We start from the raw sequence: 57,671 nt of genomic DNA, 5'->3' as shown, positions 1-57,671 counted from the left end.
AGACGATCTAATCAAATCCTCCGGTCATTTAATTGGCCCGTTCGAAGTAGAAAGTGCCCTAATGGAACATGAAGCCGTTGCAGAAGCCGGGGTAATTGGCAAACCGGATCCGGTGGCCGGAGAGATCGTGAAAGCCTTCGTCGCACTAAAGCCGGGTATTCAGCCCGACGAATCGCTTCTCAAATCATTACTGGGATTTGCCCGCAAGCGCCTTGGTGCCGCGGTTGCTCCTAAAGAAATAGTCTTTCGCAGCAATTTACCTAAAACCCGCAGCGGAAAAATCATGCGTCGGCTACTAAAAGCCAGGGAACTTGGCCTCCCCGAAGGCGATATATCTACTCTGGAGAGCGATGAACAATGACCGACAGACTCCACATCAACCGAAATCACTTGCTGCACCAGCTCAAGCAAATGCTCCGGATCCGCCGCTTTGAAGAAAAATGTGCCGAACTCTATGCCCAAGAAAAAATCCGTGGCTTCCTCCACCTCTACATCGGCGAAGAAGCGGTCGCTGTCGGGGTAATGAGTGCACTCAGTGGCGAGGATCAGATAGTCGCTACCTACCGTGAACACGGCCATGCCCTTGCACGCGGACTGACCATGGGTAGCGTGATGGCAGAAATGTTTGGCAAAACCACAGGATGCAGCCGTGGTCGTGGGGGCTCGATGCACCTGTTTGACAAAGCGATGCAATTTTACGGCGGCAATGCCATTGTCGGCGGCGGATTACCACTGGCAACGGGACTGGCCTTAGCAAACAAGAAACTAAAACGCCCTGCTATCACTGCCTGCTTTTTTGGCGAAGGAGCGGTAGCCGAAGGAGAATTTCACGAAAGCCTCAACCTTGCCGCCTTATGGCAGCTTCCGGTGCTGTTTGTCTGCGAAAACAACCGTTACGCCATGGGCACGGCTCTGGCGCTATCTGAATCAGAAACCAATATCGCCAGAAAAGCCAAAAGCTACGGCATCGTTGCCGATCAGGTTGACGGTATGAATGTGGTCGATGTCGAAGCCGCCGCGCTTGAGGCCATCTCTTATATTCAGGAGCAGCAAAAACCTTACTTGTTAGAATGCCAGACCTACCGTTTTCGCGGCCACTCCAGCTTTGACAGCCAACTCTACCGCGACAAAGACGAAATAGCGCAATGGGAAGAAAAAGGACCGGTTCGCCAGTTGATTAAATGGCTCAGAAACAACAGTCATTTTGAAGACAGTGAGCTGGAAGAAATTGAAAAGGAGATTGAAACAGAAATCGCCGCAGCGGTTCACTTTGCCGAAGAAAGCGAATGGGAACCGGTCGAGGATTTATACCGGGACGTATACACGCAGCTGAAGTCGCCACAATAATAAAATTCAGTCAGGACAAAACACATGGGTTCGAAAACATTAAGCTACCGGGAAGCACTTCGTGAAGGACTGGAAGAAGCGCTCAATCAGGATTCTCGGGTATTCCTGATGGGTGAAGATGTCGGTCATTACGGTGGCTGTTACGCTGTCAGTAAGGGGCTGCTTGAACAATTCGGAACCGAGCGAGTTATCGACACACCGTTGTGTGAATCCGGCTTTGTAGGTGTCGGGATAGGTGCAGCGCTTGGCGGAATGCGACCTATCATCGAAGTCATGACAGTGAATTTCAGCCTGCTGGCAATGGACCAAATCGTTAATACCGCCGCCACGCTCAGGCATATGTCCGGCGGCCAGTTCCATGTCCCGTTAGTGATCCGCATGGCCTGCGGTGCCGGGAGGCAACTTGCAGCCCAACACTCTCATAGCTGGGAAAACTTCTATGCTCATATTCCCGGCCTCAAAGTACTCAGCCCCGCAACCCATTGCGATGCCAGGTATATGCTCGGACAAGCCCTGGCTGATCCGGATCCGGTGTTGATATTCGAACATGTCATGCTGCTTAATGAATCCGGCAACGTCCCTGAAAGTGCCAAAGCCCCAATGGAACAGGCACTTATCAAGCGTGAAGGCAATGATATCAGCCTGATCACTTATGGCGGAAACCTCAACAAAGCCCTGACAGCAGCCAAGCAACTTAAGGGGTTCAGTATTTCAGCAGAAGTTGTCGATTTGCGCTGCCTTCGACCACTGGATAAACCCACAATCCTTTCCAGTATCGCCAAAACCCACCGGGCCGTAGTCATTGACGAAGGCTGGTATACAGGCAGCCTGGCTGGAGAGATCAGTGCCATCATCATGGAAGAAGGCTTTTGGCATTTAGATGCCCCTGTTAAACGAGTCTGCACTGAAGAAGTCCCCATTCCCTACCCTCATCATCTGGAACAAGCCGCCCTACCGCAAGTCGAACAAATTGTCACAACAGCCAAAGCTGTCATGGAAGGCCGATAATGGGTAATACCACGATAGATATCACCATGCCATCACTCGGTTCCGACATGCGGGATGGTACGTTGGTCGAATGGCAAGTAGCCGAAGGAGATAGCGTCAACAAAGGCGATATCATTGCAGTTATCGAAACCAACAAAGGGGCGATTGATATGGAATGCTATCACACAGGTACTATCAGCCAGCTTCTTGTCCAGCCCGTTGTCTCTTTGCCTGTCGGCACTGTTTTAGCAAGGCTTGAGGTCGACAGTGAGGTTGCAGATATCAGAGATGTTCAATCCACCGAATTACTAGACCATGCATCAGAATCAAAAACAGATACAGAAACAGAAGCGGATCAGCCCGCTCAACCGCAACTTTCTCAACCAATGCCGCCCCAAGGCACAATCCCGATATCCGAAAGGCAAAAGCCAGTAACAAGAGCGCTCACTTCACCTATCGTCAAGAAACTAGCCCATGAAAAACAATGGGATTTATCCGCCATCAAAGGCAGCGGCCCGGATGGTGCAATCTTATTAAGGGATATCCAGCGCCTTATAAAAAAGACCGCACCTGAACCAGATACAGTTACTGAATTAGGCATAGTCTCTGCGCAAGCGCCGGCAACAACGCCCGCGTTCGGAGATCGCAACCTTCCGTCGATACGAGAATCCATCGCCTCAGCAATGGAAAAGTCCAAACGTGAGATCCCCCATTACTATCTCTCGCTTGATATCGAACTCACTGAAGCCGTGCGATGGCTTCAGGATAAAAATAACAAACGGGATCCCGAGGATCGCATACTGCTACTGGCAATGTTGCTAAAAGCGACAGCACTGGCACTCGCCAAATTTCCGGCTCTAAACGGCGTCTTCAAGCAAAATCACTTTGAACCCGGCAGAGGAATTCACATTGGCAACACCATCAGCCTTCGAAATGGCGGGCTGGTAATTCCCGCAATCCACGATGTAGACCAACTCTCACTTAATGAAACCATGCAAATGCTACGGGATATCACAACCCGAAGCCGTAGCGGCCACCTTCGCAGCTCAGAACTTACCGATGCCACCATTACTGTTACCAGTATTGGCGATAGAGGTTCCGACAGCGTCTTCGGCGTGATCTACCCTCCACAAGTCGCCATTATTGGTTTTGGACGCCTGCGTAAATCAGCAGTCATAAAAGACGACAAGATTATTATCGGCGACATCCTCACAATCACGCTCAGTGCCGATCACCGCGTCAGCGATGGCACTCTGGGCGCTAAATTTCTTCATACCCTTGCGAATCAATTACAAAAGCCGGAATCGTTATGAATAATGATGAAATCAGAACTATGGTTATTACGGCAATACAAGGAATTGCCCCTGAAATAGAAGAAAGTGATATCGCCCCAGATGAGGATCTTCGAGATGAGTGCGATCTGGATTCAATGGACTTCCTAAACCTACTCGGCGCCATCAAAAAAGCATGTGGGGTTAATATTCCCGAAACCGACTACCCGAAAGCCAGAACCCTCAGCAATATACTCGAATATCTGAGCAAACAATTAGGGCAATAAAGGGCGGGAAATTGCTGTCATCTTGTGATCAAAGGAATTGTGCTATGACGACTCAGCCGGATAACTCGACCACGCACCAAGATACAGACATTATTTATTGGTTCGACGATTTAACCATTAAAGATGTTGCAATAGTCGGCGGAAAAAATGCCAGCCTAGGAGAAATGATCAGCCAATTAACACCTGTCGGGATCCAGGTTCCAATCGGCTTTGCTACCAGTGCCCAACTCTACCGTGATTTTATAACTCAAAACCAACTTGACCAGCCGATCGCCAGCCACCTGGACGCCCTTGCCAGTGGCACCGCAACCCTAACAGAAACAGGAAGCGCCATCCGAGCACTCATATCCCGGGGCACATTCAACGAACAGCAGAAAGCAGCCATCACCAAGGCTTACCGACAACTCTGCCAACGTGTTGACATCGATACACTCAGTGTTGCCGTAAGAAGCTCAGCCACAGCCGAAGATTTACCCGAGGCCAGTTTTGCAGGGCAACAGGAAAGCTACCTCAACTTACATGGTATCGATGAGGTAATCGAAGGCTGCCGCCAGTGTTTTGCCTCACTTTATACCGATCGAGCCATCGTCTATCGTCAAGAGCAAGGATTTCCTCATCAGCAGGTTGCCCTGTCAGTCGGTGTCCAGCAAATGATTGAAGCCGAGGCCGCCGGCGTCATGTTCAGCCTCGACACTGAAAATGGCTTTCCCGATGTGGTAATGATCAACGGCTCATGGGGGCTGGGCGAAACCATTGTCAAAGGCGGTGTAACCCCGGATCGCTTTGCGGTTTACAAACCGCTGCTCGACAACCCAACCCTTCAACCAGTAATTGAAAAGCAGCTTGGCAGCAAATCTGAAAAAATGGTATTTACCGAATACGCTACAGCCCCCGACAGGACTGAACCCACACATACCATCGCCACCACCGAGACAGAGCGTTCCTCATTTGTACTAACTAATGATGAAATACTTGATCTCGCTCGCTTGGCAGTCATCATTGAACGCCACTACGGCAGCCCAATGGATATGGAATGGGCCAAAGACAGCCGCAACCAACAAATGTACCTGGTACAGGCTCGGCCTGAGACTGTCGAATCGCGCAAAGATACAGCCGTATTAGTCAATTACACCCTGAACGAAAAATCAGCCGTTTTACTGGAAGGTGCCAGTGTCGGTAGCGCCATTGCAACAGGCAATGTCTGCCTCATTAATCACCCCGATGAAATCAATCAGTTTCCGGAAGGAGCGATCCTGGTTACCGAGCGAACTGACCCGGACTGGGTTCCCCTAATGCGTAAGGCATCCGGAATCATCACCGATACCGGCGGCCCCACCAGCCATGCGGCCATCGTCAGCCGAGAACTAAAAGTGCCTGCTATCGTAGGCACGGAATTAGCGACCAAAACATTAACCGATGGCCAGAAGGTCACCTTGAGCTGTGCAGGAGGAGCAACAGGCCAGGTCTTCGAGGGCATACTGGAATACGAAACCAAAGAGGTAAACCTGGATGATATTCCCCAAACTCAAACGGCGATCATGATCAATGCTGCTATGCCGGACGGTGTTTTTCGCTGGTGGCAACTACCTGTTGCCGGAATAGGATTAACCCGAATTGAATTTATGATTTCCAGCCAGATTCGGGTACACCCGATGGCACTGATCCACCCTGAAAAAATATCCGATCCTGAAGTGAACCAGACCATCGCCCAATTAACCTCTGGTTATAACCATAAACCCGATTACTTTGTCGATAACCTGGCATTAGGTATCGGTAAAATTGCCGCATCGCAATACCCTAAACCGGTTATTGTCCGAATGTCAGACTTCAAATCCAACGAATACCGGGGATTATTGGGTGGTGAGTTTTTCGAGCTCAGCGAAGAAAACCCGATGCTGGGATTACGTGGCGCATCCCGCTATTACCACCCGCTGTACCGCGAGGCATTCAAGCTGGAATGTCAGGCCATACTCAAAGCCCGCCAGAAGATGGGCTTTAGCAATATTATCGTCATGATCCCATTTTGCCGCACTACCAGCGAAGCGGATCAAGTACTGGAAGTCATGGCAGAAGCAGGCCTAAAGCGAAGCGAAAATGGTTTGCAGGTTTATGTGATGTGCGAAATCCCATCTAACGTGATCCTGGCTGATCGCTTTGCCCAACGCTTTGATGGTTTTTCTATTGGCAGTAATGACCTGACTCAACTGGTACTTGGGATAGACCGGGATTCCGCAGAGCTTAAACCGCTGTTTGATGCAAGGGATGATGCCGTCAAGACGCTGATAGCACAGGTAATCAAAGTCGCCCATCAATATGGCTGCAAAGTTGGAATTTGCGGGCAGGCTCCATCGGATCACCCCGAATTTGCAGAATTTCTGGTGGAGTGTGGCATCGACTCGATTTCGCTCAACCCCGACTCCGTAGCCAAGGGTTGTCAGCAGGTTGCCCTTGCCGAGAAAAAACAGGCGCAGCAATAATGCGAAACCTCTATTCTATGAACTGAATGCCTGCAAATTCATTACCTGTCCCAGATCCTAAGTGCTTGATGCCAGTGTTAGTACTTACGGGCAGGTAATGTTGCACCTGTTAGCTAATACGCCGACACCTGCACCTTTTTGCCCTTGCCCTTGCCCTTGCCCTTGCCCTTGCCCTTGCAGTCAGGATTGAGTCAATTATCACTCAATGGCTTACTGCTTATATCTAAATACTTATGAGCCAAAGCTTTTTGCATTCCTATGATTTGACAGAAAAAAAATAAGAAACATCATGAGCACCCCACTCACTTATTGCATATGCAATACCAATGACAAATAACGAAGATATAAGCACTCTCGTTATTTTAATTCAGATATAAAAGGACAATAGAATAAGCATCAGGGAATAACTCCGGTGCCTATTATGAATGCATTATGAGAAAAATTATCCTTCTAGGCTTGGCTTTCACTTGTTCCACAGTAGCAGCATCCACTTCAGAGGCTACATCAGATAAACCATTATCCGCTCAGTTTGGCAACGTCGCTTCAGGTTACAATAAAACCATTCATTACCCATCCTATTCGAAACCGCTTAGTGCCAATGATACCGGTTTACTCAATCCGAATACTCATCACACCACCCATTTACCTGTCGTTTACCACTCTCGCTGGCAATGGCTAATTTATGGATACAAAGAAGCCGCTATCCAGCTTAACAAACATCACTTCAGCTACCCTGATCAAGTGGAGCTAAACATTGATGCAAACACCAAAGTAGAATCTATTGACGTTGAACTTATCAATCAGGAAACTCGTGAAGTTATTGCCCAGATAACAAACCAAGGCTCTGAAGCCACTATTCCAACCGAAGCTCATTGGCCTGACGAAATACTGGTTAAGGCCCGAATTCAATTCGACATAGGCGAGGATGCCATTACAACCTCAATGGCCTTCGGCTTGCCTGTAGCTCAAATTAACCGTATTGAATTACCGACCGCGAAAGGCGCAGATTTATATATACCGGTTAATATCGAAGCCTTACAAGCCGGTCTATACCGTGTTCAAGCCAACCTGTTTACCCAAAATGGCGATCCTGTTGCTTTATTAACTAGTTCGAAAAGACTGTCTGAAGGCAATAGTTCCTTACTGGAACTTAAAGTGCACAAAAGCGTATTGCTTGGTACAAAAGGGCCATACCAGTTACAAAATGTTCAAATCGAACGTATGACAGATACACCATTTGAAAAACAGCGCCGAGGACGCAGCACGCAAGAAACATTCCCTATTGCTGATTTCGACTTAAATGAATTAACAGACGATGCTTACACACCGACACAAGAAGAGTTAGATCGCCTCAAATTTCTAAACTCACTATCGAAATAAATTTCAAATGAGTAAAGCAATCGCAAATGTGAACAGATGAAACGTTAGGCTTTGCTACCATATAACAATACCTGTCCAAAAGAATGTCCCTAAGGTGTATCCCTAGCGGTTAGCGGGCAGGTATTGCTTCAATTCATCCCACCGAAATGTCGGACCGTCGGTACACACATATTTGCTTTTTGTATAGCAATGCCCGCAGGTGCCGACACCACAATGCATCCGGCGCTCAATCGACAAATAGATAGAATGATCTGAAATACCATAAGCGACAAGATACTCTGCCAAACCAAACATCATGGCTTCAGGCCCGGCAAGCAATACGATATCAGGTAATTCCCCAAAACTATCGAGCACTGTCGGCATAATATCAATCGGCGTTCCGCTGTACTCATTTTCATCACCGTTCGTCTCCCCGTTTTCTACCATATTGAAAACGGGGATATACTGCTGCCATTTTGCTCGTTCAGGATTCAACATTTTTGCCTGACGGTTACGGGCACCATATACCACCGTCAGCTGAGTGTAATTTTGCTGCTCGATAAGCTTATCGACCAATCCAACCAAAGGTGCTAAGCCACAACCGCCACCTACTACCAGGATACGCTTATCAGCAATCTTATCCATTGGCCAGCCGATTCCATACGGTCCGCGAGCTCCGAGAACCTGACCAGCCTCCAGCTTAAAAAGTGCAGATGTTACTGAGCCCATCCGGCGCACCAGTGCACGAAAATTACCGTCCTCGTCGGGAACCTGAGTAAAAGTAAACGGAGCTTCCCCCACTTCTGGCAGGCAAAGCATAAAAAATTGCCCTGTTTTTACATGCTGCCAGTCAGAGTGGCTACTCTGACTTTCCGAAGCACCAATCAAACGAAAATGAAAATGCCTGGCTTGTTCACCATCATCGTAGAAGTCAATCAACTGTACTGCCGAAGGCGTTAGATTATGCATCGTTGACTATCCTTTTCATTATCGAATGAACACCTATCACTCCCGGGCATACTTGCTCACAACGGCCACAACCGACACAACCATAACGACCAAACTCTGGTAAAAAATCATCGCTAAACTTGTGATACCAGAATCGTTTAACCCTCTCTCCCGCTTGCTCTGCAGGGTTATGGAAACTAGCTTCACGCTGAAAGCCTTCATACAGACAAGAATCCCAGAATCTGACCTGCTCACTAGATTCTGGATTCACATCTACATTATCGCTAACCAGTTTGTGAGTCTGGGTGCCATAGCATGAGCAAGTCGGGCACAAGGTTGTACAGCCTGAACAGGCTAAACACTGAATACCGACCTTCTGCCAGAACTCTTCCGACGGTTCATCCCGATTGATGATTTCAATACCTTGCTGAATATACGAATGATCCTCGAACTCATGCTCGCAATGGCTAAGATTATCCCATCGCAAGTTCATCTCATGAGAAGAAGCCGGAGTCAGCGACATACCATGTATGGCTTCCTTCCCTCGTGCCGTTACTGCCACCAGCAGCCAGTGTCCTTCCTCCAATGGATGAAGGATCAAATCAGCCGTTTCGTCGCGCACGCCGGGACCGGCATTGACCATATAACAAAACCCGTTTTTGCACGGGTGGGTACAGTCAATACCCACCAGCAGCGCCTGTTTGCGGCGAGCCTGATAATACGGGTCTTGCTCGAAAAATGTATCCTGATAGTTAATGGCTGTTAAATCACAGCTATGAACGCCAAATAGTACAAATGGTTCCGGCTCAGGTATCGTTTCACGAAAGAACTTCCCGTCAAAAGTATACAACGGCTCCCTTTCGGCAAAGAAAAAACCCTTTGCTGAGCTTTGCGGCTGCAGTGAGATTAATGGCGGAAACACCGCTTGTTCTACCTGTTGCCAACAAGCCTCGCCGTTCCCCTGCTCCACCACTTGATAAAATCGACGCGCACCAGACAGGTGACACTGTAACTCAGCTAGCGACTCTAGCAAATATTGCTGCATCTTATTGCTCCTCCCATAAGCACTGAACATCTTTAGGGTCTTGCCCTGAAGGCAACGGGAACACCACCACAGCACATGCCTTCAGCTCCGGCATTTTGGTGATCGGATCTTGCGCGGTATTAGTTAGCTGATTAGAAGGTGCTTCCTTGAAATGGTAAGGCATACTCACCAAACCCGGCGGCACATCGTCGGTGATCATGGCACGGGTCTCGATATAGCCACGGCGGGAACGAACTCCCACTGGCGCATAACGAGTGATTTTGAGCGAACGGGCGTCGTCAGGATTAATAAACAGCACACCCGGCGGAATTTCCCGTTCAAGCAAAGGAGATTTTCGGGTCATGGAACCACAGCCATAATGGAAATGAAGCCGGTTGGTGGTCAGCAACAATGGATACTGCTCATCAGCCGGTTCATCAATTTCAGTGTAATGAACCGGGATCAATTTTGCTTTTCCGATAGGAAAGGTATCGCGGTGCAGAATCTCAGTTCCCAGTGGTGCGTCCTTGTTACATGGCCACTGCAAGCCTTGGGCACTATCAATCGCTTCATAACTCATGCCCTGATAGGACGGCGTCAGCGATGCCATTTCATCAAACACTTCCTCACTGTTTGCCCAGCTCAGCTGATTGCTACCAAGGCGCTCAGCTAAAGCTTTCAGCCACTGCCAGTCACCCATTGCTGAACCGGGAGGACTGAGAGCTTGAGTGATCCGCTGAACCCGGCGCTCACAGTTAGTAAAAGTGCCCTCTTTTTCAGCAAACGAAGCGGCAGGCAAAATAATATCCGCTAGTTTAGCCGTTTCTGTCATCGTCAGCTCGGCAACAACCAGCAAATCCAGTGCTTTAAGGGCAGCTTTAACATGGTTCTGATCCGGATCTGTTACCACAGGATCCTCGCCAAACAAAATAAGCGCGCGAAAATCTCCCGACAAAGTCGCTTTAGTCATTCCCAGTGAAGTCAGTCCTGGCTGAACGGCAACATCCCCCAGCCAGGCCTGCGAAAACTTAGCCTGAATATCGGCACTGTCCGCCCCCTGATAACCAGGATAGACATTAGGCAGACAACCCATGTCACAGGCTCCCTGCACATTATTCTGTCCCCGCAGCGGATTAATTCCCGTTCCCTGGCGGCCTATATGACCGCAGACCAACGCCAGGTTAGAAAGACCAATCACACTCTGTGTCCCGCTGACGAACTGGGTGATCCCCATACCGTATAGGATCATGGCGCTTTTCACCTGGCTGTATGCTTTAGCTACTTGCCGTATCAGCTCGGTACTGACACCTGTATATTCCTCAACTGACTCGGGCGTGACATCCTCAACATTCTTCGCCAGTTCGTCAAAACCTTCACAACGCTGGCGGATAAAATCCTGGTTGTGCCAGTTCTCTTTGATGATGACATGCAGCATCGCATTGAGCAGCGCGATATTACTTCCCGGCCGAAGCTGAACATGCATATCAGCAACCTTGGCAAGACGAGTAACTCTGGGGTCGATGACAATCAACTTCGCCCCTTTTTGCTGCGCTTCGAATATCTGTCCGCCGAACACGCTGTGATTTTCTGTCGGATCTGCGCCGATAACGAGAATAAGATCAGTGGCAAAGATGTCTTTGGCACTGTTGGTCATCGCTCCTGAACCTAATGCTTGCTTTAACCCGGCCACTGTCGGGCTATGACAAATTCGGGCGCAGTGATCGACATTGTTGGTTCTGAGCACCGCTCGGGCAAGCTTCTGGGCTGCGTAGTTATCTTCATTGGTGGCACGGGCACTACTGATCACCCCAACGGCTGCAGGGCCAGACTCTTCCAGCACATCCTTCAGTGAACTGCTGATAGTGTCCAGCGCTTCATCCCAGGTGATTACCTCGAAATGATCTTTGATACGTTTGAGAGGTTCGGTAATCCGGTTGTCCGGATTAATGGCATAGGCTGTACTCCAGCCTTTTTCACAAAGTTTACCGTGACTCATCGGATGGTTGGGCAAAGGCTCAACACTCGTGAGCATTCCGTTTTCATCGACTTTCAGGTTAATCCCGCAACCTACACCGCAAAACGGACAGACAGTTTTAACAATTGAAGAAGTCATCGTCATACACAGCCTATGTCGAATATTGGTCTGAGTATAGCAATCATGCCGAACCTCAATAGAAGCAGGCATGAGATAGCGCCATAAAATCAGTAAGATTAATCCTTCGGCTTAGTCGGGTTCGCCCCTCTGAGGTAAATCACGTGATAAACAAGGCCCACCAGCACACTACCACCGACAAGGTTCCCGAGAATCACTGGGATCAGGTTGCCGACAAACCCCAGCATAGTGACCGACTCCGCGGCAATCCCGGCATCACCGGATATTTTCAGCAACATCGCCAACGGGATGAAATACATATTAGCGATGCTGTGCTCAAAACCGGCGGCAACGAAAGCTGAAATCGGGAAGATAATCGCCACCGCTTTATCAATCACACTACGCCCGGCCAGTGCCATCCACACCGCCATACACACCAGCACATTACAGAGCACACCGCGAAAAAAAGCGGTCCAGAATGGCATGTCACATTTCGTTTCCGCAATCTTGAGATAAACCGCGGCAATCGCACCGTTATTAAGGTCGGTATGACCGGAAAGGAAAACCAAAATCGCCAGCCCTGTCGCACCGACAAAATTAGACACACAGACAACCAGCCAGTTTTTCATCAGCTCTGCGGTAGTAATTTTGTTATCCGCCCAAGCCATTGCTAACAAATTATTCCCGGTAAAGAGTTCAGCCCCAGCCACAACAACCAGCAGCAAACCCATCGAAAACATCATGCCGCCAAGAACCTGCCCGGTGGCATAACTGAAAGAGGCGTCAGATTTAACCAGGGTGAAATACAAAGCGCCGAGACCAATAAATGCGCCAGCCAACACCCCCAGCATCACCATAGATAGCAGTGGCAACCTTGCTTTCGTGACTCCGAGCGTATCGACTTTTTCTGCAATTTGTTTGGGAGAAAACGCATCAAAACCGTAAAGATCAGCCATGCCAACTCCTTGGAAAAAAACCAGTCAAATACCCGTTCTCAAAATGACAAGACAAGGTGAATAACAAAATAAAAATATGCTTTTAAGCTAGTCCAGATTGCTGTTTTATCAATATAAAACCCTAATAAATGTGGATGATTTTGCTTTCACATTGCAGATAAACAACTCTGATAAATGTGTCAAAACTCTCAACAATCCCGATTCCATCCTGATTATTTCCTGCTGTGTGCTTAACTTAGTTTTAGTTCTTAAGGGGTTAGATGTTGGATTAAGGAGAACATGGATGAAAGACGGCCACCACCAGCAGTCAGCATCTCCATTCCCGCCTTGGCATGCTGAAACGCTTGAGCACATAACCGAAAAGTTAACATCGTCATTAGAGGGCCTCAGCGAACCACAGGCCAGGGAAAGATTAAATCGCGATGGGCCGAATAAACTGCCTGAAGCTAAACGGCGAAGTCCCTTAGTTCGCTTCCTTTACCAATTCCATAACATTCTGGTTTATGTACTTCTTATTGCTTGCGTAACCACAGCTATTCTCGGCCATTGGCTGGATGCCGGCGTGATCCTTGGGGTCGTTCTGATCAATGCTGCTATCGGTTTCATTCAGGAAGGCAAAGCTGAAGATGCCCTCAAGGCAATACGGCAGATGCTATCTCCTAATGCTCTGATTATCAGGGGTAACCGCCAAATGACAATCCCCGCAGAAGAACTCGTCTGCGGGGATGTTGTTCTACTCCAATCAGGCGATAAAGTACCGGCCGATCTCCGGCTATTTAAGGTCAAAAGTTTTCAGATCAATGAAGCTGTGCTCACAGGGGAATCTGTCGCTGTGGAAAAGAACACAGCTTCGGTCGAATCGGACACAATCCTTGGCGATCGTTTCTGCATGGCGTTTTCAGGCACCCTGGTTACTCACGGTCAGGCCTGCGGCATTGTCGTTGCTACCGGTTCAGACACTGAAATTGGTCGAATCAGCACCCTTGTTTCTGAAGTCGAACATGAAACCACACCACTATTAATTCAGATGACCCGCTTTGCCCGGTGGCTGACAGCATGGATCCTTGCCATCGCGCTGGCAACTTTCGTTATCGGTGTCTTCCTACGTGATTTTTCTGCTACCCAAATGTTCCTGGCGGCGGTCAGTATTGCCGTTGCCGCTATTCCCGAAGGCTTACCTGCTATCATGACCATCACACTGGCTATTGGTGTACAGCGCATGGCACGCCGTAATGCCATTATCCGCCGCCTGCCGGCGGTTGAGACGCTAGGCTCTGTCAGTGTTATCTGTACCGATAAAACTGGCACCATCACCCGAAATGAAATGACTGCACGTTCCATTGTCACAGCAAATACTCTCTACACGCTCACCGGTACCGGATATGACCCCCACGGTGTTGTTATGGTTGGAGAGCAAACCGTTCAAGCAGACGAACAACCTTTGCTCACTGAAATGATACGAGCAGCCGTTTTGTGTAACGACGCCTCACTAGAGCAAAACAGCCATGCCTGGTGTGTGCATGGCGATCCAATGGAGGGAGCGCTTCTGGTTGCTGGGTTGAAAACCGGACAGGAACAGGATACTGAGACAAAACTATACCCTCGGGATGATCTAATCCCGTTCGAGTCAGAACACCGATTTATGGCAACCCTGCACCACAGTCATAATCACGATCACAGCAAAGATAGCTTTATCTTCGTCAAAGGTGCCCCTGAACGGGTGCTGGAAATGTGTGAACAGCAAAAAACCAACTCCTCACTTGAGCAAGTGGACCACCAGTTCTGGCAACAACACATCGAGCAATTAGCCTCGCAGGGACAGCGTGTACTGGCTGTTGCCTACAAACCGGCACGTAAAGGCCAGAAAGAGCTGAGGTTTGTCGATGTTGAAGAAGATTTCATCATGCTGGGGTTGTTCGGGTTGATCGATCCACCAAGGGAAGAAGCCATCAGGGCAGTAAGCAAGTGCAAGCAAGCAGGGATCAGAGTAAAGATGATCACCGGGGATCATGCGATGACAGCAAAAGCGATCGCCCAACGATTAAAATTACTAAATCCTGATAATGTCCTGACCGGACAACAACTTCAGCACCTCACAGACAAACAACTTCAGAACGAAGTCGATAATGTTGATGTTTATGCCAGAGTCAGTCCTGAGCATAAAGTCCGCCTGATTAACGCTCTCAAGCAAAAAAGAGCTATCGTTGCTATGACGGGTGACGGCGTTAACGATGCCCCTGCACTCAGGCGTTGTGATGTCGGCACAGCCATGGGCAAAAATGGGACTGAAGCCGCAAAAGAAGCCTCTGAAATGGTACTTGCCGACGATAACTTTGCCTCCATTGCCTACGCTGTCGAAGAAGGACGGACTGTATACGACAACCTGAAAAAAGCGATTTTGTTTATCCTACCGACCAGCGGCGGCGTTTCACTTTGTATCATTGCAGCTGTCGCCTACGGCTTTCACCAACTCCCGCTGACCCCAGTGCAAATTCTCTGGATCAATATGATTACTACCGTCACCCTTGCCCTGTCACTTGGTTTTGAGCCTCCAGAGAGCGAGGTGATGAAACGTCCACCACGTGATGCTGATGAACCTATGCTTGATACCCTGCTGACCTGGCGGATTATCTTTGTATCATTCGTTCTTATGTGCGGAACATTAGGTATTTTTCTTTGGGAGACAGGGAACGGACAAAGCGTGGATTACGCAAGAACTGCTGCCGTGAATACTCTGGTGATGTTTGAAATCTTCTACCTGTTCAATTCGCGCTATATCACCGGCTCTGTTTTTTCATGGGAAGGATTCACCGGTAACCGCTTTATTCTGCTGGCTATCGCTGTATTGATTGTTTTTCAGCTTGGCTTTACTTATCTGCTGCCTTTCCAGCTTCTGTTTTCAACGACAGCAATTGATGCCAACACTTGGTTTAACATTACTCTGATCGCCTCATCAGTGCTGTTTCTGGTGGAACTGGAAAAATATCTGGTTCGCCGTTTTCACCCTAACCGAACCAAACCGACAGACAACATTTAATACAGAGCAAACAATACAGTCTTATGATCCTAAACCACAGCCATAGTCATAGTCATAGTCATAGTCATAGTCATAGTCATAGTCATAGTCATAGTCATGAACTGAAGCCTGTGGCTTAGGAATTACGTGTAAATACCTACTTACATCTGATTAAGAATCATCAGCAAATAAAATTATTACGTCGATATTAATTAAACCACATAACTGACGCTAATTAATATAAATGGCAATTGAAAAGCACTCGGCCATATAACGCTTACGCATAAGTTATCGACGAACATCTCACAAAACTATAGCAATATGCATTTTTCAATTACTGATTATTGATTCAGAATCAAGTAGCCATTAACTTGTGGAATCCTATAGAGAGTTTACGCACCACTTACGTAAATATCTTGTTAAGTATAATGACAATGGAATTTAATAATGAAAATCAGTGATCTCATTACAGAGATAAAACAGAGTTACTATATTTCGGATAAAATCGCGGATGACATTAGTGAATTTGTATTCAATCAAGAACAGCCCGCAATATATTCTGGCTCTAAAGATCATTTCGCTGGTTTTTACATTAGAAATATCATCCGTGAGTTAAAGTCTGTCGACGACGATGCGCTTTATATCCAGCGTTTTCTGGCTGCACTTCTAAGCTCAGCATCAAATTTTGACTGGTTAGAAGCAGTAGATATTGATGCGTTAATGGCTTTATATCCAGATTTTCATACGTTGCTAGGTAACAACACAGAAGAGATTCTCGATAAAGTATTCACTCTTGATGAATGGGATGACATCAAAAAAGCCTTTTTCAAACTATCAAAAATCGGCTTCCCAGAACAGGAAGTGCGCGATTTTCTCCAGCATGAAAAGCACAAATCAGAAGGTTTCTATAACTACTCGCACCACCTTTACCTAAAGCTATACCTTCAACCAAAGATGAGGGAAGCCTATGATAAAAAAGATTGTGCTGAGTTTGATGCCATTTTCCGTGAGTACTTCACCGCCTGTCTTCAGGATCACAACAAAAAAATCGACAACCGTCGCGATAAGTTCAATGGTGCCTTGTACCGCACCGCATTGCCGCAGGAAGCCTTTGACCGCTTCGTAGCACTTTTTGACGGTACAGGAGACTGGGAAGCGGATCTCAAGTTCGTTACCTCTCAACTGGCAACAGACAAAGATCGCTATTCATCCAGCGAAAAAGAAGAGTTCACCCTTCTTCACGATGAAGAATTCAAGGAGTTGATTCATTTCATCCTTGATTTGGATCTATTCCATCGATTTGGCGATTCTAAATACGTATATAACTTCTCGAAAATTATCCTCGGACTGGATATCGAAACATGGATTGATCAATTACGTTTCTTCTCTTCCTACAACTACTGTGCATTCAAAAATGCAAATACATTAATGGAAGAACTGGACGATGCCATAAAGTTGTACCCTGCTCTCCAGACAAGTTTCATCCAATACCTGATGAATTATATTAGTCAACACTATCACTGTTGCCTGAGAAATTACGAAACCCCCAAAGCAGAACACTTCACCAAAAATCCACACCTACAACTGCTGAAATTATTGTGTGAACGATTCGGCGCTACCAATATTTGGGATTGGTATTACAACGACAACCCAACCAAGCCAGAATGTGACATTATCCATGGACTGTTGGCTCAAATTTCAGATGCGCCAGAACTGTCAGAGCGCAAGGATCTTTTCGACCAAGCCTTACTGCGTAAATATCTTCCTCGTATCACTAAAAAAGAGCAAGACAATGACGCCCTGCTACATTTCATCCTTACAGGGGAAAATGCAGATAGCGTTGCAAAAGTCACACTCGATAACAGCAACATTGAATACCTATCTTGGCTCTCCCAACCTTATTTTGAGCGCTTAGCGACAATATTCTTTAATGGCAAAAACAACAAACTGGTTGTCGACTTTGTTGATAATGCCGCCAACCAATACCAGTCAAACCCTCTTCGCCAGCTGAGCGATGTTGCAATCAAGTACCCTCACTGTGAAGCGAGTTACATGAAGGGGCTGATTGGCTACACTCAAAACATTAACAAGCAGTGTAAACTCGATATTGATAGCAAAGTTTGCTATTACGAAGGGATCTACTACCCGGAGATAATGTCGAAAACTGAATTAGCCTACTTGCAGCAACATAACATTCCTTGTGTCAAATACATCGCAGCCGGTTCGGCATCCGTCAAGGCTCTGCTGCTGATCTGTCTGAAAGGCACCATTACCGATCACGATGAGGCAATATTACTCATCGACATGCTCAAAGAAAAGCAAAAGGGCCTGAATGCCAATTTGCAAGCCTGTATTAGTTCACTGCCGGACGCACTAAAACAAGCCGTGCTATCAACAATCGCAGAACAGTTGGAAGATTTCAGCGGCCAGAAGGAAATCAATGCGGTTGAGTGTCTGTGCCAAGGCTCTCTTAGCGAAGAAATCGCCCTTGACCTGCTGAATAAAGTCAGCGAGACCCAATCTCGCACCCTGCTAATCCAGCATGGTAATATCAACTTTGTCCATCTCTACAAAACCGCCGATGGTCGTTTTGATTTGGCAGCTTACCTTGCCGAGAGCTATCAAGCACCGAAAAAAATGCCTGTCAGCGAGGAGATCCTTAATCTCATCGAAACCAAGGACGGCAGCAGCGGTTACGAAGCGGCCATTCAGCTACTGCAGGTTTACCAGCATCACGAAGCCTTCGTGCCAAGTTCCGAAGGCAAAGCAATTCTGTCACAAATCACAGAAGACTCGCTCGATGCTTTCATGTGCCACCTGATCAGCCAATATGCGGATAGCATCACGGCCAAGAACCGTTGGTTGCTGACAATCCCGACGCTTCACACCAGCATCAACACCGTCAAACTGCTAATGCCGCTTATCGAGCGTTGGGCGAATGGGTCGAAACACCAGTTGGCAGCCCACCTCATCAAACAGATGGGTGGCAGCGGACTAACCCAGGTCTTCATGGCGCTGGATCGTCTGAGCCGCAATACCAAGAAACAGAGTGTAAAAGAAGCGATCCAAGAAGCCTTTGCCATCGGTGCCAGTCAAAAAGGCATCACTAAAGGTGAACTGGGTGATAGCTTGGTCGACAACATCGGCTTTGTCGACAATGCCATCCCGCTATCGTACTGCGGTCAGGACTTTGATCTGATCCTCAACAAGGAGCTGAAGTTCTCGATCCGCAAACCAGACGGAAAAATTGTCAAATCCCTTCCGAAGCCGAAAGTCGATGACGATGCGCAAGCTGCGGCGGCAGTCAGCAAGCACTTCACCGATCTGAAGAAGATGCTCAAGGATATGGTGACTCTGCAAACCCACCGCCTGGAAGACGCCTTTGTCGTATGGCGCCAATGGCAATATGAGAAATGGGCGGAGCTGTTCCTTGCCAACCCTGTCATGAATAAGCTGGCCAGCCAGCTTGTATGGGGGATCTACGAACAAAATACGCTGACACAAACCTTTACTGTCAACCCGGCTGTTATTACCGTGGATGACGAAGCATTAGATATAGCTCCGAACAGCCATATCGGCCTGGTTCACCCGAGTGAGCTGACAGCGGATCAACTGGCCGAGTGGCAAGATTACTTCGCCGACTGGGAAATTTCGGTACTGTTCGATCAGCTATCACGCCCGATGCTGACCCTAACACCAACCCCAAAAGATCCGCTGGCCTATGTCCCGAACCTGATTTTCCGCAAGTCGCCATCTACCGTGATCAACCGCCTGCGCAAAAAAGGTTGGGCTATTGGCTCAGTACGCGATGGCGGCAGCTTCGATGAGCTATACAAGGAAATCGACGAAGGCGAACTGGGTATCGAAATCACCTTCGACGAAGCAGTATGGCACGGCGGTTATGGCTATGAATCAGACGAGAGTGACATCGCCATTGACAAGATTGAATTCTACCAAGCCGGAGCCCTGCCTCGCGGCAGCTACTGCTATGCAGAACTCGATGAGCCTGAATACAAAAAGCTCAAAAAAGATATCGAGCAACTGCCACTGCGACTGGTACAGGAACTGGTTCGCGAAGCCGTCAACGGGTATCAATAATCGATTCCACCCCGTTTATGGCATCGCTCCCGCAGCCTGAAACGGGAACTTTTTAATTAACAGCCAAAGCGACTTCCGCTTTGGCTGTATTGCATAGAGCAATATCATGAACGTACAGCGCCTGCCCGCAGAACAGCAATACCAGAACCAACTTAACGCCCTTCGCGAAGCCGATACTTTTGCCAAACCCGCAGGCTGGCAGTTAAGCCCGAAAATGGTTCGCACCTTCATTCTTGGCAGCGAACAGCCGATTGCGGGCCAAACCATTACCCGCAAGATCTACGGTAACGATAGTGCCGTCGAACGCGCCATTATTACCCTGCTGGGGCAGCAAGGCCTGTTACTGGTCGGCGAACCCGGTACGGCCAAGTCTTTGCTTTCTGAGTTACTGACAGCAGCAATCTGCGGTAACAGCACCCTCACAGTACAAGGCAGTGCCGGCTTGTTTGAGGAAAATATCCGCTACAGCTGGAACTATGCCGCCCTGTTGAAATCAGGACCGACGCTTGATGCCATGGTGCCGGGTCCGCTCTACCAAGCGATGAAGAACGGAGCCATCATGCGCTTCGAAGAGCTCACCCGCTGCCCGACTGAAGTGCAGGACAGCCTGATCCCGGTTCTTTCTGACCGTATTTTGCATATTCCCGAAATCCAGCATGAGCAGAACTACCTGCTGTCGCAACCGGGATTCAACATCATCGCCACAGCCAACCTCAATGACCGCGGTGTAAACCAAATTTCCTCTGCCCTCAAGCGCCGTTTCAACTTCGAGACACTAAAACCGCTGGCACAGCGCAAGGACCGTATTGAACTGGTACTAGGCCAAGTCAACGACAGGCTGCAATATGACGACATCGGACTGCGCCTGGATCAAGATACCGCGACCCTGTTGGTGACCGTGTTCGACGAACTCAAATCAGGCACTGTTGCCGGTATCGCCATCGAGTCGCCATCAACCTTGTTGTCTGTACCGGAGGCAATCAATCTCGCCTACCATGCCGCAATGCAATGTCATTACTTCGGTGAACAAGCCATCACCCCGGCCCACCTTGCCACCTACCTGCAAGGTGCCGTGATCAAAGACAACCACAAAGACGAAGCCTGCCTGCAAGATTATCTGCGTGTCATCAAACGCAAGCGTAGCAATGATCCGCTGTGGTCTTCATTCCTCGAAGGCAGCCAAGATGCCGGACGCTAACAAAATGGCTTTGGCGCCACTCAACGGCAACCCCAATCTGATCTGGGCACCGGTTCGTCACCATAGTCCAATCTGTAGCTGGCAGTTGCTGCGACTGATCAAACGGCATAAGCCCGATGTGATTTTGATTGAAACCCCTGCCGACGCGCAGTCGCTAATCGCCTACTTGCAATCCAGCGAGACAAAACCGCCCGTGGCCGCGTACATGTACAGCATCGCCAAAGACAACCAAGCACGACGCGGTTTTATCCCGTTCGCCCCAATGTCACCCGAATGGAATGCCCTGCAAGCCGGGAAACTACACAACATACCCTGCCAGTTTATCGATCTGCCATATACCCACTGGCCAATACAATTGAGTGAGGACGAAAACGAGGAAATATCAAACACCGATCCGCTGCTCTACGATAGCGAAGCTACTTTCAGCCAAACCTATATCGAGGCATTGCTTGCCCAAAGCCATTGTGAATCATTTGATCAATGGTGGGACCGCTACTTTGAGCATCAATACTCGGCTTCAGCTGAATCCTTCTTCGAACAAATGCAGTTGTTTGGCAGCCAGATGCGCCGGCACCAAACCGATGCCGAACCACATACCCTACTGCGCGAGCAGTACATGGCAAACCGTATCGCGCCATGCCTCGCCGCCGGACAAAAAGTCCTGGTCGTATGCGGCGCATTCCACTGTCAGGGAATTTGGCATTTCCTCCAGCAGGAACAGCCTCTTAATCTTGAGCCAGAACGCAACCAGCGATCCGGCTGCCACCTAGTCCCTTATCCGCTGTCACGGTTAAGCCACCGCCATTATGGTGCCAGCCTCAGCCACAGTGGTTACTATGCCCACTGGTGGAAAAAGCTGAAAACGGCTCCACTCAAAAAACTCGGGACTCTAACCCGCCATGTTCACACTGAACTGGCCACCGATCTAATGAGTTTCCTTGCCAGCAAAGGCCACAACGTTGCCATACCACAATGCGTTGACTTGGTTGTGGCAGCTGAACAACTGGCACAGCTGCGTGATATTGCCCCGGGACGCAGCGAATTCATCGAAGCTGCGCAACTGACTTTTATCAAAGAAACCCAACACGCATTCCATGCCTGGATTGATGAGTTCTTTACTGAGTCAAAAGCAGGAAGCCTTGCCAAAAATTTACCAACAGCGCCGATTGTCATCGATTTTCGTGAACGCAGTAGCCAGTTGAAACTACCTTCGCAACTGATCGACGGTGAAATCCGCAAGGAACTGGCCATCTACCGGCAGCCCAACCACCTTCGGCAATCACAATTTTTGCACCAGTTGGCGTTCCTGGGTGTTCCCTACGCGACACAATTGAGTGGCCCTAATTTCGCAGGCCAATCTGAATTACAACGGGTGCGGGAACAATGGTTAATCCGATTCAGCCCGGAAACCGAAAGTGCTCTTGTCGAACAGAGTCATCTTGGCAGCACGATAGAAGAGGTGATCCACAATACCCTCCGCCAGCGACTAAACCGCAGCGATATGACAAGCTACCAGAGCGTCACGTTACTGCTCGCAGCTCTGCAAATGGGCATACCAAACTGGTTATCGCCGTTACTTGCACTGGTCAAACGCCAAATCGACAGCGAAACGGATCTGACACAACTCTATCCCTCACTGTCATTACTTTTCCAGTGCCTGTTGGGCAATCGGCTGCTTGCTCACAGCCACCAGCATGAGTTTGAGCAGGTAATACAGCACAGTTTCGTTCGGCTCTGTGCCCGCCTGCCAAGACTGGTCGATCCACGCCATGAAAAAGAACTATTACCACTGCTGGCAGAGCTTCTGAAGCTGACGCAACAACGTGTCGATATTTGCCAACCGAGCTACCTGCAAGATGCATTAATCGCTATCCCGGCCAGCCAGTACACCTACGCCCTTCATGGCGCCAGTGCTGCCATCGCAACAGTACTATCCCAAACTGATAACAGTCCGATTCTGGGCGACGCTCTGCAAACCGTCATCGAACAGTGCCACCGAGAGCCTGATGCTTTGGGTGATTTTTGCTATGGTATCGCCATCGCAGCTGACTATTTGCTATACCAGCAAGCCAACCTGAAACAACAGTTAGATCAATTTCTAACCTCGTGCGACGAAACGCTATTCCTGCAAATCCTGCCAGCGATGCGACGGGCATTCCTGCAACTCAACTACGATGCTTTTGCGCAAGTTAGTGAACTTTGCCAGCAAAATCCCGGTCAAATCGCATATGAAAGACAACCCGACGCCTGTGACATTGCATTGATGCAACAAATCAGACAGCACGCACTACAAGGTTTAGAGTTCTGGGGGATCGATTTTGAATAATCACGAACTTTCCCGCCGCTGGCGTCTGATCCTCGGTAACCGATCTCCACAGACACTCGGCGAGGACGATGCACGTAAAGACGAATGTCTGGATGAGCTTTATGACAGGGAGTATCAGGCAAGGGTGCCATGGCACCACATTGGCGGAAGACACTCCGGCTCGCCCTGCCCGGTCGACTGGCTGCACAAAGTGCGGCGAGCCTTCCCGAAAGCAACGGCCGATATCTTGCAACGTCACGGATTAGACCATTACGGTTTGACTGAATTGCTAATGGACGAAGAACTGCTGCGTCAACAAAAGCCGGATATGGCACTGCTACAAACCTTACTGGCCTTCAAGGACAAACTACCAGAAAGCCTGTCGCCAGAGATCGAGCGTATTATCAGCACTGTATGTGAAGAACTTGAACAAGTGTTATCACAGCCGGTTCGCAGCATGTTCAGCCGCCAACGGATCCCGCTGACACAGGCTCGCCCCATGCCATTGTCCTATACCGACTGGCAACGCACGATAACGCGCAATTTGAAGCATTACCAGTCGGAAGACGACACGTTTATTCTGGAAAGACCATTTTTCTACCAGACCCAACACAACCAGATTCCGTGGGATATCTATCTGGTGATTGATCAGAGCGGCTCAATGCTCAGCGCCCTGATCCACGCTTCAGTAATTGCTGCGATATTCTGCCGCTTGCCGATGATCAACATCCGGCTCTACCTCTTCGATACCCGAGTTGTCAATTTCACCGATCAGGCCGATTCACCACTCAATGTCCTGCTAAATGTACAGATGGGCGGCGGAACAGACATCGGTGGTGCACTTGCCTTTACCCACAGCCAAATCGAGCACCCGCAACGTTCTATCGTTGTCCTTATCAGCGACTTTGCCGAAGGCGGCTCGCCGCAGCCACTCTATCAAACTGTCGACAAGATGCAGCAAGATGGCATTACCCTGCTCGGCCTGACAGCATTGGATCAACAGGGCAATGCCCAGTACAACAACCATGTAACCGAACATTTGCTCGCGAAAGGTATGCCCATAGCATCAATGACACCGGAAAACTTGAGCAAATGGATTGCCGAGGTGATAAAGAAATGACGCTGCTAGCCTGGACCCAACAAATTACCGATGAGTTTCTGCTGACCTGGACCAACCGAGGCCTGCTCCGCCGTGCCAAAAAGCAGGCAGCCAATGCAGATATCACTCAATGGCAAATCGAAGAACATACGATTAGCGGCCACATTGATAGTTTTCAGATCACTCTGGCAGCCCCCGAACTGACTGCCCTACAATGTGATTGTGGAGCCCTTGAGCCTTGCAGCCATAAAATAGCCTTTATACTTGCTCTGCAATCCCTGCCCGCATCGCAACCCGCAGCAAGCCCCGTAGCATTCGAAATAGCCCCATGGCTTGTCGAAAACTATGCGGAGCTGGAAGCTATTTTTGGCAAGGCCAAAAGCCAGAAAGCGCTAACAAGCTGGCATAAAGGCGCAACCATAAAGCTGAGTACTCATCCCGATCATGCGCTGATCGACTGCCAGATTGGCAAAAAAACCTATCAAGTTTATTTGCCAGCCCAAGTTGACTGGAACCACCTCGTTTGCTCCTGTCAGGAAACTCGTTGTCAACATCAAGCCTTGGCAATAATAGGGCTATCGGTACAGGAGTCACGCTTCACCTTGCCTTCTGAGCAACAACAAACACAACTAAAAGAGCCTCAGCGAGAGAAAATTAAGGAAGTCGAACACTGGCTCAACCAAATACTGGGCTATGGACTGAAGAACGTCTTACCGATCCAGCTTACGCAAGGAGAGAGCTTCGTTACCGAACTGGGTCAGCACGACCTACCGAAAATCGCCACCTTGCTGGGAAAACTGCTGCGAACCCTCAATGGCGTTACCAAACGGCATCTCACCGCAACGACTGATATTGCCCTTGAACAAATTGGACAGCTGCTGCTTTACCTGCGAGCAATTCAGGCCGCACCGAGCCAACTCCCCCTTTACCAACTGGCAGGTCGACACAAAAGGCAATATACCCCTGTCACCTTACAGGATGTCATGGCTGTCCGCGCTGAATACTGGCATAGCGAAGACGATGCCAGAGGCTACCGTTTCTACCTGTATGAACGACAAGCCGCGCGCTGGTACTGCATTAGTGAAGGTCGAAAAGCCCATATGGATCGCAGTTGGGACCACCGCACCGCTCTAAAGGGACAACGGATTATCACGGCAGACAATCAGACGATTTCCCTACCTGAACTGGCCTTCCAAAGTGTCGATTTTAAGGGCCAAGTCAGCGATAACCATTCGTTGAAAATAGACTGCCTGCTTTCGGCCCCGGAAGCTATCAGCTGGGACAATTTGGAAGACGACCCGGCCTTGTCTGTCCATTCACAGTGGCAGCGACTGGGAAACCAGTACAGTCAGCCTTTTTTCGACCCACTGACCGATGCATTAGGCTGGGTGCTCACTGACAGCGATATGACGGTGACTTGGCACTCACACCAAGCATACGGCAACTGCACCGTAGAGACCCTATGCGGTCAAACGCTCACCGTTACCTTTGACGCACATTGCCAAAGGAACGCGAAAAAAAAGGGTTCCAAACTCTTATTCGGGCGTTGGGTACCTAGCATATCGACAGTCGGATTCCATCTATTGGATATATTCACTGCAACGGACTTCAATACAAAGGCAAAAAGCCATGCACAACCATAATCTCAGCACCTTTTTCAGCCAGTGGCACCAGATCGCCCAAATGATTTGCCTGCAAGGAACAGACAACCTGACACCATCAATCCGCACCCAGCTAAAACGCTGGCAGCAGGATGCTGAACTATTGGGTCTTGTCGAAGTTCTGCCCCTCAGCCAACAGCTAACCGCTGACGCAAAAAATAATATCGGCTCGGCACAAGCCTTCGCCCAACTGCTGGTCCTGATGCAGGCCATGGAACGCTCTGCCATCAGCTGGCAGCTCTCTCAATAGCTAACCCTTTTTTGATCAATACGAAAAAAGGAGCGCTTTGCGCTCCTTTCAATTATCTTTCCAATTGAATGAGTTAAATGTTTTTCTTCGGCTCACCAGTGGTAGTCGGATTGGCAGGATCACCGCTCCATTCATACCAGCCACCATCAAACACACTGATGTCTTTCCAGCCCATCACATAGGTGTAGAAGAAAGTCTCTGAAGCTCGCCAACCGGTCCCGCAATAGAAAGAAACTTTCTGATCTTTATTAATTCCCCATGGCTGCCAGTAACGCATCATGACATTTGGGCTGACCATAGTCTGATCCGGATTTCGAAAATCTTCCAGGTGCAATGAGTCAGAACCGGCATGCCCCCATTTAGAACCGACAATCCGACCTTTCGGTTTGATATAGGTGTAACCGCTGATCTTACCGATATACTCATCCCAGGTACGGATACTCACCAGTGACTTATGCTCAGGATCAGCCAGAATATCTCTCGCTTCCGGCACATCAATGATGTACTGAGGATTTGCCGGAATCTGTTTGCCAAAATCAACCGGTTCAGCATGGTTGCGCATCGGTTCTGTCTGATAGCCGGCATCAACCCAGGCAGTCCAGCCGCCATTGAGTAACCGCACATCCTTAACCCCGGCGTACATCAGAATATTAGCTGCGCGAGCTGCCGGAATATTATCGCGGCCATACAAAATTACGGTTGTATCAAAGCGAATACCGAGGTTTCTGATCGTTTCGGCCAGCTTTTTATCATCAACCTTATTCCACAATGGCTCTGATTCGATATCGTTGGTATTAAGGTACTGAGCAGACGGAATATGCGATACCAGATATTTTGTCGGCGGGCCGTACGCTACTTCCACAAGTGCGTAGCCTTTCTCAGGAGAATGACTGACATTCTGACCGCCAATCAGCTGTTTCAACCATGATGCTGGAACCAGTTGCTGATAGTTTTCCAATACTTCCAGTTCGCCTTTATAGGCAGTCACGCCTTCTTCAATGAGGCCAACGTTCTTAATACCCAACTGAACTAATTTTTGATGTAGTTTCTCTGCTTTTTCAGCATCACAATAAAGAAAAGTTCTCTTGTCCGTTTGAATACCCTGCTTGTCAAGCAAAGCGGAAAAATCATCAGTATTAAGAGAATCCAGCCAATTCGCATCAATATTAAATGCAGCGGGATAATGGCCTCCACGGCTTTGTCCTTCCTCTGGCCAGCCGTTGTAATGATTACTGGAACGACAATCAATAACCTGATAATCACTCTGATTGAGTTCAGCCAAATCATTGAAACTTGCCGCCATCACCGGGTGAGAAAGCATTGCAACAGAAGATAGCAATAACAGCTTGTTTTTAAACATAATAAACCATAAAAAATGAAATCAGTCGCACATATTACCTGACTAATAGAATGGTTTATTGCTATGCGATCACACTCCCTATATTCCAAAAAGCTGCCATACTATGAACAGCTTATATAATTAAAAATATTTATTATTACGGTTACAGGTGTGTTGCGTATGTATGTCTGGAAAATGATGTCTGCACGATTCAATATATCTGTAATGGTACCGACTGTACTCTCTGCCCTTTCTCTCTCAGGTTGTAGCTCGCTCTCAGACTCAGAATCCAACATCCACACCTATCGTTTTAACGACTATGCAAAAAGCTTCATTACTCTTAATGACACGCGCATTAATGGCGCAGTGGTAGACAAAGGTCTGTTCTATCCTAAAAGTGCTTTCTCATTTACCTACCGCTACTGTGCCAATAGTCCGCAAAGTGCAGCCGATGATATTGAAGAGTTCAATCTACTGGCTAAACGCGTCTGTGATGCCAACCATGGACAGCTAATCCATCAGCAAACTGGTACCTGGTGTGTCTATAACAGCAATACAATTGATGAATACCCATTATTCTATGCCAAAATATCCAGTACTGAATTATGGTCAGACCTATGTCTCGACGGGCCATTTGTCACCCTGAAAGTAGTAGAAAATACCGAAGCAAACCATAACCAGTGGTTTGAAGCCGCCAAAGTACTGGGCTACCAGCCTTATTCAGCCAAACGTCAATTGGTGATCCCTGATTCAACACTCGGACACCTCTATCAGGCTCCACAAGAACCTGTCGCAACCGAGTTATGGAACGAAGAAAGCGAATATATCTACACCAGAATAGGAGCCATCGTCTGCCTGTATAACCGTCCGGCAGATTCTCCCGCCGGCTACACCTACCGGGGCACCGTACACAGCGTTAATGGCGGAATGGTCAAAGTGGCTGCCACAACAAAATTAAGAGGAGATATCAGAACAGCTCCTGCACTAGAGCAACTTGAATGGCATCGATTAGCCTATATTACAGCGGCAGCAAACTCCTGGTTTGTTTGTGGCTAATTGAACTAATTAAATCATTATAAAAAATAAAGGCCATCAATACTCATTGATGGCCTTTTTCAATTTGGTATTAATTAACGCAACTCAAAGAATCGTACCTGATCTTGTACCTGCTGGCTAACATGGTTCATTTCGTCACTACTGGAGACAGTCTCAGAAGATATCTCTGCCGCCTTATTAGACAACTCCTGCACCACATGCATATTAGTACTAATTTCAGCTGCCACCGAGCTCTGCTCTTCTGCTGCCGTTGCAATTTGCTGAGTCTGAGCATTCACCTGTTGGATCATCGACAGGATATCTTCAATCAACTCGTTACTTTCAACAACCCTGCCTTCTGCCGAAGTAGCGATTTCGGTACTTTCAGCCATCATATTAACGGTATGCTCACAGGCAGAACTCAACTGTGTCAGCATGGTCTCAATCTCATTCACCGATGATTGGGAACGTTGAGCCAGACTACGGACTTCATCAGCTACAACAGCAAACCCACGGCCCTGCTCACCGGCGCGCGCCGCTTCAATAGCTGCATTCAATGCCAGCAAGTTGGTCTGCTCGGAAATACCACGGATCACGTCAAGAATACTTTCTATCCGGCTTGATTCATCCCTTAACTGACCGACAACACCCGAAGCCTTATCCAAATTACTTACCAGCCCCATCACAGCATCTTTAGTCTCATTGGATGACTCAATGCCCTTATGAGCCAGCGCTGTCATGCTGTCGGAAGTATGTGCTGTTTCTGATGTATTGTTAGCAATGTCTTTACTGGTAATGGTCAACTCTTCAATTGCCGTCGCCGCCTGAACCGTATTGTCTGACACCTCTGTAGAAACATCCTGAATAGTATTGTTTGCTTCAAGTAGCGCCTGGCTATTGTTAGTAACAACTTGTGTAGAACTACTGATAGCAGCCAGTGTCTTGTTCAGGTTCTGAATCGTTGAGTTTAATGCATCACTCAACTGAGCAATTTCATCCCCGCCTTCAACATCACAATGCGTTGTTAACTTACCCTGAGCCAAATCAACAGCCGCATCTTTAACCCGGTTAATATTACTGATCATTTTGTTTGAAAACAGAACCGCTACCAGAGCTGCAATAAGCAGAGCAACGACAACCGAAACATAAAACATCCACGTCGCGTTGCTGATTGCTTCAGTCGCATCTTTATGTGAAAAATCAGCTGCCTGCTTATTTATTTCGGTCAGCTCATTAAACTGTTTATCCAATTCTGAATAAGAATCACGAAATGCGGCAAACACAGGAAATGGAGCTTTGTTATTTTCGCTTGACTGCATCGCCTTTACGAAAGCGTTTGTCTTATTCTGGAAAGTTAAGATTTGGCGATTCAGCTTTTCAACCAAAGTCATATCACCGTTAAATTCACTTCTCAGCTTCGCCATCAACTCAGGCGTTTCCTTTATTGAACGATCAACATTATAGGTATAGCCATCAACCTGATTTGTTAAATTCAAAAGGTAGGATATTTGTAAGCCCCTGACATTCAACATAATGTCGGTTTGCAAGCTTTTAATATTTTCAAAAGAGATAGTCGCCGAAAAAGTATGGTTATAAAACTGGTTAAAGTTGCTGGCTACTCGATTGTTTGCTGATTTTATAAATAATAATGAAAAAATGAAAATGGAGGAAATGAGAAACACCAAAAAGAGCAATTTGGTCTTTATCGATAGCTGTTTTATATTCATATAGTAACAATTCTCTTTTAATCATTATTTATCAACAAGTTGAAAAATATACGGTAGGGTAATGCAACCTTAGGATAAATAATTTATATCGTTCTGTTAAACCGTCGCCATTTAACATTCACGCATAATACAGTTCCTTTGTGCTCTATACAAACACAAAACACTTAAAAGCAAACAACGGGTAAAAATGCAAAAAACCAGAATATAACACCAGTATCAATACGTTAATTTAAAACCCGATTCACATTTCCTAATTATTAATAATGAAATTAATCAAATCCCCTTCACTAACGCAATTAATTCAATACAAAAAAAGGCTCAATATCACACACTGAAAGTGGTGATATTGAGCCCTTTGATTAATTGTAAACCTATAACTTAAACTTACCGACTACCGATATAAGCTGGCTGTTTGCCGCAGCAAGACTAAGTGTTTCATTCAACGTCGCTTCTTCATTTTGAGACAACTTGCTCACAATCTCACGTATCTCATTCATATTTCTGGTGATCTCTCCAGCAACCGAGCTTTGTTGTTCAGCCGCAGTTGCTATTTGCGTATTAAGATCATTGATATGAGTTACTGACTGGGCAATCGAATCCAGATCACTTGCCACTAAAGAGGTTGTCTCGGCTGATTTTTCACAAGTCGACTTTGTTGTATCCATTGCCGAAATAGCGTCATTCGAGCCATTACGCAAGTTATTCAAGGTCTGCTCAATTTCACCGGTGCTTTCCTGTGTTCTGGCCGCCAGAGCACGGACTTCATCAGCAACCACCGCAAAACCTCGGCCTTGTTCGCCAGCACGGGCAGCTTCAATCGCCGCATTCAACGCCAACAGGTTGGTCTGCTCGGCGATTTCGCCGATCACGTTCAGGACATTAGTAATTTCCAGCGTATCTTTTTCAATAGCGGTAATGCTGTGTGCTGTATTCTCAACTTCATCAACCAATTGCGAAACTGTTTTTGTCGCATTGGTTACCACGACTTTCGAATCCACCACCTGAGCATTGGTTTTGTGGGTAAACTGTGATGCTTCCGCCGCATTATTAGCAACATCTCCCGCTGTCGCGCTCATTTCCTCAACCGCAGCAACAACCTGATCAGTTTCGGATGTATGGGCAGTAAGGACTTTGTGGTTCACTTCGGTCTGCATCTTAAGATGATCGACACTATGTGAAATATGCTGTGAAGCCTGAGAAACATCACGCATCAGCGTTTGCAGGTTGGCAATAAAGGCATTAATCCCCTGAGATATCTGACCGAGATCATCATCACTGGTAACTAGCAAGCGACGAGTAAGATCGCCATTCCCCTGTGACAAATCTGTCACCATTTCTTTTAAAGACAGAATTGGGCGATACAGGAAGTTCAGAATAACCACAACAAGAACTATTCCGACAAATAGCATACCCAATGAGGTGAAAATAGCGTGGGTTAATGCTTTATCTACTTCGGCATAGGCAATGGACTCATCCACACCAATGAACAGATACCAACGTTTACCGTTAACCAGTTCTATTGTTCTGGTAAAAGCCACCTTATTAACGCCATTAAGAGTATAAGGTATCGTAAACTCATGATTAGAAACCATTGCCTTCTGCACATCAGCCATACCCAGGCTATCAAGACGAACACCCACCTTCAGAACTGGAGAATTAGAGGCTAACGCCATTCCCGACTCATCAACAATCGACGTTACGGCACCTGGGAAGTTCACATTCTGAACCGCTTTATTCAAAATCGATAACTCAATATCACCAAGTACAACCCCGTTGCTAACGCGCTTAACGATAGAGATCAGCTTCTCACCAGTCCCGGAATCTGTATAGATATCTGTCACGGCCAGGCTATCAGACCTTTGGCCCAGCTTATACCAAGGGCGGACACGAGGATCATATCTCTCGGTATCTGCCACGCCATGAACCCAAACATCATCGCTTTCATTCATGAAGGCACGGCCATCATCCAATCCAAAAACAATATAACTGAACCCAGAACCATCAGCGGTTAATTTCGCCAGCTTTACAAAAATCTCCGCAGTAAGGCCGGAGTCATAATTGTCAGCAACAGACTGGATCGCTTGGGCCTTGTTACTGAACCAAGTTTCTACCTTTTCTGCCTCATATGACAAAATCGACATTGATTTGTCATTAACGCTCCTAATCGTACTTTCTTTCAGTGAAAGATAAGCAAACCAATTGGATGCAAGCAGGCTTGCTGCAACTAATAATGCAACAGATAGTATTATTGTTTTTTTAAACCCAAGAGAGTTCATTTGTTCAGACCCTTTAATAATGGATATCGCTTTAAAAGGAAGAAAAGCTAAAAACTGCATGTCGCTCACTGACGGGAGCGATTCACAACTGTTCAATCATGATAACTACACACCTTTGATTGTTCTTATTGGCTAGTCATGCAAAATATATACATATTCTTCCAAAGCAGAAGGTCAAGGATTCTAATTCAGGAAGGAGAAAAAGCAAGGCAAAAATAGACATCCTGGTCATAATTCCACCAAAACCAATGAGGATTACATTTAAAAGTTATGTTCATTAAATATACCGCCCAGCAAGCCAAACCAATTGCATAAGACAGTTCTGCCTTATGTGACCAATAATTAAGGCAACACATCAAAAATAAAACAAGATATGTAAGCATATATCAATTTAGTGTATTGAGTCAGCATAGAAGAACAATAGACAACGCATTGTTCAACAACAAATTGATAATACAAATGGTTATTTTTAATAACTATTTATTTAGAGCAAGATCACATTTTTCCCGCCGATAGTTTAATGCCATATATAGATCTGTTCGAATTGAGCATTTTATAATTAGCACACTCACTATATCCAAAACATACACAACCATACTCATTAAATATTGTCCCCCTTATTATTCAGGGAATTAAAAGCCATGAAGTTAACAATAAAGACGAAACTCACTGCACTTTTGTGTATTCCCTTACTTGTTTTAGGGGGATTTTTCATTACCAGTCAATTAAATACCGAAAAAAATGTCCTGGAAGTTGAAAGTAATAATGTAAAGCGCCAGGTTGCTAAATTAATGAATGACAACTTAATGGGGCAAGTTGACACTGTCAGCCGTTCAATCACCGATTATTATGAACAATCAAAACTAGAGAGCATTAAAAGCGAATTAGGAAAAGAAATAACAACGTTTCGCAATACCATTGAAAAAATCTATCAGAATAGCGGTTCCGTTTACGATGCAAAGGCAAATATTAATGCCTTCATTAATGAATACCGTTGGAACAATGGCCGTTACATCTTAGCTTATGACGCCGATTCGATTATCAATATTGCAAACGGTGTGAATAAGAAAATTATCGGTACCAGTTCATTTGACAAAACCGATAAAAAGGGTAACTACTATGCGCAAAACATCGTAAATGCAGCTAAGGGCAGTACGATTGGTTTTAGCAGCTATTACTTCCTAAACCCGACCACCAACAAAATTGAAGAGAAAATCACCGCTTCAGTCTTCTTTGAACCTCTGAATCTTGTTATTGCCACAGGTGAATACATCAGTACGCTTAAACATGACAAGTTACAGGCCGCACTCAACACAATAAGCTCAAGCAAATACGGCGATAATGGCTATTTCTGGGTACAAAACAAAGACGGTAAGATTCTTGCTCACCCGAAAAAAGAAATTATCGGTACAGTTATCCCTTCAACGACACGCCTGATTGCCAATCAGATTCAAGGTAAGTCGGATGTTTTCGTTAAAATCGCGTTCGAAAACCCGACGACCAAGCAAACTGAAAATAAAATGGTCTATGCAAAGAAAGTATTCCCTGAATGGGGATGGGTCATTGCAACAGGCGCTTACGAAAGTGACATCCTTAACATTCAAAAAGGGCTGACTGACGCCACTCAGGAGATTTTCGATGAAAACGTCAGCATGAGCATTACCATTACAGCGGTACTGCTTATTGCCGCCATCGTTATTGCGATAATTTCTCTTAACGCTATCATCAAACGTCTGGTGGTTCTCAAAGCGCGCATTGATACCCTTTCAACCGGTGAAGCGGATTTGACCTCGCGCATTAATATTGTCTCGGATGACGAACTGGGTGATATTGGCAAATCAGTCAACAAGTTCATCACCTATCTCCAATCAATGATACTGGATATCTCGCAAGCCTCTTCGCACATCACCGATGGCATCCAGGAGCTTAACCAGCAATCAGAACGCAACAACCAGGCTCTGGCTAACCACGCATCAGAAACCGATCAGGTTGTTACCGCTATTACCGAAATGAGTTCAACAGCTGACACCGTTGCGCAGAGTGCAACAGATACAGCAACCAACACCCAGAAGGCCAATGACGAGGCGATGACTTCTAAAACTATCGTAGAAGAAGCTTCTAATAGTGTTATGGCCCTAGTTGATGAAGTGAGTGTTGCATCCACCAGCATTAACACCATGAATGAAAATACCCAGCAGATCGTGAGTGTGCTTGGTGTGATTGGTGAAATTGCTGAACAGACCAACCTACTGGCGTTGAATGCAGCTATTGAAGCAGCACGTGCAGGCGAACAAGGCCGAGGCTTTGCCGTCGTTGCCGATGAAGTTCGTTCGCTTGCCGCACGCACGCAAACCAGCACAGCAGAAATCAATGAGATTCTGACCAAGCTACGTGAAGATGCGTCAAGTGCCGTCGCTGCCATGGACGTTACTAAATCAAGCTGTGAGAATACGGCCGAGAATACAGCCAAAGTTTCTGAAAGCCTTGATGCGATGACTAATTCAATTGTTGAGATCAACGATCTGAGTTTACAAATCGCCACCGCTTCTGAAGAGCAAAGCTCAGTAACTGAAGAGGTCAACCGTAATATGAGCAATATACAAGAGATGGTTTACGAACTGACTAAAAACAGCCAGGCAACCGTTGACAGTACCCAGAGCCTTTCTGCAGCCAACGCCCAACTAAGCGCGCTGGTTAGCAAATTTAAATTGCAATAAAACTGACAGTAAGACCATAAAGAGAAAAACCGCTGATCATTCGGCGGTTTTTTTGTCAAAAAGATCACAGGGCTAGGTATGCCAAGATTAATTAATTGAAAGCAACACTGTTTAGTGACAAAACACACCACCCAATACAAATGATTATCATTAGAGGGTTAAATCTCCAAGCGTGTTTTTAATAAACCGTCAATGGCCATTATCGTAGTTGGTTAGTCTTACTACAAACAACGCTGGTGTTATTAATATTATTATGTGCCACACCATCAATTCAGCTTCACAATGCATACGGCCTGTCGCAATAGCCTTTCAGCTCTTGATATAACTGACCGGATAGCGTCTGAATATCATTCACCAGAGCTTCTTGCGCTCGTGTACCATGGCCCGGCATCTCAACCAGAAAAACATCCAGCCACTCGGGTAACTGAGAGATCAACTTCAGATAGGCCGACGCATTTCCACCGGCAAAAGGAAAGCAGAACACCCTCACTGACGCCGTGTTTTTCGGAGGAAACAATAACACAGCCATCGATCACACTATCATCATTCTATTCATTCACGAGTCCTTAAGTTCAGTGCATAGCCTAGGCAAGCTCTTCAACGACGTTTTCCCGGCTAAACCACACGTACATTGAGGCGATAACAAGGAGCAATAACAACACGCTGTAGACCCAAGTTCCAATCTCGGCATAAAGACCTGCTCCGATAAGCGGTCCGGCAATGAACCCCAATGACATGGCGGCCTGAAGAGCTGCCGTCACCTGCCCCTGAAGCTGGGCTGAAAACGACAGTGATGCTTTGCTGATAATGCCCGGATAGGCGAAACCAAAACCGACGCCCAGCACGGCAAAGGCAACCATTACACCAACCAGGCCCTTAGCCAGGAAGAAGATAGCCAAAGCCACCAATATCGATGACAAACCTATCGTGATTAGATGACTGCCACTGAACGTCCATTTTTGAATAACCACACCTTGGCACAAAACTGATGTGATCGCGCAAATCATAAAGGCTATACCTACCCACTGCGCTGTAGTTACGGCATCAAATGAGAGCAAGTCCTGGAGCGAGAAGGCGATGGTTTGCTGTATTGCAGAAAAAATCGCGTATACAGTCACCATCAAGATGAAATATGACCGTATCTTAACGTCGGTAAAGTGCAGTTTCTCTATCGGGCCGGACTGACTTTGCTGAGGCGGTGTCCCTTTAATCTGGCGAACCGCAAACGGGAGCGGTAGCAGCATGATGAGCGCACTAAATACAATAGGAACAAGTATCCCTGCCGATACCATTGCACTCCCCGCTGCGGGGCCAATAATCATACCTAGCCCGAACATCATTCCTATCATCGCCATCTTCGCTGGCCGTTCTTCGGCGCTGGTGTTGGAGATCAAATAGGTTTGTGCTGCAGGCATTATCGCGGCGGTAAAAAATGCAAACAGGCAACGTGTTAATACCAACAATAAAAAGATCGTTATCACCGATATTTCAGAATCAATCGCAGCCCATAACACATAAGCAAACGCCATATTAAAAATGGCGTATCCTGCCACCCCAAGCATTAATGATTGTTTACTGCCGGCCCTATCGACGCGACGTCCCCAGAAAGGTGAGGAAATAAACGAAACAAAAGCGGCCGCACTGATCACCAGCCCGGTTTGCAATTCTGTCATCATCAATTCACGAGCCAAGGCCGGAAAAATGGCGAAGACAATAGACTGCCCAGCCCCAACCATTAATAGGAAGAAATATATAAAACCAAATTTATTACGCATATATCTACCCTTAACTATGAGTTAATTTGTTTTATGGCTTGGCCACATTTGATAGCCGGTGAGCAATAATCAATACAATACAGCCTTTGAATATTTCATCGATCGCCTGTTGAATGGCATATTCGTTTTCCACATCAAGAGACGCTGTCGCTTCATCAAGAATGATGAATATCGGCGTGCTTCAACAAGGCACGGGCAATAGAAAGCCGCTGAAACTCGCCGCCTGAAAGCGGGTACCACCATCTCCGATCATCGTGTGATAGTCGTCAAAGAACGACATAATCAAATGGTACCTTTAACATTGCAGCCGATCCTTTTGCCTGCTTGAATACCTCCCCACGACGCTCACACAAGGGTGAAACACAGGAATAGAGACGACTCAGAGAGTCCCATAAATCAATCGCAGAATGAATATCTGACGGAAAACGGCAAGAAACTCCGACAACAGCAATGTCCATGTATAAGTCCTTCATATACCCAGAGATATCGGAGAAAAGACTCTACATGATAATGGTTAGTATTTACACCATAAAGAGGAGGAATACTTCGTGTTACTCGTTCTTTATTACATAAACGAGAACTTGTTCTCAAATATATAAGTAGAGGTTATCTTATTTTTATTCACAATTAACATTCCATTAATTAATAACACTTCTATCTTTATTTGCTCCTCTAAGTTAATTTTATTTTTTAACTATACTAGTAATCATTAAAGGGACTTGATTTTTAGTCAAACATTATGGCCTATTGCCTTATTGAAAAAGCGCAAGCGGAACATCAATTTCACGATAGCTGAGTTTATAAGAAACGTAATGGCGAACAACCTGTAGGATGATATCGGAAAGAAAATGACGACAAGAGCCCAAACGTAAAAACAGATGTGATGTAAAAACAATAATGTACATCCACATTCTTGCCGAGTGGCCACCGGTTGGATAACGGTTTCCGAACTTTAAACGTCAGCTTCAATGATGAGGCTGCAATCATTGATACTGCATCAAAGCCAAAAATATACCCCACGTTATGGTAAAACGCCTTAAATATAGATTCTTGGTAAAAAAATAATAGTGTTACATATTCTTCTTTAGACAGTTGCGCAAGTGATGGAAATGTAAAAAGGAATCTCTTTGAGCACCCTGAGTGAACACGACCGACCTGATGGCTGTAAATATCATGACACACATTAGGTATGTCCACTGACACCGCTGTATCCTCGGCAAGATACTGTGATCGCATCAAAGTCACGACTTCATGTAATTTCAATCTAAATGAGAGGGAATTTTCGGAAGGATTCGAACCCTAGGCATCGCGATGCGAAAAAATAAATATCACTAGTTTCTTTAAGCAAGTACATATGTCCCACCTTTTTATCATGGAGCGACATTTTCAAAGTGCAGAAACTAAAAAACCGCTGATAGTTCAGCGGTTTTCTTTAATGTGGCGGAGAGATAGGGATTTGAACCCTAGATACGCTACAAACGTATGCCGGTTTTCAAGACCGGTGCTTTCAACCACTCAGCCATCTCTCCGTAAGTGCGGCGGATGATACGGCCTTAAATTAAACTTGTAAAGCGTGAATTTATTAGCACAGAACCAACCGTTCAAGTATTGAGCAAACTGAAGCTATTAAGTCAAAATCCGCTCTTTTCCTTATCGCATCAACAACAGCTACTGCTGCAACGTGAAGCAGACTGGCTACTACAACTTTCACCACCGTTGCCGAGATAAGTCGCCTCAGACAGATAGAAACCGGTAAACACACCTTCAAAATCAACAGATACAGAACGCTCTGCCAATCCTGTTGCCATTAACGCCTGCTGCCATGCCTTCACTTTCGGAAAATCGGACAGAAAGTCATACTTGGTATGCTTCTCAATAATATCAGCGCGATGAAGTAAAGGCAGCCAGGCAATATCAACATTGCTCAGTGATTCACCTTTAAAGTAAGGGCCATCACCTAATACTTTTTCTGCCTTTGCAAAGGCTTTGCTAAGGTTAACCGATCTTTCTGCAAGGGTTTCACAATCCGGGCTTCTCATTGCACCACACTGAACAAGATACTGCTTCGCCCCCTGATAACTCCATGCACGATCGATTGCTCGTTGTTCTGGCGACACGTCACTCTCAAGCGATCCATAAGCCTCATTGATATACTCAACGATGGCTTCTGACTCAAATAACGCAGTACCATTTTCGGTGACCAGAACAGGCACCTGACCATTAGGAGACAAATCGAGAAACCATTGCGGCTTATCTTTCAGGCTGATGTACTCAATATCATAGGCAATGTTCTTCGCTTCCAGTAAGGCTGTAACACGTTGAACAAACGGACAGATTTTAAAACTAATTACTTTGATCATCTTTTTCTCTCATTGTCTTCAAAAGTACTTATAAGACGAAGATAGATTGAAAAAGACGAAGAAAAATCAAATTTTTTTAGCATTTATTGCAATGCTTTGATTTTAAATCACAATCTATGACGTTGCCGTGCTGATCAATAGAGAGAAGGCAGCAATCTTCAAAGGATTTACGCAATAACATCCGACCTTTCTGCACCCGGGATTTCAAAGTGGAGTAGCTGATCCCCTGCTTTTCCGCATACTCTTTTTGAGACTGGCCATGCACATCAATTGCGGAGATCAATTCAGACATATCTGCTGGCAACGCCTGAATAAAAGGAAGCAGGCACGGAGACAGAGCTTCTTTGATATCAGAATCTTTCTGTTCATACCAAAGGTCATCAGAACTTAGTCCCCGTGTTTTTGCTTTATCCCGGTAAAAATCAATAATGGCATTACTTGAAACCTGGAAAAGCCAAGACTTAATACTGGCCTGCTCTTTAATCGCATGCAGGTTTTGGTAGGTTTTTATCAGAATATCCTGGAGCAAATCATCAACATCATCGGCATCAGATACCCGTGAGTGTAAAAAAGCCCTGATTGCCGCCTGATACTCTTTCCAAACAAGCTCGATATTCATTTGCTGCTCCGTTGAACTGCTTCTTACTTAAATACTAACCGCGCGCATGATACGCCTAATGGAAAAATAAAAAAGCCTGCACAACAACCTCCATACCCGTTTTATCCACAGGAAGAAGTTGCTGGTGCGCAAGCTTTCAGAAATAAACTCAGTCGGGGAAAGTGCTAATTCCGGTTAATCGTAATATCAGAGGCGAAGCCATGCTCAGTTGCTATCAGGGCCTGTTTGAGCATCATGGCGGCTTCATCGGACTGCCCTTCGGCTCCAGCCGCACAGACTCCACCAGTCCTTTAACCGCCCACTTCGCGGCGCAATAAGTTGATTCACCCGCCTTGGCAACCTGAGCAACAGTAGACATCACAATCACAACATTAACTTTATGATTACGATAACGAGCGACCAGCTCACGCAGCAAATAGATAGTCGAACTGACATTATTCTGAATTAAATCATTGATAGCCTGAGGATCCTGCTCCTCAATCGGACCGAAATACCCGCTACCTGCACAATGGATAACCGTATCCGGCACCAGCTCAAGGCCATCCAGCAGCGCAGCAACGTCTTCCCGTCCGCGTTATATAACTTCGCTAGTGCAGCGCCAAGGCCGCTACTTGCTCCTGTAATCAAAATCATATTGATGCTCCAAAATCCTTCACGAATTGATTCACATCATTCCTGTTAAGTAATCTGTATTTTCCTTAAAGCGAAGAATACTGGCTGCGGATCATCTCTATAAAATGCGCCACAATCGGCGAGTTATTTCTTCGGTCATAAAGCGCACATAAATCAGCAGGAAGTGGCTCTTTCAAATGAATAAACTTCACGTTATCCCATTTATTGCTGCTGAAACTCTCTGGCACAACAGAGATCAACTCGCTGGTAGCCACTACCGCCATTATCGTGCCGGGTTCAATCACCTCCTGCACAATCTGTGGGTGACAGCCTTTTTCCTGGCAGGCATGGATGAACATTTCTGCCGAGGCAGAATTACGCGTATCGAGAAAAACAAATTCCTCATTATCCAACTCAGTAACAGATATGGCCTGTCGTCCGCTCAACGGGTGATCATCTGATACGACAACACATAAGTTTTCCCGAAACACGGTTTCAGAACAAAGCGGATGGATATTGAAAGAATCAGCATAGCGAGACAGGCCGACGTCGATACTCTTATCGAGTAAACGCTTTTTCTGTTGCCGCGGAGAAAGTTCCACAAAATTAAAATGATAGTCGGGATATTGGTTTTTAAACCGTTTCAACACCGAACCAAAACCGGCGTAAAAGACGGAGCTCACAAGCCCGATATTGATAACCTTGTTTTGCTCCCGTCCGACCTTAATCGCATTGTTTAATGCGCTGTCGATGGTATCGAAAATCCGTACGCACTCTTTTTTCAGCTGCATGCCGACTTTGGTCAGCTCCACATTGCGCGAATCACGAATAAACAACTCGTAACCGAGCAATGCTTCAAGTTCTTTGATCTTCGCACTGAGCGGTGACTTAGTAATGTTTAAGCGTTCGGCTGCCTGGCCAAAATGCTCATGCTGAGCGACTTCATAAAAATAGCGCAGCATTTTCAGTGAAATACGCCCTTTCGACACAAAGCTTTCTGTTATCTCATTCTTCACCATTTTTGCAGTCCTGCACTATGGTTAGGTTTACCGCTATTTTGCATATTCTTGTTATAGACAATGTGACCTGAATAACAGCCTTTGTTGTTATTTGCCAAATTCAACCAGAGTGCTCACATTCTCACCAAACAACCGTTCTTTTTTTGCTGACAAACATGCTTTTTTTAGCGATTTTTCGCGAACAATAGTGAAGCTAAAGTGAAGGCCTGACCCAAAGAAGTATCAAAAGGTAACAGACATGCATAACGATCCAGTTAAAAACGCCCTTACCACCATTCAGGCTCGTAAACCCGGTTTCCAACCAAAAGCGGCTTTCATTTTAGGTTCCGGCCTAGGGGTGCTGGCCGACGAGCTAAAAGGCAAAACAGTCATCCCTTATGAAGAGCTGGATGGCTTCCCGGTAAGCACGGTTGAAGGTCACTCAGGCGAGCTGGTACTTGGCACCATGAACGGTGTGGATGTAGTTTGCATGAAAGGTCGCGGACACTACTACGAACACCAGACAATGAAAGTAATGACTACACCGGTTCGCACGTTTAAAAAACTGGGCTGTGAATTCCTGCTGGTAACCAATGCGGCTGGCTCCCTCCGTCCTGATAAAATTGATGTTGGCTCTCTGGTGATCTTCCATGACCACATCAACACCATGCCGGAGTCACCGATGACAGGCGCAAACGATAACGAATATGGACCTCGCTTCTTCAGCCTGGCTAATGCTTATGATAAAGAGCTACGCAAAGAAGCATTTAGCGTCGCCGAAACGGAAGGTATTAACGTCAACCCGGGCGTCTTTGTTTCCTATACCGGACCGAATTTCGAAACCGCTGCCGAAATCCGTATGATGCAAATCATGGGCGGCGATGTTGTTGGTATGTCTGTTGTTCCGGAAGTGATCTCTGCCGCGCATTGCAGCTTACCGGTACTGGCAATCTGCGCGATCACCAACATGGCGGAAGGACTGAGCGATGTTAAGCTGTCTCACGAACAAACACTAAAATGCGCCAAACTTGCTGAGGCCGATTTCATTCACCTGATCAAGGCATTCATGGGTACGCATTTTAAACCGGCTGAATAACAGTAGAATCACTGACAATTTAGTCTGCTAAGAGCCTTTTATGCTGTCGGTTTGATGATCATTTTTGAACAATACCGACAGCAATTCCTCGACCAATACAGTTACTCAGTGAACTCATTGAATGCCTTATATCGGGACAACATTTGCAATCCTTCAGCTACCGGACGATAGGTAATATGTCCGCAGTGAGTATTTACTCCCTTAGCAAATCCTTTATCAGTCCTGAGAGCGGTAAGGCCCTCTGATGCTAAGCGAATTATATAACCTAACGTCGCGTTGGTCAGGGCGATAGTTGCTGTTCGCGGATAAGCGCCGGGCATATTTGTCACACAGTAATGTGTCACTCCATGCGTTTTATAGACAGGCTCAGAATGCGAGGTTGGTTTTGAAGTTTCAATACAGCCTCCCTGATCGATACTGACGTCAACAATCACACTCCCCGGCTGCATTGAAGCCACCATCTCTTTTGTCACCAGATGCGGTGCCCTGCCCCCCGGATGCAATACACTGCCAACCAGCAGATCTGTATCAGGTAATTCGCAGGCAATAGCCTCCGGTGATGATAAAGCCACCCTGTGATTTTCCGAACGGCCCTGCTGCAAAGCACTAAAACGCTCTTTATGACGGGTAAAAATCACCACTTCACTACCGATTCCGTCAGCAACTTTTGCCGCGTGACGACCAACCACACCGTCACCCAAAACGACAACCTTACCATAACGCTGACCTAAAACTGTCCCCAACTGCACCCCTTTCCCATCGGCAAACTTCGCCAGGTAATAACTGCCGATTGTGACGGCCATATTGCCGGCAACTGCACTCATGGGAGCAAGCAATGGCAGCCTGCCGTTCTCATCCTCAACGGTTTCGTAACCGATCGCCGTGGTACCTGCCTTTAAAAGAGCTTCTGTCAGAGATGGGGCAACACCAGCCAAGTGCAGATAGGTAAACAGTACCTGTGATTTCAGGTAAGGATATTCACTCTCTAGCGGCTCTTTGATTTTAACCACCAACTCGCTGTTCCAGGCCAGTGCAACATTGACAATCTGACAACCGGCCTCCAGGTATGCTTCATCAGTAAAACCGGAACCCACTCCGGCACCCGACTGCACTTTCACAACATGCCCGGCACCGACCAGTTGTTTGGCTCCCTGAGGCGTCAGCGCGACCCGGTTTTCTCTGTTTTTTATCTCCTTGATGACACCGATATCCACTGTGGCTTCCCCTTGTCATATCCGTCAATGCATTGAGTGTAGTTCGGAAATTACTGTGCACTGTTGAGCAAAAAAGACAATGCAAGAAACGTCGGTGCGATCTCATTAAAATATGAAGCATGTCTAATACATGAGCCACTTCAACTCATATAATCAAACATCTGTTTAAAAGGATTTTAATATGTTGCTATACAAAACAATCATAGGCATCAACAAACAGCTCAACAAACTGGTCAATATCCCGTTTACTCAACTGGAATCAGGCGCAGACAGCCTGACAAAAGCCGGAGAGTTAATGTCATCGGTCGGTGCGAAAAAAGCCATGATCGTAACAGGGCGATCCAGCTCAATGGCTATCATGCCGCAACTATGCGAATCACTGAAAGCGCATGATATTGATTATGCAATTTTCAATCAGGTCATGCCGGATCCGACTATTGCCACTGTGGCAAATGGTGCAGACTTCTATAAACAATTTGAGTGTGACTCAATTATCGCCATCGGTGGAGGATCGCCAATTGACTGCGCCAAAGTCATCGGTGCCAAAGTGGTCAAAGACAGACCGGTGCGAACTATGGCCGGTAAACTGAAAATCAGAAGAAAGCTGCCGCCATTCATGGCTATTCCGACAACTGCCGGAACAGGCTCTGAAGCGACTGTCGCCGCGGTTATTACCGATCCTTCAGCACAACAGAAGTTTGCCATCATCGATCCTGTACTCCTGCCGGATTTTGCTATTCTTGACCCCAGGCTAATGACAAGCCTGCCAGCAGCGATGACAGCTGCAACCGGAATGGATGCCCTTACCCATGCCATCGAAGCTTACATCGGCACTTACCACACAACACTGAGTGATAACTACGCCACAGAGGCAATACAAAAGATTTTCACCAACCTGCCAATAGCTTATGAAAACGGTCAAGACCTCAAGGCCAGAGAAGAAATGGCGTGGGCATCTTACGAGGCTGGCTGTGCTTTTACCCGGGCATTTGTCGGCTATGTCCATGCTATTGCCCACCAACTTGGCGGGATGTATCACATACCCCACGGACAAGCTAATGCTGTACTGTTGCCAAGCGTACTTCGCCTCCTGCAACCATATTGCAGACAAAGATTAGATAAGCTGGCTGATATCATTAGCCAGAAAGGCGGCAACGCATTTATTGAGGCGGTGAGCAATCTCAATAAACAACTAAATATCCCTGAAGGTTTTAAGGAACTAAAAGCCGAAGATATTCCGCTGATAGCTAAACGGGCTTTGGAAGAGGCTCACGGTACATATCCGGTTCCCGGTTATTTAAGTCAGAAGCAGTGTGAACAGCTACTTCATTCCTTACTGATTGAAGAAGTGGAAAAAGAAGACACAGTGACAGCGTAACAACCGAATACACAGTTCATAAATTCATAGACTTCAGTCTAACGCCTGTTTTAAACCTTCCACATAGGCGGGGTACGTCGAGATGGTATTATGCCCCGCTCCCTTAATCACAAATACCGCCTCCAGTTGCTCACCAAAACGCTCTACCAACTTCTCGCTTCTGGCTCTGGGGATCACCCTATCGTCTTCAGCAATAAAAATATAAGTCGCAGCGGTTATATCTTTTACTCGTTCCGACGAGAGATATTTGTCTTTTATCAGCAAGGATACCGGAAACATCCAATAATGATCTTTTGCGACATTTTCAATACTGTCGAACGGCGTCACCAAAATCAGCTTATCTACCTTCAGGTTCGCCGCTACATATATTGCAACGCCGGATCCCAAACTACGCCCCATCAGAGAGACTGATTCATGTTGCTTGCTTATGTGCTTAAATATCTCTTTAGCATCACTATACAACGCCTGCTCTGTAGGCTCTCCGGCATTATCGCCATAACCACGGTAAGGAATAAGATAGATACTATATTGCGGCAGGACCTGCTCAAAAAAAGGAATATTGTCTTCAATGTTTTCGGCATTACCACCGTAGTAAATCAGCCCCTTCGGCAAGCCCGCATTAAGCACCCAGCCTTTAAGCTTCATGCCATTCACCAAAAAACTGATACTATCCGCCTCATATGACTGCCGTGCCGGTTGCGGGAAATAAAGGAACTTTCGCTGCAAAGAACAGAAGGTCAGCGAAAAAACCACATAAATAGCCACCAGAGCAATCAAAAAAATTTTCATCACTGCCACCTTCTCCCTATGGCTTAAAGCTTAGGCTTCACCATAAACGTATAATAAACGAACGCATATATACCGAGATTAATCGCAACAGCAACAATACCTAACACAATCTGTACATTAAAACTCAATTGCTCTGGATAGATCGCTGGAATAATGTAGTGCTCAACAAATCCGTCGGAATACCCTTGTTCACCGGCAGCTCTTCTTAGCTGATTTTCCAGCGGAGTTAACGGGCAGATCCAGCCCTTGAAGCTGATCAATGACACCCATACCGCAGCCGGAATATGGACAAAAACAAACAAACGCCGCCACATCACCAGCAAACCGCCCAGCAAGGCAAAAATAATAAACAGCAGGTGTACCACAACAACAAGATCAGCAAGAATGCGATAAGTCAGAACAAGCCCCTTTATATGGGAGTATTACAAGAAGAATAGCAGAGTTGTATTTGGAGCAATTGAAGATAACTGCGAACAAAAATCACACGGTCTGTTGAAATCAAAACCAGAAAACTCGTGAATCAATTGAACATATTGAATAAATTATGTGAATAGCCATTCAACCACTTATACTCTAGCAAAATATCCAAATAAAATATAATTATGATAAAGAAAATTAATATCTTCTTTGCCGTTACGTTGGCTGTGCTACTCATTATCTCAAGTGTGATTTCCTTTAATTTCCTTGATAGCTGGAAAAACAAAAACATCCAGAAAGCGAATAATGAAACAGTTAAAATTGTTACGGAAACATTCGATTCTAAGCTTGCTGAAATGCAACGTCTGACCACACAACTCGCTTCCATGCTACCAGTTAAGCAATGGGGAATCAGTTCTTCAGACATGCTGAAGAGATTTAAGAAGACCATTGCCATCAATTCGGCAATCAAAGACCTGTACGTAACGGATCTGACCGGACAGGTTTTCAGCGGACAGGAAGGCGGTTATGTCGACAAAGATGTTTATGATCCCAAACGGATGAATAAGAAATGGTATTTCTCTATTGTGGAAAATCATCAATCTTTCTATATGTCAGATCCACGAGTCAATATTTCAGGTGACTTAATTTCTGTGCTGGCAGCCCCTCTCTACGAGAATGGTCAACTTGCCGGCACCTTGTCTATAGATATTAACCTCAGCAAAATTATGCCGGAGCTGAACCAGGAGTACGCAATTACAGATAAACGTGGACAGGTTCTGCTAACAGACGCGACTACGCATGATTGGGTTGAGAAAAATATTTTTGAACTAAGACCAGAATTCAAGCATGTAAATCAAACACCTTATCTTTATACAAATCCCAAAGGAGATGCTTTCAGTGTTTCCAAGCAGGCTATTAATAAGCATTTTGACTTGTATGCCTTTACGTTACAAAACGATGCAATAGCCATGCAGAAGAGTCTGTTTACCGGATTGATATCACTACTCGTCTTTGTTGGCGCTTTGCTTTCTGCAATCGTATTTATTGTTGTTCGCCGTGAAGTAAACAATAACCTCGGGGAAGAGCCGGAAGCCCTGGCCGGTAATATTCAGATGTTTGCTGAAGGCAACATCACATCCGTACAATTCAATAACAGTGGTTTGATTTCCAAATCGCTCGGTGAAATGCAGAATAACATCCTGAATATTGTCACCTCTGCAAACAATGCCATGGATGATCTTTACCGAAATCAGGATCAAATTAATCTAATCATCCAACAAAATACGGATAATACAGATAAAGAAGTTGCTGATATTGAGCAGATTGTAGCAGCCGCTACAGAGCTATCTGCAACAGCATCCGAATTGGCACAAAATGCTGTCGATGCAGAGACTGCCACAAGTGCAACACTACAAGTTATCAATAACAGTGACGTGGTATTAAAGCGCTCTGAAACCATTTCGAACCAGGTCAACCAGTCGATGCAAGAGTCAGCAACTGTTGTAAATGAATTGAAAGAATACTCGACTCAAATCAGCTCAGTTGTCGATGTAATTAATTCGATTTCTGATCAAACGAACCTGTTGGCATTGAACGCGGCGATTGAAGCTGCCCGGGCCGGTACACATGGCCGCGGTTTCGCTGTTGTTGCTGATGAAGTTCGAGCACTGGCCGCCAAAACACAAAGTTCGACTGTAGATATTCATGAACTGATCACCAAACTTCAGGAGCAATCTGAAAAAGCAGATTCGTTCATGGTGAATAGTTCGACTCTGGTCGGGGAAGCTCAAACGATTTCATCAGAACTGAATACGGCGTTTAAAGAGATATCTCATCACGTAGAGTCTATTTCAAGAATTAACGCCATGGTTGCCACTGCATCTGAAAAGCAGTCATCTGTCACTCAGGATATTTCGCAAAGAATGGAAGGCATTAACAATAATGTTCACCAGAACCTTAACAATGCACACGAAACAAGTAATGCAAATAGCGAAATAGCGAAATTAACTGAAAGAGTTCAAAAGGATTTATCCTTCTTTAAAACCGAGTAACACTATTACATATAAACAAAGCCAGCCAGATTACAACGTCTGGCTGGCTTTTATTTTCTCTGCTATATCAACAAACAGCGCTTTAAAGCTTTATTTAGTCAAACGCAACTTAGTTATAGGCGCGAGCAAAACGACCGGCTGTGCTTGCTTTATAACTGCCAGCATCAGCAGGGATAAACACTGATTCGCCTTTTTCCAACGTCAGAGTTTCACCGTTAGCATGAGCCACAGTCAATGGTGCATCAACCGCCAGCAAAATTTCTGCACTTGCCGGCTTCAGCTCAGTCTCCTGAACCTTGTTATATACGCTGAACTTAAAGTCCGGCACCGGGATCGGGTAATGCAGACCGCCCTCAGATTGTTCAGGCGCAAGAAGCAAAGTATCTACCGGCATTGGAACAAACCGAGTATTCGCCACCAGCTCAGCAACATCCATATGCTTTGGTGTTAAACCGGCACGAAGGACGTTGTCTGAGTTTGCCATGATCTCCAGACCTGTACCTTTGATATAAGCATGAGGTGTACAAGTATCGAGGAACATTGCTTCACCCGGTTGAAGCATCAGCACATTCAGCATCAGCGGCGAAAATAAACCGATGTCACCCGGGTACTGCTCTGATAGTTCAAGGATCAGTGCGAACAGTTCATTTGCTTTATGGTGTTCAGCATAAGTCAGCAAGCCGTTAAGAGCAGCGTCTTTTACTTCACCCTGTAGTGACAACATAGCTTCAAAGAAACAGCGCAGACCCGATTCATTCTGATCGGCTTCCAGAGCAGATACAAAATATTTCAGTTCAGCAATTTCCAAAGCACTGAACAGGCTGACGATGTCAGCAAATTCACGGAAACCGTTCATTGCCTGATAAGGCGTCAACGCATAAACCAGCTCAGGTTTATGGTTAGGATCTTTGTAGTTACGATGACCGGCACTCAGAGGGATTCCGGTTTCTTCCTCTTTAGCAAAACCGACTTCAGCCTGTCCCTTACTTGGGTGAACCTGAATTGATAACGCTTTTTCAGCAGCCAGAACTTTAAACAGATAAGGCAATTCACCAAACTGCTTTTCAGTATCTTCACCCAAAATTGCCGTCTTATCACTATCAATGAAGTCAGCCAGACGACTTTCATTTCCTGCTACGTCGATTTGAGAACAACCGTTAGGGTGCGCCCCCATCCAGATTTCAGCCTGAGGTTTGCACTTCGGGTTGGCGATACCAAACAGAGACTCAATCGATGTGATGCTCCCCCACGCATAGTCTTGAATAACATTGCGCATAGGAAAAAAGTATGAAGATATAGAAGTGGTCATTATTTTACCTTTATATAAAATACTGACCGCATAATATTTAGTACCATGGGATCAGTACCTAACTGGATCATAAGCGCACCCAATAATTAGCTACGCTCTATAACAGATACAGTTTTTTAAATAGTCTCTTGCTAGACCATTAATGGTAGGTAAAATAATGTATTGATAAAATTGGAGAATTTCCTAGCATAGCTAGGAGAATTTCCTACTTTAAATATAAGACACAATTACGATGAATCATGAAATACAATTAAGTATTAATATATTCAAACTAAAAGTTTGCCAAGAAATAAGGAATCACCAGCGCATTCACTAAGTCGATAAAGAAAGCGCACACCAGCGGCACAATAATGAATGCCAGATGCGAGTTGCCGTAACGCTGGGAGACCGCAGACATATTAGCCATTGCGGTCGGTGTTGAGCCAAGGGAAATGCCACCAAAACCGGAACAGATCACAGCCGCATCATACCCTCGTCCCATCGCCGGAAAAACAATAAGAAGGTTTACCAAAACAGCAACTACAAACTGTGCGCCTAAAATAGCAAAAATCGGCCCTGCCAGATCCACCAGTGTCCAGAGCTGCATGCTCATCAACGACATTGCCAGAAATGTACCCAATGAAATATCTGCGATTAATGCTACTGCAGGTTTACGTGAAGGCCACTTTGTACCGGAAACCCGTGGGTATGATTCAGGCATCAAGTTGGTGATCAAAATCCCAGCGAACAAGCAGGTAACAAACAAAGGCAATTGTACAATATCTTCAATAGACTCATTAATAATGAAGCCCAAAATCATGCAGATATGGATAGCCAAAATAGCGTCCAGAAAATCAAAGCCGGTGATTTTCCCCTCTTCGGCTTCTTCTGAAACCCCGACATCCAGCTCTTCTTTATGATCAGGTTTAAGGTCATAGCGATTGATGAGGAACTTGGCAATTGGCCCGCCCATCAGACTCGCCAGAATCAAACCAAAGGTGGCGCAAGCAATCCCAATCTCCATGGCATTTTGGATACCATAATCTTCTGATATCCGTGGAGCCCAGGCAATAGCCGTTCCGTGACCGCCAATCAGGGAGACACTCCCGCCCAGCATCCCCACCGGCGTATCCAGTCCGAATAGCGCAGCAACACTGATACCTGTCAGGTTCTGGATAATCATATAGCCGATGGTAATGGCAAGCAGAATAATGAGTGGGACACCACCCTTGAGCAAATCCTTGAAGCTGGCGTTTATGCCAATCGTTGTGAAGAAATACACCAACAACACATCCCGAGCCTTGAGGTTGAACTCAATTTCTACTCCGGAGATGATAAAGACCAGAGCAATCAAAACTGAAAACAGAATCCCGCCGGTAACAGGTTCAGGGATACTGAACTCCCGTAAAGGCGTAAACATGTGGTTCAGCCTTCGTCCGACAAACAGGACGATAATCCCCAAAGTCACTGAAAAGAAAGAGTCGATACTCAAGATTCCGCTAGCCCAATCCATCTCCATTACCGCCCCTCCATCGTGACTAGTCGTTAGTTTGTCAGATCACATTTGCAAATCCATTTGCGCATATGATGTTATTTATTAGCACAGATAACTCAATAAGCAATTCATCCTGCTTGGGTGTAATAAAAAGCCAGCTATATACCTAAGCTATAACACTTTCTCTGAACTACAACTTACCCCATTAACATTAGTCGACGACAGCAAGGACAGCAGCTCCAAATGCTGCTGGAATGCGTATTTTACCATCATGCTATTTCTCCCTGACAATCGTATATGCGCACAAACAATACGATACTGGATACTTATGCATTTCGTGGTATACTATTTACATTATCAATAAATTGGTAATACAAGATTTCCAGGAGATCGCTTTCTCTCTCCACCTCAGCGATTGCTGATACAGTTATATGTGAATTCGGGTTATGTTCTTTAGAAAATTCAGAAAAAGCAAAATTGCTGAAAGGGATATCAATAACAGTTCAGAAGTCATCAAAGTTATTGAGTGTAAATTAAACGAAATCGAACCTAAGCTGACCGCGTTCAAAGAACAGCTTCCCTCTTTTAACACTGTTTTAGTCTTAGGGTATGTGCCAACCCATATTAACCTGAATGAGGTTAACAGAAGCGTTTCACGGCAAATACAAGGGAACGTTATTCTGACATCCACAGCCGGCGAGCTTTCTTCATCACAATCGCCTTTTTACTCTAGCTCACAATCAGACACAATCGTCCTTCAACTTTTCTCCCAACAGCTGATTGCTTTTTCTCAACCCCATTTAATTGAACTGCCTTGCAGCGATATTAAACAAGGAAAAATTAAGCTAACAGACTCACAGCGAGTTGAGCATCTGACTCGACAGCTGAAACGAATCCACATCAACAAAAACTTAAACGCTGAAAACATGTTTGCTTTCACCCTGGTGAACGGTTTAACAAACAGTGAAGACTGGCTGATGGAAGCCATTTATGAGTCAGCATTGTTCCCGATTCCGTTCGTTGGCGGTTCGTCAGCAGGTAAGCTGGATTTCAAATCGGCACCGTTCCATGACGGCAAGGCGATACGCAATGAACACGCCATCTTTATTTTCGTCGAACTGCAGCCTGAATTTGATTATCAGCTGTTTAAAACCCAGAATTTTATGCCGGTCAGTGACTCCTGGTTTATTGCTGACTCCTGTTCTGCCACAAGAAAAGTAAAATCATTCATCAACCCTAAAAATAAGGAGCTGACAACACCGACGTCAGCTTTAAGCCAGTATTTCCGCTGTTCTCAGGATAAACTGCCAGACGTTTTATCTGACTATACGTTTGCAACGAAAATAGGTGGTGATTATTTCATTCGTTCAATATCAGACATTGATTTGAAGAACCAGGAAATCAGCTTTTTCTGTAACACGCCATTGGGTACCGAATTACACCTGATGAAGCGAACCGACTTTGTCGAGCAAACCGAAAAAGACTATACATCTCTACGTCGCCGTCATGGTGAGCCTGTAGGCGGGGTCTTCTTCGATTGTATTTTGCGCCGTTTGCAAAACAGTCATTCTCTTTCCAACCTAACCTGTTTTAACAACTTTCCGGCAGCCGGATTTTCGACTTTCGGCGAACTGCACGGTATCAATATCAACGAAACCCTCAGTGCGATTCTCTTCTACAGAAGGGAAAAAACACAGCAGCTGTCTCATGGTTCGTTTGCCTTAGATTACAGTAAATACTCTCTGTACAATAAAGAGTTACGCTCTATGGCACAGCGTCTGCTTATTAATATTCAGGACGATATTATTAAGGAAAACATGAAGACGATGGATGTAGCAAAAAGCTCGACATCGTTAACTAATGACGCATTGACGGCGATTGAGTCTATCAGCTCAAACTCCATTGAACTAAACAAAGATCTGGGTCAGTTCACCAACCTCATTCATACACTGGCCAGTGAAGCCAATTCTCTGACTGATGATGTCAGCGCCGTGAATGACGATGTTGCCAGCATCAGTGAGATACTGTCGATCATCAACAAGATCGCTGATCAAACTAACCTGTTAGCGCTGAATGCCAGCATTGAGGCTGCACGCGCCGGTGAGTTCGGCCGAGGATTTTCCGTTGTTGCGGATGAGGTACGCGGTCTGGCGAAAAACACTCAGGATTCACTGCATAACTCCAATGAAAATGTGTCAGGCCTGATCAAGCGCATCAAGCAGATTTCAGGCGTGATTATAAAACTCTCTGAACAAATGGATTCCACTTCGCAGAAAGTTGAGCTGATACAAGGCGCGATGGGTAATATCAATCAAAGTGCGATTGATACCGTGACATTCCTGAAGTCCAGTAATGAAATCACCAATGACCTGCACCAGATCGGTGAAGAAACAATTAAACACGCCACATCAATTTCGATCATGCGTAATCAAATTAACGCGGAGGAATAACTTCGCAGCTAAGAACCTTCACCAAAATTAAAGCTCATCGCTATCCATTTTCTGTTCTGATTTTGGGAATCGGATAGCGATGGTTTTTCGGGCAAGGATTAACTTGAATCTTGCCCTCACAAGAGGATAATCAGCCGCTTATTCTCTCTTGTTGCCGGATATATTTTTAGCTCCCATGACCTCAACTCTCAACCAACATATCCCTGTCGGCGTGCGTTTTATGCTGCTCTCGGCGCTGGGATTCGCCCTGATGACCGCTTGCGTTAAGCTGGTCAGCACCCACGGTATTCCCGTTTTTGAAATCGTCGCTGCGCGTGCTTTTGTCTCACTCGTCATCAGTTATCTGGATGTCAAACGCAAGCGACTGTCAGTCTGGGGAAACAACAAAAAACTACTGTTTCTACGAGGGATTATCGGAACCAGCGCGTTAATGTGTGTCTACTATGCCGTTACCAGCCTGCCACTGGCAGAGGCCACAATCTTGCAGTACTTCCATCCGGTTTTCACTGCTCTGCTCGCTGTACTGTTTCTCAAAGAGCGTATCCAGCTCTCGTCCATCATCTGCATTGCGCTGTGTCTACTGGGCCTGTATACCATCGTTCACCCTAGCATCAACGTGAGTAACTCAAACGAGTTACCATTATTTAGCGTAATGATTGCCCTCTTGGGTGCCATGGCCAGCTCGGTGGCTTATGTTATCGTCAAAAAGCTCAGCAAAACCGAAGACAGCTCTGTGATTATCTTCTACTTCCCATTGGTGGCCTTACCCACCTCGGCGATGCTGATCGGCGACAATTTCGTGATGCCGGACCTCTACCTGACCGGATTGCTGATCCTGGTCGGTTTATTCACTCAGGTCGGCCAATTGGGACTAACCAAAGCCATGCAAACCCAGGATGCGAGCAAAGCTTCGGCCTACTCCTATGTCCAGATTATCTTCTCGGTCATCCTCGGTATTATGTTGTTTCAGGAATACCCAGCCTTCGAGACCTATCTCGGCGGTGGCCTGATTGTTGCCGGCGCGCTGGTCAATATGTTCGGCGCAAAATGGCCCAATAAGAAAACAAGTACAGCCTAAAGGAAGCTTAGGGTGAGGTTACAGCTCGTCACTTTACTATAGTGAGCTTTCAAAACAGAAAACTAAAAAGGGACAGGCTCCACTACGGAACCTGTCCCTTTGATTACGTATATTAGTTCAGACTGACACTAAACCTTAAAACGCTGGATCAGCACCTGCAGGTTTTCACCCAGTTTCGCCAGTTCTGCACTTGAAGCAGATGTCTGCTCAGAAGCGGCCGCCGTTTGATCTGCCACTTCCTGAATCGCATTCACGCGAACATTCACATCTTCTGCCACACTGCTCTGCTCACGGGAAGCGGTCGCAATCTGCATATTCATGTCATTGATGGTGCTAGACTCATTGGTAATAACGTCCAATGACACATTCACCTGCTCAGCCATATCCACCATTTGCTGCACCTGCGATTGGCTGTTTTGCATTTCATCAACGGCACTTACTGTTCCGGATTTCAGGGTATTAATCATAGTTTCGATTTCAACCGTTGAATCCTGGGTTTTTTGTGCCAATGAACGAACTTCATCAGCAACAACCGCGAAGCCACGACCAAACTCACCGGCACGTGCTGCTTCAATTGCCGCGTTCAGTGCCAGCAAGTTTGTCTGATCAGCGATGCTCTTAATCACATCCAGTACAGAGGCAATCTCTTCGCTATTGGCGCGAACCTGATCGATAGCCTGAGCAGACTGCTCAACATTATCAGCCAGCGTACGCATTCCCTGTACTGTATCTGCAACCAAACGGCTGCCCTTCTGCGTTTCCTCGTAAGCCTGTTTTACTGCATCCGACGTCATGTCGGCACGAGTGGCCACATCCTGCGTCGTCGCATTCATTTCTGTCATCGCAGTGGCAACCTGCTCAATATCCCCGCGCTGGGCATTAACCCCGACACTGGTCTGGGTGGTTACTGCCGACAACTCTTCAGAAGCTGTCGCAATCTGGTTAATGCTGTCAGACAGACCAGCAAGAATTTCACGTAATGAAAGTACCATTGCCTGCATAGCCGCAAAAAGATCACCAATTTCATCTTTGCGATCATTGTTCACATCAACGGTTAAATCGCCATTAGCGATACGCTGAGTTATCCCCACAGCTTCCTGTAGTGGCAGTGCAATCTGACGCGAGATCAAAACACTAACAGCAACACCAGCAATGATTGCCAGCATAGCCAATACAGAATTGAGCGTGTCTACCCTACTTATATCAGCAGCCAAGTGTTTTTTCTGAACGCTTCGCGCTTCATTAAGCAGATCTTCAGCCTTGCGGGCCTGAACCAACATATTTTCATTGGCCTGCTCCATTTTTTGCTGCGTCACCAAGTAATTACTGAATGCCTGCTCATACTGACTGATAGCTGAAACAACCTGGTTAACTCTCTGCTCACCAGAAGCCGAGTGGCTTTGTGCTTTCACATCAGCCAATAGTTGATTCATATTGCGGATATGCTTCTTAACCGCTTCAGCGAACTTATTATCCAAAGTCACAATGTAGTTCTTCTCTGCGCGGCGAGCTTCAAGCATCCACTTGATCATACGGTTAGCGGCATCAGCAATTTCAACCGCCCAGCGAATTTCATTCGGGTTTGCATTGGCATTAAGTAGCGCTTCAAATGACGTTTTCTGATCGATACGGATCTCTGTCAGCAAAGTATCAACATCCCGTGCTTGCTTGCGCATCTCACCTGACGCTGCATTCGCCTGCTTTTTAAGCTCGGTGAATTGCTTGAATTCCTGGTGATAAGTACGTGTAACATCAATCACCTGATCAAGAGTTGATAGTTCCTGCTGATTGCTGATCCCCTTTTTGGCCTTCGCCACAAGGGCATAAATGCCTTTTACCGCATCATCAACACCACTTTCCGATTGTGCAGTATCACGCAGAACATAGTTTTTTTCGTTGATCCGGGCTTCCTTGATCAACTTCACCATACGGTTTACATCGTCAGCGATGCGGACATCTTCACTTAATGTTGAAAACCCCATCAAGCCATTTAGAGCAACAAAAGCAGTCAACAGCAACACTGAGCCAAAACCTATTGTTAGTTTTGATCCAACTTTCAAATTTCTGAAATTTAACATTTTCACCTGGTTATTATTTAAAGATTTTCCAGACAATCCCTGCCTAAATATCCGTACAAAACCACATCTCGAATCTTACTTTTTAAACAGCGACCGAAACCAAAAAATATAGAGAATAACATCCGAAAACAATTTAAAGAAATTTTCAGAAATAACTTCCCTTTAATAGTATAAAAGCTACCCACTTCACAAACATGCATTTGACTCCTTTGTTATTTATCCAAGGAAAATAACAACCAGGTTGCAGTAAACTAAATGTATATAATATTTATGAGAGTTAAGTTTCTTATATTTAACCTCACTCCCTCCTACTCCTGAACTAGGCTATATTTTATTCATCCGAATCTTTTTCATTAAGTGTGTGATAATGAGCTTAAAAGAGAACCTGATAAAAGAGATAACAGATACTAAGGAAAGAATGCTGATGGCCGCTTACAGCCATCATGCCCGCTATCGACACTGGCACCGGGTGAATCTAATCCTTAATATCACCATTGGGAT

41 protein-coding genes, 1 tRNA gene and 1 pseudogene (2 of these 43 running past the window's edge) are annotated in these 57,671 nt (G+C 46.1%); 22 read left to right on the top strand and 21 right to left on the bottom strand.

From position 1 onward, the window contains the following. The 7 genes from acsA to Q0852_RS12730 all read left to right on the top strand — a co-directional run. On the top strand, nt 1–361 hold the end of the coding sequence (gene acsA / locus Q0852_RS12760; protein WP_299018469.1) for an acetate--CoA ligase. Its footprint begins 1,412 nt before the window's first position; the window shows 361 of its 1,773 coding nt (coding positions 1,413–1,773); its start codon lies beyond the left edge, outside the window; its stop codon occupies nt 359–361. Continuing rightward, the gene (gene pdhA / locus Q0852_RS12755; RefSeq protein WP_299018467.1) at nt 358–1,347 is read left to right on the top strand and encodes a pyruvate dehydrogenase (acetyl-transferring) E1 component subunit alpha; all 990 of its coding nucleotides are present in this window, start codon (nt 358–360) and stop codon (nt 1,345–1,347) included. The genes acsA and pdhA overlap by 4 nt, the downstream gene beginning before the upstream one ends. Nucleotides 1,348–1,371: 24 nt before the next feature. Further along, nucleotides 1,372–2,355 (top strand): alpha-ketoacid dehydrogenase subunit beta, encoded by a 984-nt coding sequence (locus tag Q0852_RS12750; protein ID WP_299018465.1) that lies wholly within the window; start codon nt 1,372–1,374, stop codon nt 2,353–2,355. Then, nucleotides 2,355–3,647 carry a dihydrolipoamide acetyltransferase family protein gene (locus Q0852_RS12745; protein WP_299018463.1) on the top strand — a complete coding sequence of 431 codons (1,293 nt, stop codon included), beginning with the start codon at nt 2,355–2,357 and terminating at the stop codon, nt 3,645–3,647. The genes Q0852_RS12750 and Q0852_RS12745 overlap by 1 nt, the downstream gene beginning before the upstream one ends. Next, entirely contained in the window at nt 3,644–3,892 is a 249-nt protein-coding gene (locus Q0852_RS12740; RefSeq protein ID WP_299018461.1) for an acyl carrier protein, read from the top strand. Before Q0852_RS12745 ends, Q0852_RS12740 begins: the two co-directional genes overlap by 4 nt. Before the next feature lie 44 nt (nt 3,893–3,936). Beyond that, the gene (ppsA, locus tag Q0852_RS12735; protein ID WP_299018459.1) at nt 3,937–6,369 is read left to right on the top strand and encodes a phosphoenolpyruvate synthase; all 2,433 of its coding nucleotides are present in this window, start codon (nt 3,937–3,939) and stop codon (nt 6,367–6,369) included. 432 nt (nt 6,370–6,801) lie between these two features. Continuing rightward, nucleotides 6,802–7,749 carry a hypothetical protein gene (locus tag Q0852_RS12730; RefSeq protein WP_299018457.1) on the top strand — a complete coding sequence of 316 codons (948 nt, stop codon included), beginning with the start codon at nt 6,802–6,804 and terminating at the stop codon, nt 7,747–7,749. 102 nt (nt 7,750–7,851) lie between these two features. On the opposite strand, the gene Q0852_RS12725 is transcribed toward Q0852_RS12730, so the two are convergent. From Q0852_RS12725 to Q0852_RS12710, 4 genes are all read right to left on the bottom strand, one after another. Next, nucleotides 7,852–8,697 (bottom strand): FAD-binding oxidoreductase, encoded by an 846-nt coding sequence (locus Q0852_RS12725; RefSeq protein WP_299018456.1) that lies wholly within the window; start codon nt 8,695–8,697, stop codon nt 7,852–7,854. Further along, on the bottom strand, nt 8,690–9,721 hold the full coding sequence (locus Q0852_RS12720; protein WP_299018454.1) for a 4Fe-4S dicluster domain-containing protein: 1,032 nt from the start codon (nt 9,719–9,721) through the stop codon (nt 8,690–8,692). Before Q0852_RS12720 ends, Q0852_RS12725 begins: the two co-directional genes overlap by 8 nt. Nucleotide 9,722: 1 nt before the next feature. Then, nucleotides 9,723–11,813 (bottom strand): formate dehydrogenase subunit alpha, encoded by a 2,091-nt coding sequence (gene fdhF / locus Q0852_RS12715; RefSeq protein WP_299018453.1) that lies wholly within the window; start codon nt 11,811–11,813, stop codon nt 9,723–9,725. A gap of 98 nt (nt 11,814–11,911) precedes the next feature. Next, entirely contained in the window at nt 11,912–12,748 is an 837-nt protein-coding gene (locus tag Q0852_RS12710; protein WP_299018451.1) for a formate/nitrite transporter family protein, read from the bottom strand. Between the two features lie 283 nt (nt 12,749–13,031). On the opposite strand from Q0852_RS12710, the gene Q0852_RS12705 reads away from it, so the two are divergent. The 7 genes from Q0852_RS12705 (at nt 13,032) to Q0852_RS12675 (ending at nt 26,375) form a co-directional block, all read left to right on the top strand. After that, on the top strand, nt 13,032–15,785 hold the full coding sequence (locus Q0852_RS12705) for a cation-transporting P-type ATPase (RefSeq protein WP_299018449.1): 2,754 nt from the start codon (nt 13,032–13,034) through the stop codon (nt 15,783–15,785). A 426-nt stretch (nt 15,786–16,211) separates the two neighbouring features. After that, nucleotides 16,212–19,862 carry a DUF4132 domain-containing protein gene (locus tag Q0852_RS12700; protein WP_299018447.1) on the top strand — a complete coding sequence of 1,217 codons (3,651 nt, stop codon included), beginning with the start codon at nt 16,212–16,214 and terminating at the stop codon, nt 19,860–19,862. A 106-nt stretch (nt 19,863–19,968) separates the two neighbouring features. Next, nucleotides 19,969–21,060, top strand: a complete 1,092-nt coding sequence (locus Q0852_RS12695; protein ID WP_299018445.1) for an AAA family ATPase — start codon at nt 19,969–19,971, stop codon at nt 21,058–21,060. Further along, nucleotides 20,984–23,386, top strand: coding sequence for a DUF5682 family protein (locus tag Q0852_RS12690; protein WP_299018443.1), 2,403 nt, complete (start codon nt 20,984–20,986; stop codon nt 23,384–23,386). The genes Q0852_RS12695 and Q0852_RS12690 overlap by 77 nt, the downstream gene beginning before the upstream one ends. Beyond that, complete coding sequence (locus tag Q0852_RS12685; RefSeq protein ID WP_299018442.1) at nt 23,379–24,485, top strand: VWA domain-containing protein; 1,107 nt, start codon at nt 23,379–23,381, stop codon at nt 24,483–24,485. The genes Q0852_RS12690 and Q0852_RS12685 overlap by 8 nt, the downstream gene beginning before the upstream one ends. Further along, nucleotides 24,482–26,107: a hypothetical protein gene (locus Q0852_RS12680; protein WP_299018440.1), complete on the top strand. Its 1,626-nt coding sequence runs from the start codon at nt 24,482–24,484 to the stop codon at nt 26,105–26,107. Before Q0852_RS12685 ends, Q0852_RS12680 begins: the two co-directional genes overlap by 4 nt. Then, the gene (locus Q0852_RS12675; RefSeq protein WP_299018438.1) at nt 26,094–26,375 is read left to right on the top strand and encodes a hypothetical protein; all 282 of its coding nucleotides are present in this window, start codon (nt 26,094–26,096) and stop codon (nt 26,373–26,375) included. Before Q0852_RS12680 ends, Q0852_RS12675 begins: the two co-directional genes overlap by 14 nt. A 73-nt stretch (nt 26,376–26,448) precedes the next feature. Here Q0852_RS12675 and Q0852_RS12670 read toward each other — a convergent pair whose 3' ends face one another. Beyond that, entirely contained in the window at nt 26,449–27,735 is a 1,287-nt protein-coding gene (locus Q0852_RS12670; RefSeq protein WP_299018436.1) for a sulfurtransferase, read from the bottom strand. A gap of 159 nt (nt 27,736–27,894) precedes the next feature. Between Q0852_RS12670 and Q0852_RS12665 the strand changes: the two genes are divergently transcribed. Next, nucleotides 27,895–28,770: a hypothetical protein gene (locus Q0852_RS12665; protein ID WP_299018434.1), complete on the top strand. Its 876-nt coding sequence runs from the start codon at nt 27,895–27,897 to the stop codon at nt 28,768–28,770. Nucleotides 28,771–28,844: 74 nt separating this feature from the next. On the opposite strand, the gene Q0852_RS12660 is transcribed toward Q0852_RS12665, so the two are convergent. Both Q0852_RS12660 and Q0852_RS12655 read right to left on the bottom strand, forming a co-directional pair. Then, a complete protein-coding gene (locus Q0852_RS12660; protein ID WP_299018432.1) occupies nt 28,845–30,173 on the bottom strand; it encodes a methyl-accepting chemotaxis protein in 1,329 nt (442 codons plus the stop codon). 674 nt (nt 30,174–30,847) lie between these two features. Next, nucleotides 30,848–32,752, bottom strand: a complete 1,905-nt coding sequence (locus Q0852_RS12655; RefSeq protein WP_299018501.1) for a methyl-accepting chemotaxis protein — start codon at nt 32,750–32,752, stop codon at nt 30,848–30,850. A 641-nt stretch (nt 32,753–33,393) separates the two neighbouring features. Between Q0852_RS12655 and Q0852_RS12650 the strand changes: the two genes are divergently transcribed. Continuing rightward, nucleotides 33,394–35,469: a methyl-accepting chemotaxis protein gene (locus Q0852_RS12650; RefSeq protein ID WP_299018430.1), complete on the top strand. Its 2,076-nt coding sequence runs from the start codon at nt 33,394–33,396 to the stop codon at nt 35,467–35,469. A gap of 277 nt (nt 35,470–35,746) precedes the next feature. On the opposite strand, the gene Q0852_RS12645 is transcribed toward Q0852_RS12650, so the two are convergent. The 8 genes and pseudogenes from Q0852_RS12645 to Q0852_RS12610 form a co-directional block, all read right to left on the bottom strand. Beyond that, a complete protein-coding gene (locus Q0852_RS12645) occupies nt 35,747–35,998 on the bottom strand; it encodes a thioesterase II family protein (RefSeq protein WP_299018428.1) in 252 nt (83 codons plus the stop codon). 55 nt (nt 35,999–36,053) lie between these two features. After that, nucleotides 36,054–37,244 carry an MFS transporter gene (locus Q0852_RS12640; RefSeq protein WP_299018426.1) on the bottom strand — a complete coding sequence of 397 codons (1,191 nt, stop codon included), beginning with the start codon at nt 37,242–37,244 and terminating at the stop codon, nt 36,054–36,056. Between the two features lie 266 nt (nt 37,245–37,510). Continuing rightward, entirely contained in the window at nt 37,511–37,702 is a 192-nt protein-coding gene (locus tag Q0852_RS12635) for a beta-ketoacyl synthase N-terminal-like domain-containing protein (RefSeq protein WP_299018425.1), read from the bottom strand. A 980-nt stretch (nt 37,703–38,682) separates the two neighbouring features. Continuing rightward, nucleotides 38,683–38,773 (bottom strand) — tRNA-Ser (locus tag Q0852_RS12630). Between the two features lie 129 nt (nt 38,774–38,902). Then, on the bottom strand, nt 38,903–39,604 hold the full coding sequence (locus Q0852_RS12625) for a glutathione S-transferase family protein (RefSeq protein WP_299018423.1): 702 nt from the start codon (nt 39,602–39,604) through the stop codon (nt 38,903–38,905). 76 nt (nt 39,605–39,680) lie between these two features. Further along, nucleotides 39,681–40,223, bottom strand: a complete 543-nt coding sequence (sigZ, locus tag Q0852_RS12620) for an RNA polymerase sigma factor SigZ (protein ID WP_299018421.1) — start codon at nt 40,221–40,223, stop codon at nt 39,681–39,683. A gap of 164 nt (nt 40,224–40,387) precedes the next feature. Then, nucleotides 40,388–40,856: pseudogene (locus tag Q0852_RS12615) on the bottom strand (SDR family NAD(P)-dependent oxidoreductase). Nucleotides 40,857–40,921: 65 nt separating this feature from the next. Continuing rightward, nucleotides 40,922–41,854 carry a LysR substrate-binding domain-containing protein gene (locus tag Q0852_RS12610; protein WP_299018419.1) on the bottom strand — a complete coding sequence of 311 codons (933 nt, stop codon included), beginning with the start codon at nt 41,852–41,854 and terminating at the stop codon, nt 40,922–40,924. Between the two features lie 238 nt (nt 41,855–42,092). Here Q0852_RS12610 and xapA point away from each other — a divergent pair, with 238 nt between their 5' ends. Then, complete coding sequence (gene xapA / locus Q0852_RS12605) at nt 42,093–42,929, top strand: xanthosine phosphorylase (protein ID WP_299018417.1); 837 nt, start codon at nt 42,093–42,095, stop codon at nt 42,927–42,929. Between the two features lie 101 nt (nt 42,930–43,030). Here the strand turns inward: xapA and ald are convergent, their stop codons facing one another. Continuing rightward, nucleotides 43,031–44,143 (bottom strand): alanine dehydrogenase, encoded by a 1,113-nt coding sequence (gene ald, locus Q0852_RS12600; RefSeq protein WP_299018415.1) that lies wholly within the window; start codon nt 44,141–44,143, stop codon nt 43,031–43,033. Nucleotides 44,144–44,324: 181 nt separating this feature from the next. Between ald and Q0852_RS12595 the strand changes: the two genes are divergently transcribed. Next, nucleotides 44,325–45,521 carry an iron-containing alcohol dehydrogenase gene (locus Q0852_RS12595; RefSeq protein WP_299018413.1) on the top strand — a complete coding sequence of 399 codons (1,197 nt, stop codon included), beginning with the start codon at nt 44,325–44,327 and terminating at the stop codon, nt 45,519–45,521. Between the two features lie 33 nt (nt 45,522–45,554). On the opposite strand, the gene Q0852_RS12590 is transcribed toward Q0852_RS12595, so the two are convergent. Next, nucleotides 45,555–46,310, bottom strand: coding sequence for an alpha/beta hydrolase (locus Q0852_RS12590; RefSeq protein ID WP_299018411.1), 756 nt, complete (start codon nt 46,308–46,310; stop codon nt 45,555–45,557). A 23-nt stretch (nt 46,311–46,333) separates the two neighbouring features. After that, complete coding sequence (locus tag Q0852_RS12585) at nt 46,334–46,696, bottom strand: DUF2784 domain-containing protein (protein ID WP_299018499.1); 363 nt, start codon at nt 46,694–46,696, stop codon at nt 46,334–46,336. Between the two features lie 216 nt (nt 46,697–46,912). On the opposite strand from Q0852_RS12585, the gene Q0852_RS12580 reads away from it, so the two are divergent. Then, nucleotides 46,913–48,781, top strand: a complete 1,869-nt coding sequence (locus tag Q0852_RS12580) for a methyl-accepting chemotaxis protein (RefSeq protein ID WP_299018409.1) — start codon at nt 46,913–46,915, stop codon at nt 48,779–48,781. A 109-nt stretch (nt 48,782–48,890) separates the two neighbouring features. On the opposite strand, the gene manA is transcribed toward Q0852_RS12580, so the two are convergent. Together manA and gltS are read right to left on the bottom strand one after the other, a co-directional pair. Then, on the bottom strand, nt 48,891–50,090 hold the full coding sequence (gene manA, locus Q0852_RS12575; RefSeq protein WP_299018407.1) for a mannose-6-phosphate isomerase, class I: 1,200 nt from the start codon (nt 50,088–50,090) through the stop codon (nt 48,891–48,893). 271 nt (nt 50,091–50,361) lie between these two features. Next, the gene (gltS, locus tag Q0852_RS12570) at nt 50,362–51,582 is read right to left on the bottom strand and encodes a sodium/glutamate symporter (RefSeq protein WP_299018497.1); all 1,221 of its coding nucleotides are present in this window, start codon (nt 51,580–51,582) and stop codon (nt 50,362–50,364) included. 428 nt (nt 51,583–52,010) lie between these two features. Here gltS and Q0852_RS12565 point away from each other — a divergent pair, with 428 nt between their 5' ends. Together Q0852_RS12565 and Q0852_RS12560 are read left to right on the top strand one after the other, a co-directional pair. After that, on the top strand, nt 52,011–54,014 hold the full coding sequence (locus Q0852_RS12565; protein ID WP_299018405.1) for a methyl-accepting chemotaxis protein: 2,004 nt from the start codon (nt 52,011–52,013) through the stop codon (nt 54,012–54,014). A 175-nt stretch (nt 54,015–54,189) separates the two neighbouring features. Continuing rightward, a complete protein-coding gene (locus tag Q0852_RS12560) occupies nt 54,190–55,092 on the top strand; it encodes a DMT family transporter (RefSeq protein ID WP_299018403.1) in 903 nt (300 codons plus the stop codon). Nucleotides 55,093–55,220: 128 nt separating this feature from the next. On the opposite strand, the gene Q0852_RS12555 is transcribed toward Q0852_RS12560, so the two are convergent. Continuing rightward, a complete protein-coding gene (locus Q0852_RS12555) occupies nt 55,221–57,113 on the bottom strand; it encodes a methyl-accepting chemotaxis protein (protein ID WP_299018401.1) in 1,893 nt (630 codons plus the stop codon). Nucleotides 57,114–57,537: 424 nt separating this feature from the next. Between Q0852_RS12555 and Q0852_RS12550 the strand changes: the two genes are divergently transcribed. After that, nucleotides 57,538–57,671 carry the 5' portion of an SLATT domain-containing protein gene (locus Q0852_RS12550; RefSeq protein ID WP_299018400.1) on the top strand. It continues 487 nt past the right edge of the window, so the window shows 134 of its 621 coding nt (coding positions 1–134); the start codon lies at nt 57,538–57,540; its stop codon lies off the right edge, out of view.

It is taken from the genome of uncultured Photobacterium sp. (assembly GCF_947502415.1).
In the GTDB taxonomy this organism is placed as follows: Bacteria; Pseudomonadota; Gammaproteobacteria; order Enterobacterales; family Vibrionaceae; genus Photobacterium.
This window is presented reverse-complemented; position numbering and strand designations above follow the sequence as displayed.

Bases quoted from the DNA above. Each gene is read 5' to 3' on its own strand.
- pdhA (WP_299018467.1), top strand. From the start codon at position 358: ATGACCGACAGACTCCACATCAACCGAAATCACTTGCTGCACCAGCTC.
- Q0852_RS12750 (WP_299018465.1), top strand. From the start codon at position 1,372: ATGGGTTCGAAAACATTAAGCTACCGGGAAGCACTTCGTGAAGGACTG.
- Q0852_RS12745 (WP_299018463.1), top strand. From the start codon at position 2,355: ATGGGTAATACCACGATAGATATCACCATGCCATCACTCGGTTCCGAC.
- Q0852_RS12740 (WP_299018461.1), top strand. From the start codon at position 3,644: ATGAATAATGATGAAATCAGAACTATGGTTATTACGGCAATACAAGGA.
- ppsA (WP_299018459.1), top strand. From the start codon at position 3,937: ATGACGACTCAGCCGGATAACTCGACCACGCACCAAGATACAGACATT.
- Q0852_RS12730 (WP_299018457.1), top strand. From the start codon at position 6,802: ATGAGAAAAATTATCCTTCTAGGCTTGGCTTTCACTTGTTCCACAGTA.
- Q0852_RS12725 (WP_299018456.1), bottom strand. From the start codon at position 8,697: ATGCATAATCTAACGCCTTCGGCAGTACAGTTGATTGACTTCTACGAT.
- Q0852_RS12720 (WP_299018454.1), bottom strand. From the start codon at position 9,721: ATGCAGCAATATTTGCTAGAGTCGCTAGCTGAGTTACAGTGTCACCTG.
- fdhF (WP_299018453.1), bottom strand. From the start codon at position 11,813: ATGACTTCTTCAATTGTTAAAACTGTCTGTCCGTTTTGCGGTGTAGGT.
- Q0852_RS12710 (WP_299018451.1), bottom strand. From the start codon at position 12,748: ATGGCTGATCTTTACGGTTTTGATGCGTTTTCTCCCAAACAAATTGCA.
- Q0852_RS12705 (WP_299018449.1), top strand. From the start codon at position 13,032: ATGAAAGACGGCCACCACCAGCAGTCAGCATCTCCATTCCCGCCTTGG.
- Q0852_RS12700 (WP_299018447.1), top strand. From the start codon at position 16,212: ATGAAAATCAGTGATCTCATTACAGAGATAAAACAGAGTTACTATATT.
- Q0852_RS12695 (WP_299018445.1), top strand. From the start codon at position 19,969: ATGAACGTACAGCGCCTGCCCGCAGAACAGCAATACCAGAACCAACTT.
- Q0852_RS12680 (WP_299018440.1), top strand. From the start codon at position 24,482: ATGACGCTGCTAGCCTGGACCCAACAAATTACCGATGAGTTTCTGCTG.
- Q0852_RS12675 (WP_299018438.1), top strand. From the start codon at position 26,094: ATGCACAACCATAATCTCAGCACCTTTTTCAGCCAGTGGCACCAGATC.
- Q0852_RS12670 (WP_299018436.1), bottom strand. From the start codon at position 27,735: ATGTTTAAAAACAAGCTGTTATTGCTATCTTCTGTTGCAATGCTTTCT.
- Q0852_RS12665 (WP_299018434.1), top strand. From the start codon at position 27,895: ATGTATGTCTGGAAAATGATGTCTGCACGATTCAATATATCTGTAATG.
- Q0852_RS12660 (WP_299018432.1), bottom strand. From the start codon at position 30,173: ATGGCGAAGCTGAGAAGTGAATTTAACGGTGATATGACTTTGGTTGAA.
- Q0852_RS12655 (WP_299018501.1), bottom strand. From the start codon at position 32,752: ATGAACTCTCTTGGGTTTAAAAAAACAATAATACTATCTGTTGCATTA.
- Q0852_RS12650 (WP_299018430.1), top strand. From the start codon at position 33,394: ATGAAGTTAACAATAAAGACGAAACTCACTGCACTTTTGTGTATTCCC.
- Q0852_RS12645 (WP_299018428.1), bottom strand. From the start codon at position 35,998: ATGGCTGTGTTATTGTTTCCTCCGAAAAACACGGCGTCAGTGAGGGTG.
- Q0852_RS12640 (WP_299018426.1), bottom strand. From the start codon at position 37,244: ATGCGTAATAAATTTGGTTTTATATATTTCTTCCTATTAATGGTTGGG.
- Q0852_RS12635 (WP_299018425.1), bottom strand. From the start codon at position 37,702: ATGGACATTGCTGTTGTCGGAGTTTCTTGCCGTTTTCCGTCAGATATT.
- Q0852_RS12625 (WP_299018423.1), bottom strand. From the start codon at position 39,604: ATGATCAAAGTAATTAGTTTTAAAATCTGTCCGTTTGTTCAACGTGTT.
- sigZ (WP_299018421.1), bottom strand. From the start codon at position 40,223: ATGAATATCGAGCTTGTTTGGAAAGAGTATCAGGCGGCAATCAGGGCT.
- Q0852_RS12610 (WP_299018419.1), bottom strand. From the start codon at position 41,854: ATGGTGAAGAATGAGATAACAGAAAGCTTTGTGTCGAAAGGGCGTATT.
- xapA (WP_299018417.1), top strand. From the start codon at position 42,093: ATGCATAACGATCCAGTTAAAAACGCCCTTACCACCATTCAGGCTCGT.
- Q0852_RS12595 (WP_299018413.1), top strand. From the start codon at position 44,325: ATGTTGCTATACAAAACAATCATAGGCATCAACAAACAGCTCAACAAA.
- Q0852_RS12590 (WP_299018411.1), bottom strand. From the start codon at position 46,310: ATGAAAATTTTTTTGATTGCTCTGGTGGCTATTTATGTGGTTTTTTCG.
- Q0852_RS12580 (WP_299018409.1), top strand. From the start codon at position 46,913: ATGATAAAGAAAATTAATATCTTCTTTGCCGTTACGTTGGCTGTGCTA.
- manA (WP_299018407.1), bottom strand. From the start codon at position 50,090: ATGACCACTTCTATATCTTCATACTTTTTTCCTATGCGCAATGTTATT.
- gltS (WP_299018497.1), bottom strand. From the start codon at position 51,582: ATGGATTGGGCTAGCGGAATCTTGAGTATCGACTCTTTCTTTTCAGTG.
- Q0852_RS12565 (WP_299018405.1), top strand. From the start codon at position 52,011: ATGTTCTTTAGAAAATTCAGAAAAAGCAAAATTGCTGAAAGGGATATC.
- Q0852_RS12560 (WP_299018403.1), top strand. From the start codon at position 54,190: ATGACCTCAACTCTCAACCAACATATCCCTGTCGGCGTGCGTTTTATG.